The 46,883-nt window shown below is 62.9% G+C and carries 39 protein-coding genes and 1 pseudogene; 20 read left to right on the top strand and 20 right to left on the bottom strand.

The features are described from left to right. Positions 1–869: 869 nt before the first annotated feature. Entirely contained in the window at positions 870–1,205 is a 336-nt protein-coding gene (locus HGO92_RS21305) for a heavy-metal-associated domain-containing protein (protein WP_169998453.1), read from the bottom strand. A 283-nt stretch (positions 1,206–1,488) separates the two neighbouring features. On the opposite strand from HGO92_RS21305, the gene HGO92_RS21300 reads away from it, so the two are divergent. The 3 genes from HGO92_RS21300 (at position 1,489) to HGO92_RS21290 (ending at position 3,282) form a co-directional block, all read left to right on the top strand. Next, positions 1,489–1,947 (top strand): hypothetical protein, encoded by a 459-nt coding sequence (locus HGO92_RS21300; protein ID WP_169998452.1) that lies wholly within the window; start codon positions 1,489–1,491, stop codon positions 1,945–1,947. Between the two features lie 162 nt (positions 1,948–2,109). Continuing rightward, on the top strand, positions 2,110–2,517 hold the full coding sequence (locus HGO92_RS21295; protein WP_169998450.1) for a four-helix bundle copper-binding protein: 408 nt from the start codon (positions 2,110–2,112) through the stop codon (positions 2,515–2,517). A gap of 297 nt (positions 2,518–2,814) precedes the next feature. Beyond that, on the top strand, positions 2,815–3,282 hold the full coding sequence (locus HGO92_RS21290; RefSeq protein WP_169998448.1) for a DUF305 domain-containing protein: 468 nt from the start codon (positions 2,815–2,817) through the stop codon (positions 3,280–3,282). A gap of 78 nt (positions 3,283–3,360) precedes the next feature. On the opposite strand, the gene HGO92_RS21285 is transcribed toward HGO92_RS21290, so the two are convergent. The 3 genes from HGO92_RS21285 to HGO92_RS21275 all read right to left on the bottom strand — a co-directional run bounded on the left by HGO92_RS21285 (position 3,361) and on the right by HGO92_RS21275 (position 5,759). After that, positions 3,361–4,149 carry a metal ABC transporter solute-binding protein, Zn/Mn family gene (locus HGO92_RS21285; RefSeq protein ID WP_346769049.1) on the bottom strand — a complete coding sequence of 263 codons (789 nt, stop codon included), beginning with the start codon at positions 4,147–4,149 and terminating at the stop codon, positions 3,361–3,363. A gap of 876 nt (positions 4,150–5,025) precedes the next feature. Next, on the bottom strand, positions 5,026–5,547 hold the full coding sequence (locus tag HGO92_RS21280; RefSeq protein WP_169998444.1) for a hypothetical protein: 522 nt from the start codon (positions 5,545–5,547) through the stop codon (positions 5,026–5,028). Positions 5,548–5,549: 2 nt separating this feature from the next. After that, positions 5,550–5,759: a hypothetical protein gene (locus tag HGO92_RS21275; RefSeq protein ID WP_169998442.1), complete on the bottom strand. Its 210-nt coding sequence runs from the start codon at positions 5,757–5,759 to the stop codon at positions 5,550–5,552. Positions 5,760–5,871: 112 nt separating this feature from the next. Between HGO92_RS21275 and HGO92_RS21270 the strand changes: the two genes are divergently transcribed. Together HGO92_RS21270 and HGO92_RS21265 are read left to right on the top strand one after the other, a co-directional pair. Further along, positions 5,872–6,459 carry a TetR family transcriptional regulator gene (locus HGO92_RS21270; protein ID WP_169998440.1) on the top strand — a complete coding sequence of 196 codons (588 nt, stop codon included), beginning with the start codon at positions 5,872–5,874 and terminating at the stop codon, positions 6,457–6,459. A gap of 220 nt (positions 6,460–6,679) precedes the next feature. Further along, positions 6,680–7,168: a signal peptidase II gene (locus HGO92_RS21265; RefSeq protein WP_169998438.1), complete on the top strand. Its 489-nt coding sequence runs from the start codon at positions 6,680–6,682 to the stop codon at positions 7,166–7,168. Positions 7,169–7,335: 167 nt separating this feature from the next. On the opposite strand, the gene HGO92_RS21260 is transcribed toward HGO92_RS21265, so the two are convergent. Then, entirely contained in the window at positions 7,336–8,232 is an 897-nt protein-coding gene (locus HGO92_RS21260) for an aldo/keto reductase (RefSeq protein ID WP_169998436.1), read from the bottom strand. Positions 8,233–8,575: 343 nt separating this feature from the next. On the opposite strand from HGO92_RS21260, the gene HGO92_RS21255 reads away from it, so the two are divergent. Next, the gene (locus HGO92_RS21255; protein ID WP_240974848.1) at positions 8,576–9,382 is read left to right on the top strand and encodes a potassium channel family protein; all 807 of its coding nucleotides are present in this window, start codon (positions 8,576–8,578) and stop codon (positions 9,380–9,382) included. Between the two features lie 249 nt (positions 9,383–9,631). On the opposite strand, the gene HGO92_RS21250 is transcribed toward HGO92_RS21255, so the two are convergent. Then, complete coding sequence (locus HGO92_RS21250) at positions 9,632–10,873, bottom strand: heparan-alpha-glucosaminide N-acetyltransferase domain-containing protein (protein ID WP_346769048.1); 1,242 nt, start codon at positions 10,871–10,873, stop codon at positions 9,632–9,634. Positions 10,874–11,153: 280 nt separating this feature from the next. Here HGO92_RS21250 and HGO92_RS21245 point away from each other — a divergent pair, with 280 nt between their 5' ends. The 3 genes from HGO92_RS21245 (at position 11,154) to HGO92_RS21235 (ending at position 16,631) form a co-directional block, all read left to right on the top strand. Continuing rightward, complete coding sequence (locus HGO92_RS21245) at positions 11,154–15,395, top strand: Pls/PosA family non-ribosomal peptide synthetase (RefSeq protein WP_346769047.1); 4,242 nt, start codon at positions 11,154–11,156, stop codon at positions 15,393–15,395. A 736-nt stretch (positions 15,396–16,131) separates the two neighbouring features. Further along, positions 16,132–16,287, top strand: a complete 156-nt coding sequence (locus tag HGO92_RS21240) for a hypothetical protein (protein WP_169998393.1) — start codon at positions 16,132–16,134, stop codon at positions 16,285–16,287. Next, positions 16,287–16,631, top strand: a complete 345-nt coding sequence (locus HGO92_RS21235; RefSeq protein ID WP_169998430.1) for a hypothetical protein — start codon at positions 16,287–16,289, stop codon at positions 16,629–16,631. Before HGO92_RS21240 ends, HGO92_RS21235 begins: the two co-directional genes overlap by 1 nt. 518 nt (positions 16,632–17,149) lie before the next feature. Here HGO92_RS21235 and HGO92_RS21230 read toward each other — a convergent pair. Together HGO92_RS21230 and HGO92_RS21225 are read right to left on the bottom strand one after the other, a co-directional pair. After that, on the bottom strand, positions 17,150–18,286 hold the full coding sequence (locus HGO92_RS21230) for a sensor histidine kinase (RefSeq protein WP_240974846.1): 1,137 nt from the start codon (positions 18,284–18,286) through the stop codon (positions 17,150–17,152). Then, a complete protein-coding gene (locus HGO92_RS21225; protein WP_169998428.1) occupies positions 18,283–19,005 on the bottom strand; it encodes a response regulator in 723 nt (240 codons plus the stop codon). Before HGO92_RS21225 ends, HGO92_RS21230 begins: the two co-directional genes overlap by 4 nt. Positions 19,006–20,135: 1,130 nt before the next feature. Between HGO92_RS21225 and HGO92_RS23960 the strand changes: the two genes are divergently transcribed. From HGO92_RS23960 to HGO92_RS24775, 3 genes are all read left to right on the top strand, one after another. After that, positions 20,136–20,945 (top strand): heparan-alpha-glucosaminide N-acetyltransferase domain-containing protein, encoded by an 810-nt coding sequence (locus HGO92_RS23960; protein ID WP_240974844.1) that lies wholly within the window; start codon positions 20,136–20,138, stop codon positions 20,943–20,945. Continuing rightward, positions 20,926–21,456, top strand: coding sequence for a DUF418 domain-containing protein (locus HGO92_RS23955; RefSeq protein WP_240974843.1), 531 nt, complete (start codon positions 20,926–20,928; stop codon positions 21,454–21,456). The genes HGO92_RS23960 and HGO92_RS23955 overlap by 20 nt, the downstream gene beginning before the upstream one ends. Positions 21,457–21,605: 149 nt before the next feature. Continuing rightward, complete coding sequence (locus HGO92_RS24775; RefSeq protein WP_169998426.1) at positions 21,606–21,920, top strand: hypothetical protein; 315 nt, start codon at positions 21,606–21,608, stop codon at positions 21,918–21,920. 332 nt (positions 21,921–22,252) lie between these two features. Here HGO92_RS24775 and HGO92_RS24370 read toward each other — a convergent pair whose 3' ends face one another. The 4 genes from HGO92_RS24370 to lgt form a co-directional block, all read right to left on the bottom strand. Next, entirely contained in the window at positions 22,253–22,954 is a 702-nt protein-coding gene (locus HGO92_RS24370) for a matrixin family metalloprotease (RefSeq protein ID WP_277351946.1), read from the bottom strand. A 1,121-nt stretch (positions 22,955–24,075) separates the two neighbouring features. Then, positions 24,076–25,659 carry a multicopper oxidase domain-containing protein gene (locus HGO92_RS21205; protein ID WP_169998422.1) on the bottom strand — a complete coding sequence of 528 codons (1,584 nt, stop codon included), beginning with the start codon at positions 25,657–25,659 and terminating at the stop codon, positions 24,076–24,078. 581 nt (positions 25,660–26,240) lie between these two features. Then, entirely contained in the window at positions 26,241–26,483 is a 243-nt protein-coding gene (locus tag HGO92_RS21200; protein ID WP_169998420.1) for an SHOCT domain-containing protein, read from the bottom strand. Continuing rightward, positions 26,480–27,466 carry a prolipoprotein diacylglyceryl transferase gene (gene lgt, locus HGO92_RS21195; protein ID WP_169998418.1) on the bottom strand — a complete coding sequence of 329 codons (987 nt, stop codon included), beginning with the start codon at positions 27,464–27,466 and terminating at the stop codon, positions 26,480–26,482. Before lgt ends, HGO92_RS21200 begins: the two co-directional genes overlap by 4 nt. 217 nt (positions 27,467–27,683) lie before the next feature. On the opposite strand from lgt, the gene HGO92_RS21190 reads away from it, so the two are divergent. The 3 genes from HGO92_RS21190 (at position 27,684) to HGO92_RS21180 (ending at position 31,109) form a co-directional block, all read left to right on the top strand. Further along, the gene (locus HGO92_RS21190) at positions 27,684–30,461 is read left to right on the top strand and encodes a heavy metal translocating P-type ATPase (RefSeq protein WP_169998416.1); all 2,778 of its coding nucleotides are present in this window, start codon (positions 27,684–27,686) and stop codon (positions 30,459–30,461) included. A gap of 100 nt (positions 30,462–30,561) precedes the next feature. Further along, positions 30,562–30,876, top strand: a complete 315-nt coding sequence (locus tag HGO92_RS21185) for a hypothetical protein (protein ID WP_169998414.1) — start codon at positions 30,562–30,564, stop codon at positions 30,874–30,876. A 2-nt stretch (positions 30,877–30,878) separates the two neighbouring features. Next, positions 30,879–31,109, top strand: a complete 231-nt coding sequence (locus HGO92_RS21180) for a DUF2933 domain-containing protein (protein WP_169998412.1) — start codon at positions 30,879–30,881, stop codon at positions 31,107–31,109. A gap of 232 nt (positions 31,110–31,341) precedes the next feature. Here the strand turns inward: HGO92_RS21180 and HGO92_RS21175 are convergent, their stop codons facing one another. From HGO92_RS21175 to merA, 7 genes are all read right to left on the bottom strand, one after another. Further along, positions 31,342–32,373, bottom strand: coding sequence for a M56 family metallopeptidase (locus tag HGO92_RS21175; RefSeq protein WP_169998410.1), 1,032 nt, complete (start codon positions 32,371–32,373; stop codon positions 31,342–31,344). Next, a complete protein-coding gene (locus HGO92_RS21170; protein ID WP_074703359.1) occupies positions 32,370–32,744 on the bottom strand; it encodes a BlaI/MecI/CopY family transcriptional regulator in 375 nt (124 codons plus the stop codon). The genes HGO92_RS21175 and HGO92_RS21170 overlap by 4 nt, the downstream gene beginning before the upstream one ends. 315 nt (positions 32,745–33,059) lie before the next feature. Continuing rightward, positions 33,060–35,105, bottom strand: coding sequence for a copper resistance CopC/CopD family protein (locus tag HGO92_RS21165; RefSeq protein WP_169998408.1), 2,046 nt, complete (start codon positions 35,103–35,105; stop codon positions 33,060–33,062). A gap of 643 nt (positions 35,106–35,748) precedes the next feature. Then, positions 35,749–36,672, bottom strand: coding sequence for a WD40/YVTN/BNR-like repeat-containing protein (locus HGO92_RS21160; protein WP_169998406.1), 924 nt, complete (start codon positions 36,670–36,672; stop codon positions 35,749–35,751). Positions 36,673–37,746: 1,074 nt separating this feature from the next. Next, a complete protein-coding gene (locus tag HGO92_RS21155; RefSeq protein WP_169998404.1) occupies positions 37,747–39,114 on the bottom strand; it encodes an FAD-dependent oxidoreductase in 1,368 nt (455 codons plus the stop codon). Between the two features lie 90 nt (positions 39,115–39,204). Further along, positions 39,205–39,867, bottom strand: coding sequence for an organomercurial lyase MerB (gene merB / locus HGO92_RS21150; RefSeq protein WP_169998402.1), 663 nt, complete (start codon positions 39,865–39,867; stop codon positions 39,205–39,207). Between the two features lie 38 nt (positions 39,868–39,905). Then, complete coding sequence (merA, locus tag HGO92_RS21145) at positions 39,906–41,339, bottom strand: mercury(II) reductase (RefSeq protein ID WP_169998400.1); 1,434 nt, start codon at positions 41,337–41,339, stop codon at positions 39,906–39,908. Positions 41,340–41,622: 283 nt separating this feature from the next. Between merA and HGO92_RS21140 the strand changes: the two genes are divergently transcribed. The 5 genes and pseudogenes from HGO92_RS21140 to HGO92_RS21120 all read left to right on the top strand — a co-directional run bounded on the left by HGO92_RS21140 (position 41,623) and on the right by HGO92_RS21120 (position 46,406). Further along, entirely contained in the window at positions 41,623–42,012 is a 390-nt protein-coding gene (locus tag HGO92_RS21140) for a heavy metal-responsive transcriptional regulator (RefSeq protein WP_169998399.1), read from the top strand. Between the two features lie 908 nt (positions 42,013–42,920). After that, on the top strand, positions 42,921–44,195 hold the full coding sequence (locus tag HGO92_RS21135) for an APC family permease (RefSeq protein ID WP_169998397.1): 1,275 nt from the start codon (positions 42,921–42,923) through the stop codon (positions 44,193–44,195). A 287-nt stretch (positions 44,196–44,482) separates the two neighbouring features. After that, entirely contained in the window at positions 44,483–44,941 is a 459-nt protein-coding gene (locus HGO92_RS21130) for a hypothetical protein (RefSeq protein ID WP_169998395.1), read from the top strand. A gap of 249 nt (positions 44,942–45,190) precedes the next feature. After that, positions 45,191–45,597, top strand: a pseudogene (locus HGO92_RS21125) (four-helix bundle copper-binding protein). A gap of 218 nt (positions 45,598–45,815) precedes the next feature. After that, positions 45,816–46,406: a DUF305 domain-containing protein gene (locus HGO92_RS21120; RefSeq protein ID WP_205834886.1), complete on the top strand. Its 591-nt coding sequence runs from the start codon at positions 45,816–45,818 to the stop codon at positions 46,404–46,406. Between the two features lie 222 nt (positions 46,407–46,628). On the opposite strand, the gene HGO92_RS23490 is transcribed toward HGO92_RS21120, so the two are convergent. After that, positions 46,629–46,883 (bottom strand): hypothetical protein (locus HGO92_RS23490; protein ID WP_205834885.1); only part of this gene is annotated, 255 nt, incomplete at its 5' end.

Below are 46,883 nucleotides of genomic sequence, written 5' to 3'. Positions count from 1 at the left end.
AGGCCCGGTGGACACCGGATACCTCCATGACCGCGGTTTGGGTTTTTCGATTCACGGGGATTTGTTCCTCTCGGAATTGACGTTGCTCAAGCGATGCGGAAGTTCCAGCTCAGCGTGATTGCCCGCCAGGAACATGCGGTGGCGGAAAGGGCCCGATCCGCTGGTGCCCAGCACCAACAGATGAGGTCAAAGTTGTCCTAAACGCGGCTGGTGGAAAGCTGAAGGAGGGAGACGGGGTACGCGTGCGTCTTGGATGTGTCAGCCGTAGCAGCCGGCGGACCCGCCACCATGAAGGTGGGGCTGAAATCGGGTCTATCTGACAAGGACTCCGTCAACACCGCAGGGGCTATGCCAGTAGAGCACTTGGCTTCCTGGCCGTCGCCGTGTGGGCAATGGCCAGAGGGCGCCAAGTCCCCGGGCGTAACTGATGTCATGTCGTTCGCGGCGGAGCCCACGTCTTCGGAGAGGTTGTGACCACCCTCGTCAGATTCCGAATTCATCAGGGTGAACGATGCGAGGTGATCGCTCCATCCGAAGGTCTCGGACCGTTGATGCGAGTTCATCTGCAAGCCGATTATGCCTGTGGCAATAAGGGCGAGCACGGCTAGGGCCGTGAGCCATGCAGACAAAGGGGAGCGCTTGCCGCGCCGCTCTCCAGGCACAGTCCTTACCCCCTGATCATCGATCCGAAAATCACGCCGGGCTCCAGCTCTGAGCATACATGTATGCTCCCGGGTTGCCATTAGCCTTCGGCAGCAATGCGGCCAAGGCTCGCAGCGAACAGGGGAGCCTTCGTGATTCCCTTGTCGTTCCAACGCGTAGCAGATGTCCACGTAGCCGGCGAATTGCGGGCTACGTGGACGGAGCTGCTACTTGCTTTCGGCGAGTTGGTATCCTGCTTCCGCAACAGCAGCACGCAGAGCCTCCCGGTCCGGCTTTCCGCCGCCGTAGACGGTGACGGTGGAACTGCCCCCGGGTACGAGTGCTACGGCGACGTTGCTCACGCCCTCGAGTTTGCCCAGTTCTCCCGAGACGCTCGAGGCGCAGTGGCCGCACGTCATGCCGGTGACTTGGAACTGCGCCGAAATCTTATCGCTTTCGGCCTTTGCCTCGTTTTCGGTCCCGGTGTCCCGCTCCGATGAGCAGCAGGAGCAGCGAGCCGACATCCGGGCCACGGGCAACTCACGGTTGGATGTACCACACATAATAATCTCCTCAACGGGGTTCCGAGTTCAGGTCCTGCGGGCACCTCCACCGAGCGGGAGGCTCCGCTTTAGCCTTGTGTGGACCGTCAGGGCGTAGGGGAAAGGAAAGTCCGACGCTTGTTTCCGGTACATCCCACTGTATACCCCGGTGGGGTATCAGTCAAGGTGTTGCAGGCCTACGAACGGACCTCCGTTAGTGGGCGGCCGGTTCGACTTTTGGGGTAGCCGGACTTGAGATGCATGGGTAGTGTGGGCCACACATGTTCGTCCCTACGGAAGGATCATGATCCGGCTTACGAGACGTCCTGCAGCGATGCTTCACCTGGTGGAGTCCTGGCGAAACATCCTTGCCGGTTTGGCCCTCACGCTCCTCGTTGTGAGTGTGGTGTCCGTGTGCGTCACCGGGCAGCCGGAAGCAGGTGGCCGGTTTTCTGCGGAGCCAGCAGCGGCAACCGGGCATGCCGACCACGTAAAGCCTGGAACGGCTCCGGGCAACGGACCCGCGCTGGACACGGCAGGCCCGGCACCTCATGGCGAAGGCCACCGCCACAACTGCTGTGGAGAGTACGCGACGCCGGCCACCTATGCAGCCGCCCAGCGCCCGGAAGGGCAGGCCGTTTTGGCCCTGCCTGAGCCTGCGCTGACGGATCCGCCCGCAGCAGCACCGTCACCGATAGCCATGGTTCCGGGGCCGCTTCCGCCGTCCCCATCCCTTATCGAGATGTCGATCAGCCGGACATAAACCGGGCCCCGTGCCGCTGGATGCCGTCGCTGGCGACCGTTTCGGCGTTTTCAACGGGGGCAGACAGGATCCGGCAACAAAACAGGCAAAACGCACCGTACCGAAACCGGTGGAGGCACAGCCGCCACACCGGTGACACCTAGAACGAATCGGAGAAGAACAATGACACATGTACAGACAATGCTCGACACGTACCCCAAGGACCTGGGAGACATCGACAAGGCCAAACTTGCCGACTGCATCCGGGCCTGCTTCGAATGCGCACAGACCTGCACAGCCTGCGCGGATGCGTGCCTCAGCGAAGACATGGTCGCGGAGCTGACCAAGTGCATCCGCACCAACCTCGATTGCGCCGACATCTGCGTCACCACCGGCAACACGCTCTCCCGCCATACCGGGTACGACGCCAACGTCACCCGCGCCGTCCTGGAAGCCTGCCGGACCGTCTGCAAGGCCTGCGCCGACGAATGCGAACGGCACGCCTCCATGCACGACCACTGCCGCGTCTGCGCCGAGGCCTGCCGCCGCTGTGAACAGGCCTGCGCAGAGCTGCTGGGCTCACTGGGCTAACCAGCGGCCCAAGTCCCGCCAGGGTGAGGGGAGGTCCCAGGGGGACGTCCTCTTGCCCGGTGGCGGGAACCAAAACACGAACGTGAACGAAAAACGTAAGACGATGCAAAGTAATCACGCCCGCCGCGGCTGTAGTTTCCGCCGCCATGCTGGGCAGCACCCCGGTAGCAACTGCCGCAACGGAAGTGCCGGCGACAGTGCTGACACAGGCCGGACGGCTGAATCGGGGGAGCAGCCGGAGCCGAGTTCGGCGAAACCCTGGCCAATCTGGAAGGCAAAGACCTCGAAGTAACCTTCATGACGGCGATCATTCCGCATCACCGTGCCGCCATTCAAATGGCTGAGCTCGACCTTGAGCGGGGCGAGAGCCCGGACATCCGTACCCATGCCGAGAACATCATCGCCAACCAGCAGCACCAGATCGACCAGTTCACCCGGTGGCTGGATGAATGGCACGGCCTGACCCCCGAGGAGGCGAAGGAGGAAGCTCCCCGTGAAGCCCGTCGGGAAATGGCAAAGATGGACCGTGAAACAGAACAAATGATCGAAGAACTGCGCCGGGTCGAAGAAGGCGAGGGCTTTGATAAAGCCTTCGTCGTGCGTATGATCCCTCATCACCAGGGCGGGATCATCGAGTTCCTGGAGCCGCAGTCCAGGGCGCCCCATGCCGAGCTGCGGGTGGCTGCGGCTACTGGAATCCTGAATCAGGAAGCGGAAGTTGTGGACTTCCGCACCTGGCTCTCTGCACAGGAGGGGGAGGACTGAACCGCGCCTTTAAGCTTGCTGCGTCATGCCGCCGGGCTCACGGTCCGGCGGCATGACCGTCGATCATTGTCCCCGCTGCTATGACCGAAGGGCGCCAGCGATGTTGTCGGCATTCTCATTCATCCATTGAACGAATGTTGTACCTTCGGGCAGCGTCTCGCTGAACTCGACAACCGGCAGTTTGGCTACATCGGCAGCCTCCCGGACCGACTCGGTCTGTGGACCGGAAGTCTGGTTGTTGAAGGCCAGGAAACGTACGCTGTCGGATGACATGAGGTCAACGGTTTCCTTCAAGGCCCCTGCCGGTGCATCATTGCCTTCCTCGACCGCTTCCAGAAAATCTTCGGGGGTCCGGTTCACCAACCCGGCAGCTTCAAGCATGTATGCCGGCAGCGGCTCGGTGAGGGCTACGCCTTCTCCCTCATGCGTGGACTTAACGTCCGCCAGTTTGTCGGAGATCTGCCCGATGTCGGCCTTGAAGCGTTCAGCGTTCTCGGTGAAAAGTTCGGCGTTTTCGGCATCAAGGCCACCGAGCCGCGAAGCAACCAGATCGGCAACCGCCGCAACGGATGGCATGTCATACCAGACATGCTCGTTGGAGCCGCTGCTGTGTTCGCCGGAGACCTCCACCGCATCGATAATTTTGGCCGGACCAAGACCAAGACTGTCAGTAAGGGTGTCGAGGAAGGGATCGTAACCTCCTCCGTTGCTGACAACGAGGTCGGCTTCCGAGACCGCCAGCCTATCCCGCACCGTGGGCTCATAAGAATGCGGATCCTGGCTGATTTTAGTGATGATGGGCGTTACCTCGACTTGGTCCCCGCCGATCGTCCGGACGATGTCGCTATAGACGTTTGTACTCGTCACAACGCTGATCGCCGCGGAGGTATCGGATGTCTCCGGCCCGGCAGATCCACCCGTGGGTTGGCTGCAGGCAGAAAGTAGCAGGACACCGGCAGCGGCGGAGATGCGCAAAAGGGCAGGGGTACGGCGCATTGGAAAATCCTCAAAGTCAAGGGAATGGAATCATGTTCAACCTCTACATTGTAAATGAGAATCATTCCAGGAGGAGCGGCAAGCCCTCTCGCCGTTGCCGGACAAATCCGTGAACAACGAAGCGGGCGGCGGTCTCCGGCAATCTTCAACGGGGCCGGGGCGTGGGAGGGTCGATTCTTGACTGCTGTCACTCTTTCAGCTCCCGATGGCAAGCAAGGGCTGTCAGGGCAAGCTACCTGCCGGGCTTGCCGCAGCAACTCAGTCCGTCTTCACGCCTGTCAAAGCGGTGTCCTCGGAGAACGGCCTGCCGCCTGTCCTGATCGACCGCCCATCCGCGGTGTCGACCGTTGGGATCCCGGCAGCGGGGAGCCTGGCTCCCGACGTTCGAGGACCATTGAACGATAACGGACTTTCCGAATGTGGGAAGCCATGGAGCGCATCAGTAACACAACGGCGACGACCAGAAAGAACGTGGCGAAGAAACCGAGGGCACCGGGGGTCACCTGGTCCGGTTCCAGACCAGGGCGTAAATCCGTTCCTTGGTCCGGAAACGGGTTTGTGACGGCCCAAATCAGAGCGTTCATGTTTAGTGTCCTCGTTCTCTAAACCGGCCGGAACCGAATGAAATGATGGAAACGGCTGCTTCCAGCCAGACTCATTATGCCGGTGCAGGGACGAATGCGGGCGCCACGGTGGGGCAGCGGTGGAAGGCTTGAAGGTCGCGTACCCGCCTGTGCCGGCGCAGCCTTACGGCAGCAGCGCCGCGCGCTGTTCCTGCTGTTTGCGCCACCCGTACCGGGTCCTGCCCTGGGGCTTGTAAATCGAGAGCACTACGGCCACGAGCAGAACAGCCAAGGCGGCGCCGGCGTCAGCGAGCAGCTGGACCTTCAGTCCGTCCGGGTCGGCGAAGGACAAGGACGTCCCGGCAGCCCGATCGGCCATTAGGCTGACCGGCTGCATGTGTACGACCAGGAGGAAACTGGCGACGACGGTTATCAGTAGTTTCGCAAGCACCCAGTAGTGCCGGAACAGCCCCCAAACAGTGCCCAGTGCCTGGATAACTCCGGTCAGCAACGACGCAAGGCTCAGCGGGACGATGGCGAACCAGCCGATGAGTTCCATGGAAATGTAGGCAGCGCGCACGGTCTGCAGATCCCTGCTGCCCAGGCCCGCGATGGCCAGGACCAGGAAACCGGCCACGGCACCAAGCCAGCCAACGGGCGCCGTGACGTGGGCGGTGAGGGCCAGTTTCCGAAGCCGCGGAGGCATTTTCATGACTGCTGCACGCCGTACTCCCAGCCGCTGGAGGCCGGAGCATGCCTGCCGAGGCCACCGCCGGCAAGGTGGAAGATCGCAAACGCCAGGACGAGGACGGCGGCGATGATTCCGAAGACGTATACCCAGCGCGGCGTCCGCGGAGCGGAATCGCGGCCTGAACCGGTCTGCGGGTCCTGCCGGGGATTGTTGTGCGGTTCGTCCATGAGCGGGGTTCTCCTCTTAAAGGGCTGGCATCAACGGCGGTCGACAACATTATTTTACGATACAAAGTGTCTTGATCGCTGCCGGTCTTACCGCGCACCCTAAACTAAAAGCGTGCCCAAACTGTGGAACGAGACGATAGCGGCCCACCGCGATGCCGTACGGGCTGCAACACTGGAGGCGACTGCAGACCTCGTGCACAGGCACGGGCTTGCCTCGGTGACGATGACCCAGGTCGCCGAGGCGGTCGGCATCGGAAGAGCCACGCTTTACAAATATTTCCCGGATGTGGATGCGATCATGGCTGCCTGGCACGAACGCCAAGTCACCGGCCATCTTGAACAGCTGGCCGGGATCCGGCACGGGGCCGGCAACCCTGCCGAGCGGCTCAAAGCCGTCCTGGAAGCCTACGCGCGAATCTCTTATCAGCATCACGGCACCGAACTCGCTGCCTTGTTGCACCATGGCGGGCATGTTTCCCGAGCCCAACAGCATCTCCAGGATTTCATCCGGGATCTTATCGGCGAGACGGCGGCCGCCGGTGACCTGCGGAATGATGTTGCGCCGGAGGAGCTTGCGGTCTACTGCCTGCACGCCCTCGCAGCGGCAAACACCCTGTCATCCCAGGAAGCCGTCCACCGGCTCGTCGCCGTCATCATGTCCGGCCTGAAGTTCCCTGACAGCGCAACAGGAAACGCATAAGTCGGACGAAGCCCGGCACCAAGCCGGGTAGAAGAAGAAACCGGGCCTTCGCCTTCCGCCCTTGTACACTCCAACCCGTGGAAAGCGCACGGCCTCCCTGGTCCGCGGGCTGCCGGAGTGCCTGGTCGTAGACTAAGTACGCAGACAGCAAGCCGGACGGCCAGCGGCTCTCCTCGCTGAACACCGGTATCTTGTATAAGACACAAAAGGCAGGACTCCAATGACTGGGCCAGAGGCTTCGGAACGCGTTCCGGTTTTTCGCCGCCTGGTGCAGGTTTATGCCACGGCAGCTCTTCTGGCGGTCGTGGATCTGAGCCTAAAATCCTGGACAATGGCCCGCATGCCTGCTGCCCAAGTTTTCGATTTCGGAATCCTGCAGCTGCGACCGACCTACGATACGCAATCCGACTCTGACGCTGTTGAATTCCCTGACCGGATACTCCTCATAGGAATGGGTTTGGCTGTCATCATCCTGGGTGCTTTCACACTGCATGCTGCAATGGCAGGGCATACCCCGGATCTGCTAGCCAGCGCGTTGATTCTCGGCGGGGCGACGGCAGAGCTGGTGGGCCGGGTGGAGGGACGCGGTCACATCGAATACTTCTATACAGGATGGCTTCCCGACTTCAACCTCGCTGAAGTGTGGCTGATTGCCGGGGTATGCCTGCTCGGCTTGGCTGCCCTCAGCAGACGGCAGGCCCGCCGCTAGCTGGAAACCGCGCCCTTGGTCAGCACGCTGACTACGACGGAACATGTCCACGCCGATCCCCCAGACAGGCCGGCGTCATGGATTCCCGGTTAGGTTGCCGATGCGCGGGTAGGGCTCTGGGAACCCGGTCTTCGCGCTATAAGCGCCGGTTGCGCCTTCGGCCGGGCCTACCTGATCGACTCGATTCTCTTCAGCAGTGCCGGCGGCAAGCCTTTACCCGCGGCCTCGATGTTGCTGACAAGATGGTAGGGGTTGACGGTTCCAGTGATGGCGCTGGTGACATGAGGGTTGGCGAGCACAAAGTTGAGGGCCGCTTCGCTGCCGGTCATGCCGTCAATATGGTTGAGGAACCGGTAGCTACGGCCGCGCGTGAACTTGCTTCTGTGATTCTTCATTGCCCTGAGCAGATACCAGATGTCGCTTCGGCGCCTGATTTTGAAAATATCGTTCGAAAACAGGGTTTGCGCCAGCGGGGATTTCACCAGAACCCCCATACCCCGGCTGCCGGCGGTGTCGATGATTTTTGCCGGGCCGGCCCTGTTGATGACGTTATATTCGATCATCAGCGAATCGAAGACGTCCATCTCTACAGTTTTCCGGCCCCCGGAGCCGTTTGCGGAGACGCCAATATGGCCGATCAGGTCCCGGTCCTTGAGCTCCAGGAGTTTGTCGATAGCCGGTCCTGCCGGTCGGGGGAATCCGTGGAAATGAACAAGCGGTAGTTGCTCCAGCTGAAGGTTTCTCAGGCTGGAGACAATGCTTGCTTCGATGCCGTCCGGGGTGAAATCCTTGATATGCCTGCCGTTGACGAATCTGGTGCCCACCTTGGTAGCCACGAAGGGTTCTGCGGACCTTTCCTTAAGGATTCTGCCCAACCTGGTTTCGGCGTTCCCGGCGCTGTAGTTGGGGCCAGTATCGAAAAGGTTGATTCCGTGCTCCAGGGCTACGTCGATCAGCGTGGCCGCCTTCTTTTCGGAAAAGGAGTCGAAACCCCAATACCCGCCCGCACCAAACCCAAGTTCAGAAACGAACAGGCCGGTTTGTCCCAACAACTTCTTCTGCATCGTAAGTTCCTCTTGTCCTCGGTACTGCTAGATTACTGAGACTTGTGATCTTCGTCGTGGAGCTGGTGCTGTTTCTCTTAACGGAGGCCGCCGGGCGAGGGTGCAGAAGCGGCGGCAACACGAGGATCCCGTTACCAACACCTACATATGAAGGCTTCCCCTGCAGGATCGTGAATTGTTATGGGGCTGGAGTGGCAGACGGCCCGCCTCTTACAAGTCACATGACCGGATTACCGGGCGTCAGGGAAAAACAACACCAAAGACGGAGGCCGACGTGGATGTACTTCTGACAGTTGCAGGAATTTTACTCGCCGTACTGGGATTGGGCGACATGTTTCACAGCTTGTTGCACCCAAGCGGCAAAGGGTACCTGAGCCATCTGGTGCTCTCGGGTGTCTGGAAGGCGTCTAAGGCGACCGGTCACCGGTGGGGTTCTGCCGTGGGACCTGCGGCGATGGTCGCCGTGATCCTGCTGTGGGTGGCCCTGCAGGCAATCGGCTGGGCGTTGATTTACTACCCGCATGTCCCGGGCGGTTTCATGTACTCCCCGGGCGTGAATCCGGCAGACTATCCTGACATCGCGGAGGCACTCTATGTTTCCCTCGTGACCCTGGCGACATTGGGCTTTGGGGATGTTGTCGCCACCGACCCTTGGGTTCGCCTAGCCTCCCCGCTGCAGGGGCTGGCCGGTTTCGCCCTGCTGACCGCGGCACTGACCTGGTTCACCCAGGTCTATCCTCCGCTGTCCCGGCGCCGGGCACTGGCCCTGGAGCTCAAAGGCCTGGCCGACGTCAATTACGCCGAGACACTCGACGAAGTTGATCATGCTGTAGCCACCCGTATCCTGGACACCCTTACGGCCCAGCTTGAGAAGGTCCGCATCGACTTCACCCAGTACACGGAGAGCTACTACTTTCAAGAGGAGGACCCGGACCTTTCCCTGGCCCGGCAGTTGCCGTACGCATTTGCGTTGCGGGATGCGGCGGCGGCTTCCCCAAGCAAGGACCTACAGCTAAGCGGCCGGCGGATCTCCGTCGCATTGGAGCAGTTGGCGAAAAAACTCGCAGAGGATTTCGTACCCAAGGACGAGAACCCCGAAGACGTTTTCGCGGCCTACGCGAACGACCACGGCCAAGGTGCCCAAGGCTGACCCGGACCCGATACTGCACCCAGTCCGCAGAAGGTTTTTGGCCGTATCTGATACTGCAGGAGCCCCTGGAAGATCAGCCTGAAAGCTGAATCGGGACTTTCTTGCGGCTACGAAAAACGTTCTCCGTGAGCCACCGCTCGGCCAGCAACTTTCGGTGCAGCAGATTTACCAGGCGTAAGCAGTGTACGGGCGAACGATAAGTGACAACGACTGAAAATATCCCCGAAGCCTTGGCGTGTCCGGAAGTGTCTACTCCGCGGCGGCCGGATCCAGGGTTTCCCGGTGCCGATGTCTGATCCGGTTGCGGACCTTTTCGGACAACGCACTCAGCGGTCTTTCCAGTGGCCCTTTCCCCTTCGTGCTGTGCCAGACCACGGCGAAGATGACCGCTGCGCCGGCCTGGACAGCCAGCGAGACAAAGGGCCTGTCGCCGAGGAACCCGGTGGAGACGAAGAGCAGATGGGCGGAATACAGGGTCAGGGTCATGCTCCCCGCCGGGGCCAGGACGCCGATAATTGGATCGAACGCTTTGCCCAGCAGCAATACGAGCCCAAGTACTGCCGCAGACGTACCGATCGTATGCAACAATTCCAAAGGCATCGCCGAGTACGGCGCCATTACCGCCAGCCACCACCAGGACCCGCTGGGCAAGCCCGAGTCCGGGCCATAGACAAAGACTTCGCTCACGTCATTCGCAGCAAGGCCCGGCGACGAAGCAACGAGCTGGCCAAAGCCGCCGGCGGGCCCGAGCAGGAACGCCGAGACACCCCATGCCAAGAGTGCGAGCAGGACACCGCCTACCAGAAGCCGGGCCGCGGATCGGCGCGAAGAGAGATTGAGCCGCCCGATCACCATGCCGGCACAGATATAAGCCATCCACGGTACTGCCGGGTAGTAGCCTGTGAAGGTCAGGAGGCCGGCCGATCCGATCGGTTCTTCAACAACGTCAGTGAACGTGGGGTTGTCCGTTTGCACTGTAGGGAGATCCCCTTGCAGGCCCAGCAGGAGAGCGGGTGCCAGTGTGGCGGAGCCGACCGCAAGGAGGACCAATGCCCACGGTGGCAGGCCCAGCAGCGGCACCGCCAGCAGGAACATCACACCGTAATAGGCCAGAATGATTGCCGGACCCGGTTCAGCGTAACTGATCAACAGGCCAAGCCCCAGAATGAGTACGCCCCTCACCGCAAGCCCGGCCTTTGCCGCCAACAGCGGGCGGCCGAGGAACCGGCGGCGCCCGCCGGAAATGAATGCCAGTGAAACGCCGGCGAGGACCGCGAACAGAGCCGAGGCGTGCCCGGCCAATATTAGCGTCGTCGTTGTCGGCTGGTGACCGGCTGTTTCGGCTGGCAGCACGTTGACGGCGAGCATCCCCAGCAACGCGACGCCGCGGGCTGCGTCAACACCCCTCACCCGGGGCGTGCGGATTCCTGCCGCCTGCTCAGAGGAATGCGGCAGCTGGACCCCTTCATGGGTGTCATCTGCCTTGGGCACAGGCGCTCCTCAGGGACAGCAGTGCCGGAACAGAGGCATCCGGCCCGGCAATGTCGGTATCCGACCTTCCGGATCAACCTAAAGTCCAAAACTTGGAAAATCCTGAGTGCCTGCCTCTTGGCCTCGAACACAATAATGCTGGAGATGGTGCGCCTAAGGTCCTCTAACTTCACATAGTTGCATACCGGAATCTCACGTTTTTGTCCCTCAGTAACGGCACCGTGACGACCGGATAACAGGCTGTGCGCTCCACTAGGCCCTATCTGTGGGTTCTCATGCGATGGGGAGAAGCAATATGGGAAAAAAGGCGAGAACTGACGTGGTCGCAGACCGCCCGGTGGAGCTTCAGGGCCGGATCTCTGTGAGGGAGGGGGTGGGGGAGGGCGCCGTTTTGACCTCAGCTTCCCCTGACCAGTCCATCCGCTGGCGTCCAGGTGAACGGTTGGAGCGGCTTTTTGAAGACCGTTGCGACCAGTTCCTGATACATGGACAGGGCGCCCACCCGGCAGTGGACGCCGGGGATGTCCTTTTGACATACAGGCACCTGGACGGGTGCGCCAACCAGCTCGCGCGGCACTTGCTGGTGTTGGGAGCACGTCCCGGAGACCGCATCGCTCTGCTGTTCGACCAGCCGTGGCGTGCCTATGTGGCCATGCTGGCGGTACTGAAGATCGGTGCCGCGTATGTGCCGATGGATCGGGCGTTTCCCTCCGACCGGTTGAAATACATCGTTGAGGACGCGGACGCCGCGATGGTGCTCTCGCTCAGCCATTTGAAGGACCTGCTTCCTGAGGTCGCAGCTCCCGTGGTGTGCCTCGACCACGAGCATCTGCACATATCCGGGTGCGAATCCTCGCGCCTGACCGACTTGTCGGACTGGGGCACACCCACCGATCTGGCGTACATCATCTACACCTCCGGCTCGACCGGCCGGCCCAAGGGCGTGGCCGTTGACCATGCCAGCATCTGCAACTTTGTCCGTGTGGCCTCGGACGTCTACGGATACCGGCCCTCGGACCGTGTCTATCAGGGCATGACACTGGCCTTCGACTTCTCCGTGGAGGAAATCTGGGTTCCCTGGCTGGCCGGGGCAACCCTGGTGCCCAAACCCGGCGGGACGAGCCTGCTCGGGACCGAACTTTCAGCGTTCTTGACGGAGAAACAGGTCACCGCGCTGTGCTGCGTGCCGACCCTGCTCGCTACCATCGAGGAGGAGCTGCCGGATCTGCGGTTCCTGCTGGTCTCCGGGGAAGCCTGTCCCCGCGACTTGATCGTGCGCTGGCACCGGCCAGGACTGCGCTTCCTCAACGTCTACGGCCCGACCGAAGCGACCGTCACCGCGACGTGGAACGTGGTGGATCCGGATCGTCCGGTCACGCTGGGCGTGCCGCTGCCGACCTATTCGGCCGTCATCCTCGACCCGGAGGAGAACCGGGCGCTTGGCCCGGGCGAAACAGGTGAAATCGGGCTGGCAGGCGTAGGGCTGGCAAGAGGCTACGTGAACCGGGATGACCTGACCGCAAAGGCGTTCATTCCGGATTTCCTGGGGATCGGGAACAACCCGTCGGCACGTATCTACCGCACCGGCGACCTGGGCCGGATCAACGCGGAGGGCGAGATCGAGTACTTCGGCCGTATCGATACCCAGGTCAAGATCCGCGGCTACCGGATCGAGCTGACAGAGATCGAGTCCGTACTGCTGAAGGCCCCCGGCGTGGCCCAGGCGGTCGTGGGCACCTATGAGCCGGCGCCGGGATTCGTGGAGCTTGTCGCGTATTACACCGTCCGCAACGACAGGGACGCCGATGAGCAGAAGATCCACGAGATGCTGAGGAAGCTCCTGCCCGGCTACATGGTGCCGGCGTATTTCGAACGTCTCGATGCCATCCCTATGATGGCCAGTGATAAGGCGGACCGTAAGAAGCTGCCCGCCCCGACGAACAGGCGCAGCCTCACCGGTCCCGAAAGCTACACTGCCCCGGCGACCGAAACAGAGGAAGCCCTGGCAACGCAGCTCGGCGCAGTCCTGGGCCTGGAGCGGGTGTCCGCCGAGGCGAACTTCTTCGAGGACCTCGGTGCCAATTCGCTGCTGCTCGCGCATTTCAGCGCCAGGGTCAGGAAACACACCGGGCTGCCGCCGATAGCCATGCAGGACGTTTACCAGTCCCCGACGGTCCGGCAACTGGCCGTGGTCCTGGCTGCGGCACAGTCCGCAGCGGACCTTGAACCGGAATCCTCAGGACTGCCTGAAGCCGTGCCTGCCGGCCCGCTGCCCGGCACCGGCAGCTTCGTTCTGTGCGGCGCCATCCAGCTGCTGATTTTCCTTGGTTACACGACGTACGCAGCGTTCCTGCTGATCTTCGGATTCACGTGGGTTTCCGAAGGCACCAGTCTGATCGACATGTGGGTTCGTTCCGTCGGGTTCGGGGCTGTGATGTTCGTGGCGCTCTCCATCGCCCCCATCATCATGAAATGGATACTGGTCGGGCGATGGAAGCCGGCCGAGATCCCGCTCTGGAGCATGGCCTACATCCGGTTCTGGGCCGTCAAAACACTGACCCGGGCCAACCCCCTCGTGATGTTCGTCGGCTCACCCCTCTACATCCTCTACCTGCGCGCGCTGGGGGCGAAGATCGGGAAGAACGTGGTGATCTTCTCCCGCACCGTACCGGTCTGTACCGATCTGATCACCATCGGGGCAGACACCGTTATCCACAAGAACTCGTTTTTCCTCGGCTATCGGGCCCGCTCCGGCGCCATCGAGACCGGTCCGGTGACCTTGGGACGAAACGTCCTCATTTCCGAGAAGACCACTCTGGACATCGGATCCTCAATGGGCGACAACACCCAGCTCGGGCACGCGTCTTCACTGCAGAGTTCACAATCAGTGCCGGACGGACAGACCTGGCACGGATCCCCGGCCGTCCCCACGAACGCCAACTACCGAACGATCGAACCGGCGAGCTGTACCACCCGCCGGAGGGTCATCTACAGCCTGCTGCAACTGTTCAACCGCTTCGTCCTGGTCCTCCCCGTCGGCCTCATCGGCCTGGCCGCGCTGCTCCCGGACTACCTGGAGACCGAACACCTGCAGCTGAACAATCCGCGCTTCTACCTCGACGTGCTGGCCACGACCGTGGTGCTGTTCGCCACCGGCCTCGTCACGGGCCTCGTCTTCGTCCTCACCGTCCCCAGGATCCTGAACCGGGCGCTGAAACCCGACACTGTCTACCCGCTCTACGGCGTGCACTTCACTATCCAGCGGATGATCGCCCGCATGACGAACGCCAAGCTGTATAAAGACCTCTTCGGCGACAGCTCATACATCGTGTATTTCCTGCAGGCACTGGGATACGACCTGGGCAAAGTCGAGCAAACCGGGTCGAACTTCGGCCCCGAAGTCGCACATGAAACGCCCTACCTGAGCTCCGTCGGTTCCGGCACGATGGTCTCGGACGGCCTGAACATCATGAACGCCGACTTTTCCAGCTCGTCCTTCCGCGTCTCACGCGTCACCCTCGGCGAACGGAACTTTCTCGGCAACGACATCACCTTCCCACTCGCGGCGCGCACCGGAGATAACTGCCTGCTCGCGACCAAGGTCATGGTCCCGATCGACGGGCCCATCAGGGAAGGCGTGGGCCTGCTCGGATCCCCACCGTTTGAAATTCCCAGAATCGTCGACCGGGACAGACAATTCGATGAACTCAAGAACGAAGAAATCAGAAAGCCGCTCATTCAGGCCAAGAACAAGCACAACATCGTGACCATGGGGCTGTTCCTGTTCGTGCGGTGGTTCCTGTTCTTCGAGGCGACACTGCTCGCGGCCATCGCCGTAACCTTCTACGACGACTTCGGTGCGCTGGCCGTGGGACTTGCGACCATCGCGTTCCTGATCGTCGGCATCCTGATCAGCATCGTGGCCGAGCGCTCCGTGCTGGGCTTCGGCCGGCTGAAGCCGCAATACTGTTCCATCTACGACCCCTACTTCTGGCACCACGAACGCCTGTGGAAACTCCTGGCCGTGGCACCTTTCAGCGGCACGCCCTTCAAACCCATGATCTGGCGACTGCTCGGCGTGAGAGTCGGAAAGCGGCTCTACGATGCCGGCTGCGACATTCCGGAAAAGACTCTGGTCTCGATCGGCGACGACTGCGCGCTCAATGAAGGCACTGCCATCCAAAGCCACTCAATGGAAGACGGCACCTTCAAATCCGACTACATCACCCTCCGTGACCGCTGCTCACTGGGCGTCGCGTCCTTCGTCAACTACGCAGTCACCATGCGGAACGGGTCGACGTTGCTGGCCGATTCCTTCCTGATGAAGGGCGGAGAAGTCCCGGAAAACGCCGTGTACGGCGCCAATCCGGCACGCGAGATAAGGGACAGCAGCGTGTACCTGCCGTCCCAGGTCACACTTCCGCGCATCCCCCGTCACCGCGCCATCCGCCGGATGGGACTGGGGAGGCCGACGCGAGACCACAGAACAAACCCGGGCAAGCACGAGGGCATTCCCGCCTAATCGTGCAGGAGACTTCAGAAGCCCAGCCGCACGCCACCCCAGTAGGATGCCAGGTACTCCTGGAAGTACAAGACCCCTATTTGCTGTTATCGGCGTTTGCGTCACACGCAGGATGACAGTGCTTCGCGATGATCATGTCCTTCGGACCGTCCTCGCAGCGATGACTGAAGGCTGCGACGGGGCGCTATCAGCTGAGGCTCCTGAAGCCTCGACATGCGAGGCTGCTTAAACGCACCAGCACTGTGCAGCGGGGTGGTGCGACAAGAGTGACTTTAGGATTTAGCCACGTTTATTAGGATCAGATAAAGCTGCCTAAAGTGAGTAAACTGGCTTTCATTGCCGTGGTGCTTAATCACTCCGAATGCCGGAGCCACCCCTGAGCCGGTCGTCGGATGTGATGAGCTCCTCAAGGAGTTCGAGACGCCGAGATGCCGGGGCTGTTGCTAAAAATCCACCAAGGTGCCGTTCCTACGGAATTGCTACTAAAGTGAGGCACCTTGTGGTCGTCCTTCTCACTTTAGTTGGCAAAACCCGCGTCGACGTTGCCACAAGACTCCGTGGCCACCTACGGGCAGTTTTTCATGGCCGCTTAGATCCCGGTCTTCCTTGAGAGAATTGTGAGAATCACGCAACGCCAGCGCATAGGCGCTTTGCCATTCTGATGATGCGGGTCCTGTTCAGGACCTGCCGGCCTCCTCTAACGGACAGGTGGCGGTCGCACCTACAAGGAGGATGTGTGAAAGTGATCAAGGTGAACGGGAAATCCCAGCCTGGGGCGCAGGTCCAGCTCCGCAACACGTCGATCGGGGGATTCCTGCGCCGGGACATGGACGACTTCACCGCCCTGTCTGCGGCCCCGGACGCCGCCCATCGTGACGGGAGGGCCGCCTGATGGCCAAGTTCAGTATCGCCTCCCTGCTGCGGTGGCGGCGCATCCAGAAGGATCACGCCGCCGCCGATCCGGCCGGCCCGGTCGCCTACGGCACCGTCGTCTCCTCCCAGGGGCTGTACGCCACCATCGGTGGGCTCGACGTCGCCGTCGGGGACGTGGTGGCTATCTCCGGCTGGGAGGCCATCAAGGGCCCCCGACGGCCTGGCTGCTATGAAGCGGGAGTCGAGGCGGAGGTGGTGGCGGTGAACGGCGCCGAGGCCGCCGTCGTACCGCTGGTCGGGGGCTGGACCCCATTGGTCGGGACCAGAGTGGTGCTCTCGCGCCACGGTGGACTGGAACCGTAGGAGACGGGTGATTGGCCGCATGGTCCACGTCCTCGGTCATCCGATCGACGGGACGGGCCGATCACGGGCACCGATATGCGGGCCGTAGACACCTTCACCGGTTTGGGCAGGGGGCCAACAGATCGGCCTGATCGGCGGATGGGCAAGTCTTAGTTGTTGTCGATGATGGCATGCGGCACGCCGGGGTCTCGGTCATCGCCCTGGTGGGAGAGTGTGGCCGCCACGTACGCAACCTCCTGGAGAACAACCCCGGCCCAGCCGGGCTAGCCCGCTCCGGGTGGTCCGTGCCACCCGCGAAGAGCCGGCCATGATGCGCCTCCAAGCGGCGCTTACGGCCACCCGGATGGCTGAACACTTCCGGGACGAGGCCGCCACATGCTGATGATGGACTCGCTCACGCGCGTGGCGATGGCCGAGCACTACCCGTCCATCGATGTGCTGGCCGTTGTCTCCGGTCGAGGAGCCCAGTGACCTCGGCCTGGGCGGCGGCACCGGACCGTGGCGGAGCTCGCGCGGACTCAGGAACGCACGGAGCGGGGCAAGAGCAGCTCGAAGCTCGCTCCACGGTCCACACCCGCGCTGCTGGCCTGGAGTCTCCCACCATGGGCCTCGACCAGTGCCCTGCTGATCGACAATCCCAGGCCCGATCCGGGGCCGGCTTCCCTCCCGGCACGGGCACGGTAGAACCGGTCGAAGATATGGGACAGGTGCTCCGCTGCGATCCCGTCTCCGGTGTCGGTCACGGCGATCGTCACCGCGTCCGGGGCGTGGTCGGTGTGCACCGTGATACTCCCTGTGGCAGGGGTATGGCGCAGCGCATTGACCAGCAGGTTGCCCAGCACCTGGCCGATCCGTTCCCGGTCCAAAAGCACTGGCCCTGTGTCCAGTCCGGACATGGTGGTGATGAGCGTGATGTCCTTGGACGCGGCTTCCTGCTGCACCGAGGCTACCGCCTCGGCGACCACCTCCGCCGGGTACTGCGCAACCAATTGGAGATGGACGAGACCTTCTTCGGCCTGGGCCAGCAGCCGGATGTCCCCGGCCAATCGTTCGAGCCGGCCAGTTTGGGAGTACAGGATGCGGGTAATCTCCTCATCCATCTCCAGCACCCCGTCTTCGATCGCCTCCACATGGGCGTTGATACTGGCCAGCGGGGTGCGCATCTCATGAGCCAGATCGGCCAGCATCTGGCGCCGCGTGGTGTCCACCGCCGAAAGCCGGGCGGCCATGTCACTGAACGAGGACGCCAGGGTGTCGAACTCCGGACCCAACCCCGGCGACGTGAGCTGGACCTGGTAGTCGCCCGATGCCACCTGCTCGGCGGCGGAGCTGAACGCCGTCAGTGATCGGCCTATCGTCCGGTACAGGTAGAAGCTGAGCAATACAGCGATAACAAGGGCAGGTAGCCCCCCGACAATCACGGCACTGAAGCTGACCGTGCGGAAGGCACCCTGCAGGATTTCCTCACCCACATGCGCCGCCTCCTCGGCATGGCCGGACACCGCCAGCTCGTGGACGAACATCGACGGGCCGAACCACATCACCGTCACGAGCGTGAGGACCAACCCCACCAGCAGCACCAAGGCCTGCGCCAACATCAACCTCAGCGTCAACGGTTGCCAGGACGTCACAGAAGGCGTGGAGGTGCTCGTCATCGTCCATCTCCCATCCGGTATCCGACCCCGCGGGCTGTATGAATGAACCGGGGCGCGGCGGCAGGATCGCTGAGCTTTTTGCGGATCCGCCCGATGTGGACGTCCACGAGGTGCTCGTCCCCGTTCCAGTGGGCGTTCCAGATCATGTCTACCAGCTGCCGGCGGCTGAGCACCTGCAGGGGATGCTCCGCCAGGGCGGTTAGCAGGTCGAACTCGATCCGAGTGAACGGCACCGGTTCTCCGTCCACGTGGACCTGGCGTGCGGCACGGTCCACCACAAGATCCCCGATTGTCACGGTCCGATCGCCCGACGTCGGCTCAACTCGGGGTGCCGAGTCGAGTTGGTGGATCCGGCGCAACCTCGCCTGCACCCGCGCCAGCAGTTCACGTTGGCTGAACGGTTTTGTCATATAGTCATCGGCCCCCACCGACAGTCCCACGACCTTATCCACCTCATCGTCGCGGGCCGTGAGCATCAATACGTGGCAGTCCGAGAACGTGCGCACCCGCCGACAGACCTCGATACCGTCCATCCCCGGCAGGCCCAAATCCAGTACCAGCACATCCGGTGTGAAAGCCCTCACCGCCTCCACCGCGTTCGCCCCGTCGTGGCACACCGACACCTCCAGCCCGAACTTGCGCAGGTACTTTTCCACCACGCGGGCCAAAGTGACCTCATCTTCGACCACCAGCACACGGCCTGCTCGAACTACAGACATAAGAACTCCTTTACATGCAGGAGGCCCCGTAGCTGCCTCAGGCGAGAGAACGCATCGTTGCCACTCCGCGTAGACAACCATTCTGCTGGATGGCACGCTCGGTCTCTACCTCGTTCCGGACCTAACGTTCGACCGATATGGGGAATTAATGAACACCCTAGGAACGAGGCGGGCCAGCTGCAGCTGCAGCTGCAGCTGGACGCGGACACAAAGGAGCAAGATTTTCCCAAGGTGTATCCTCCAGGATGAGGTCGCCAAAGAAAATGACAGCCAGCCTAGAAGAGGACGCTGGTCCTACAGCCGATAGAAAAAGGGGGGCGGTCATGCGGGATCAGCATGTACGTCTGCTCCGCAGCGGCTGTAGTCTCTGTCGTCATCTTATCGCTCTCAGCGGCGGCACATGTCATTGGCGGCGGCACGCTGCCGCCAGCCGGGATTGTCCACGGGCTCTCAGCGATGAGCATGTCGGCTGTCACGGCCACTGCCGGCCCTGCCGTGAAGTTTCCCGTCCTGGCCGCGGTTATCGGGGGCTGCCAGCTCATGCTCCATCATGCGTTCGCACAGCTGCGCACATGGCTCACACCAACACCAGCCCCTATGCAGTTGCGATGTCCAGAGCTGACCGGCACCATCCACGACTGCCCCCTGCCAACAGGGTCAGACAAACGCCGTCCGTGGCGCCACCGCGTTGCCGTCAGCGGCAAATACTGCGCTAGTGGGTAGCCCCGCCATGGAGGAGAAGCTCATTTGGTTAATTTCACCCAGCTGCCTTGCCCGGTTCCGCATCAGACGGTTAAACACTTCGATCTGGCCGGATGCACCGGCGACTACGACCATTGAGCCAGGGACTCACTCGAGGACTGGTCGAAGGATCAGCTCCACCCTGCAAAGGGTACCGGCGTTGGATCTGTGCCGAACGATAGGGCGTGGACCTGTCGTTCGGCACGGACCTGGGGCGGCCCGGCGCTGAAGACGGCGCGGCCCGTGGCAACCCAGGCGGGCTGGTCACAGGTTCTGCACAGCAATGGCATAGGTAGGACTTAGGCAACGGTGCTCGCTGGTAATCGAACAAGCACACGACAAGCCAGACCCGAGGAGCCTCCCATGACGAACGAGGACAAGGATCCGCGATGAGTGCAGATGAGGTCTCGCAGAAGTCCACCGTGGATCCACCCGCGACACTATCGGTCCGGGCCGGTAAGCGGCTGATCGGCATCGACGCGGCCCGCGGCCTGGCGCTGATCGGGCTGATGGCCATCCACCTTTTTCCGTCCGAGGACGAGGTAACGCACGAGCCGACCCTAGCGTGGAACCTGTTCTCTGGAGACTCGGCTGCGCTGTTCGCTCTCCTGGCCGGGGTGGGGCTGGCCCTGTCATCCGGCGGCTCCGCCCCACACCGGGGCAAGCGGATGGCTGCGGACAGGATCGGCCTGGCGGCGCGGGCCGTGGTGATCGGGTCCATAGGGCTGGTAATCTCGGCGATCATGCCCGAGGACCCCGCGGCCTACGGCATCCTGCTGTACTACGCGGTGTTCTTCCTGATGGCCATTCCGTTCCTGCATTTGCGTCCTCTGATGCTCTTCCTCACTGCGGCGGCCTTCAGCATCATCGCCCCGATCTTGCGTCAACTGCTGGGTCCGGTGTTGCCGGAGTCCTCGGTCTGGAACCACACCGTGGTGAACCTGGTCACCGAGCCGCTCGGCACGGCCTCGGAACTGCTGCTCACCGGCTCCTATCCGGCCCTGGCCTATATGAGCTATCTCCTGGTCGGGCTGGGCCTGGGCCGGCTGGACTTGCGCAGTATCCGGGTCCAGGGACTCATCGCTGGGACCGGTGCGGCCTTGGCCGTCCTGGCCAACCTGGCGTCATTCCTGCTGCTCAAGGTCGCCGGCGGATACGAGGCGCTTGGCCACCCCGGGCATGACGAGCAGCGATCTTGAGTGGGCACTCATATTCGGTCCGGAAGGACACTCTGATACCTCTGCCTGGTGGCTGGCCATCGCTACCCCGCACACCAATACCCCCCTGGCTATCGCCGCCAGCTTGGGCGTGGGGCTGCTGGTGACCGGGGTCTTCCTGCTCATAGCACCCAAGGCCGGGCAGTGGCTGAAGCCCCTGGCCGTCATGGGTGCCATGACCCTCACTCTCTACTCCGCCCACCTGATCGCGCTGGCCCCGGAACTCCACTACGATGAACCCGCCCTGTGGTTCGTCTTCCAGCTGATTGCCGCCGCCGTATTCGCCTGGGTCTGGCACCGGAAGTTCGGTCAAGGGCCGTTGGAGAGAATGGTCGCCGCGGCCGCCCGGAATATCCGGCAAACCGTGCAGGGCCAAACCACCGGCACCACGCGCGGTGCATCAGCCACTGGACTTGCGGATTCGCCTAAGGTCGATCCACTCTTGGGCAGCGGCCGCGAAAAACCGGACGGATCCAACAGCGGGCGGCAGTGAGCGGTGGCCATGGAGAACCGACCGGTGATGCCCCGTTGGCGCGACGACCTGCAGGACCGCGGCAGGCGTGGCCAGCTGACAAAGTTCGTTATCCGCCGGGACCCGCGGGACATCAGCCGCATTCAGGCTGGATCCGGACGGGCGGAATTATGTCGATGGTCCTGCCGGACCTTTCCCATCCGGCCGTCAACTTGTGGGAACACCGCCAGACACTTGCGTGGCTGAGCGAGCAGGGCCGTAGGCAGGTCAACGAGCAGGCGCTGTTGGGCATGATCGACCAGATGCGAGAGATCGCCAGCATTGCGCAGCGCGATGTGCCCTACCGGGGCGCTGTTGAGATGGTCCTCAGAGTCCAACAGTCCGTCCATCGGCGCGTTCATATTTCTGCTTTCATGGCTCCACGTTTGCCACAGCCTTTGGACGCCGGGGGAGCGGACGTAGCTCGTGCGTTGAAAGTCTGGTGACCGCTCAAAAGTTTGTGGATGCTTGATGGAAATGCCAGGAGTTCAGACCCAGCTAGCTATGACTTCGGTTATCAGCTAGCCCAGGTATTCCGAGGCCAGTGGTGGGCGAGGGCGTCACCGTTGCGGAGGGAACCTTCTGTGCGGCAGGTCGCGTTGATTCCCTAGAGACTTATGTACCTGGGGAAGAACTACGGGCTATCGCTATCTGTTCGACTGTTGTTAGTAGCTCAAGGACATTATTACCCTGAATGCGGTTTTTCGTTTCATACCCTTTGTGGAATGCAGGCATCTCCGGCCCAGACATAGGGTCATCGATAGGAAGTGAGAATCTTTTACAGTTGCGGTACGCACTCCCCGGTCCCTAGTAGAGCCAGACCCGCACGGTCGCCGTCAGCGAGCTCAGTAACGCCATTTCCTTCCCCATGCATTAGCTGGCCCGGATCATCAATATGGTCCAGGCCGAGGACATGCCCGAATTCGTGCATGAGGATTGCTTTAACATGATCCGGTCCTTCCCGCTGCTCCATGAGGGGCGCCAGAGCCGGCGCATCTAGGTTTACCTGTCCCGCAACATAAACGTAAGGATGCCCCGGGGTATGGGCATAGGCACTGCTGCCCAGGCCTGCGATGTTACCGGCGAGACCGGGACTCTCCTCCGGAGTCGACCAGGCGATCAACACAGGCGCCCACCTTTTGCCGTATAGGTCAGGCTGATACTTCTCCCGCTGTTCACTGGGATCTTCCGTCGTTATTCCGTCATATATAAACTGCAGCCCGGTTGCAGCAGAAACTTCCGCTACCGCTTCCTGAACCAGCTGATCAGCACCTGCGGGCGTATTGTCTGGCCGGACGACGTAATGGACCGGGCGGCAAGGGTCGTAGGCTACGAAAGGCTGAGACGAATCCGGTGAAGGCAGCAACCGGTACTCCAGCGAAGGTGATACGGCAGGAGGTACGCCCAGCGGCGCAGCCGCAGCCTCAAACCCTCTTGGCGGGACATTGGAACCGGGCAAATAAGGCAGGACCGCTGGCATCACCCATCGCTCAAACAACGCAGGGCTGGAGTAGAGGCTTACGACCAAAGCAATGCCTAAACCAGTCCGGAGACCGCCCCGCAGATAGCGGCGAAACCTGGACGGGCTCTTTCCCGTGGTACGACGGTTTGTAGCTGCCCTGTCCCCAGTGGTAACAGGGCCATTGTTCTTCCCGGCTGATTCATAGATTGCCCACTGCGGGATACGGCCACTGGAAGACTGACGGATACGCTCTTGCTTTTCTTGCTCTGCTCCGTCCAAGCGGGCTGAGGGCCAGCCTCGCTTTCCGAAATTTAAACCAGGCATTTTTCCCACCAGCTGTTCAGCATCACCTACACCGATTAGACACCAGAATAGGGCCAGGGGAAATCTTTTCAGACTTACTCATCCTTGGAATGTACCCGTCACCCCGGGCGCTTTCTGTCCGTCACATGCGTTGAGGTGAAATTAGGCGAGCCGTCCACGCGGCTGGCGCTTCCGAGGTGAGGGTCTGGCCGGCGTCAGCTTTGTAGGCATCTGCCCGCGGCAGAGGCTCGATGACCTACGCGCGACCGGCCTTGCTTCCGTGCAGGACTAAGCTAAGGGGGACTTCGATGCGGCCAGTGGAGGCAGCATGCGCTGCCGTTGAGCCGTTGAGCGGAAGCACACACGGTGCTGATGCAATGTCAGCTGGCAGAAGGGAACAACGCGAAGGCGCCTTCCAAGGTTGCCTGTCTCTTTGCCATAGGCTCCGGCAGGTGTACGGGGTATCTCCCTCTCACATTGTTCTGGATGTTATTGGACCGCTTCTGCCGAACGGATAGGTTGCCTCCCCAGGGTTCCCGCGGCCCGCCGCCGCGACCGGATCCTGCTGGTTAGCCACTGTTCACGGACGGATGGCAAAGGGCGCTGGAGGCAGTAGACGGGCCTGCTCCCATTTCATCCAACTGACATCCACGATTGTCGAAGAGCAACCTTGCTCCCGCCAGGATCGGTTGGTGCAGCTGTTTTCCTTCTCCGGCTTCATCCGGCCGGGGATCGCCCAGCATCGGAGGCGGACCTGTCGGTCTGAACTACCCCGTGGCACGCGACTCGCTTCGGCTCCTGGAAGCACAGCCTTCGGCGCGGGAGCAGCGGTTCCATCATGATGATGCACCTTCGACGGGTGCTTTGATGATCCAGTGGGCGGTCAGGCCGCCCGGGTACATACCGCCGGCAGCGGTCTGGGAGGATTCGGAGTGGCAGTGCATGGGGTAGGCCCAGTCTTCGTTCCGGGAGAGCCAGACCTGGTCGACCGCGTCCGGCGGCCGCTTGATCGGGACGATGGAGTCTTTAGTTTCCATCCCCCTGACCTTGATGACATCTTCCCACTGCTGGATGCAGACGTAGCCGTTTTCGTCTACGAAGCCTTCGGTGCGGCCCCAGTCTTCGTTGTTGCAGCGCACGGTCCACAGGTGGTTGCCGTGGAAGTGCATCTGGTGGAACACAATTCCGCAGTTGACGATACGGACCAGCTGACCGCCGCGCAGTGAGCCGATGGCCGAGCCCTCGGCGAACTCCCGGGCGTCGAACTGCCGCGGGTACCCCGAGATGGTGGTCTCCTCATCGGAGGCACGGTTCAACGCCTCGTTGCGGGTCATGCCCATGGACTCGTAGCCGCTTCGGCCGTTGAGCGTGAAGTAGCGTGGCACGGCCTTCTGCTTGGCCGGGTCCACGGTGCCGCCCTTGGCCTCGATATTTGCCCATACCGGATCCACGGCGTGGCAGAGCCAGACCCACTGGCGTTCGAACTCGGCGCCGTCCGGTGAGATGCACCAGGCGTCCGACGGGTCCATGACCACCAGCGCACCGTACAGGCCCAGGGTGCGTTCCACCGGCTGGTTGCCCGGATCGCTGTAGATGTAGACCCCGGGTTCCGGTGCTTTCAGTTCCAGCGTGCCGACCTTGCCGGGAGCGATTTTGCCCGTGCTGACATCTGCGCCGTCGTCGCCGGCCTTGTGGATGGCCAGCTCGTGGTCCTTGGCCAGCCGGTTGTGGACCCGCAGTTTGATCTTGCTGCCGGTTTCCGCAACGATTACCCGCTCGGGCATGAAGCTGCCCCAGTGGCCCCTGCGGACGTAGTATTGGCCAGGGTTGTGGGGATCCGGCGCCAGCGGCGTCGGCGTACCGCGTGGCGGTTCCGGTGCCCCTACCGGGTAGATCCGGCTGTCCACCCAGGTGTCGTCCTTCAGGAAGACCTTGGGCTTGATGGTGAGGCTCGGATTGGCGTCGTTCTTCTCGGTGGGGCGGTCGCCGAACCCGCGGAAGTAGACCAGCGAGTCATCCACCATCTTGAGGTAGCCCTCATTGATGTAGACATCGAGCACTTCCCGGTCCGATTCCAGCAGCTCTGTGTCAGGAGCTTCCGCTTCATCGGTCGCCTCGTCAGTGGGCTCCGGGTCCTCAGCCTCATCAGTCGCCTCGTCGGTCGGCTCCAGGTCCTCAGCCTCTTCGGTCGCCACGCCGGTCGCAACACCCGTCGCTAGATCGGTGGGCTCGGGCGCCTCGGCCTCTTCGGTCGGCGTCGTGGTTCGCGCGTGGGCCGGCTGCGCACCGGCCAGCGCCAGCGCGCCGAGCCCCGCGGCCGCCCCGTATTTCACAAAGCTCCAGCGGCTCACCGGCGCGTCCTCGCCCAAGGGAGCACCGCCGTCGTCGTTTTGCTGGCCGTTGTTTTCAAGCTCATTCATGGCCGTGCTCCAACCAACCGGGCTCGCAAAGCGTTACGAGTGCTACGCCGGCCCCTACTGGTCCTCCAAATATCGTGCGCGTCAGGCCGTTTGGAACCCCGGTTCCTTCGGTCTCAGACCCGACAGTACGTTCCCCAACTACTGTCATCATTTCCGTACCCCAATTACGTATGGATGGTGATTGTGACAGCTTGCAGCGGCGACCTTGTAGAAAAGTTTGGAAGCGGAGAAAAATGAACCTGCTTTCGGGCCATTGTTGCTTGAGGCCGCTGCTCCTTCGAGCATTATCATCGCGCCGTCTCAGAGGGATGCTGTGCCAACCGAATAGGGCAGGAGAGTAGCTCCGTCGGTGTTCCTGCCGGCCGTGAGCATAGTGCGCAGGTCTGCCTGACGATGACCAGGGTTGCCCTGACTGGGGCGGCTACCCGAGAAACATGGACTCCCCGTGGATCCCGTGTACCCTTGGTTTCCCCTCAGGCGGATCAGCTGGTCAAGGTGGGGTGAGGCTCTACGGCTGGCTGTAACGGCAGGGCTCATTGCAAGGGCACGAAACTTTATCCAGCAATGCTTCGTACGCTCGGCTATGAATTCTCATTGAGGATGCGCAGGCGCTCCCGGTACTCTTCTGCGCTTAGCTCCCCTCGCGCATACCGCTCCTCCAGAATGTCCCGGGCATGTGTAGCCTCGCCGTTCCTGCGGCTGCCTCGGTTGGGGCCGCCGGACAGGGCACGTACCAGGAAAACGATGAGCAGGACCAGGCCCGCGAGCAACAGAAGGCCGAAGATCCACATCCACGCCATGCCGAATCCCATAAAGTCCATCATTCCGGGTTTCTCCTTTCAGGGTTTTGGGCCGGATCCGTCTTGTGGCGGCCGGCAGCGTCGTTTGTACTGTTTTTGTTCCGGCTTTCTTCAGGTTCCATCGCGTTCCCGTCTTCGGCGGGTTCATGGCCGGGAAGATATACGCTCCGTGGCGGCCCGGCTTTCCGCTGCTCCCGCCCGAGGGCGATAAAGACAGCGATGGAGAAGATGAAGACAAGGATGCTGGTCCATATGTTGAGGCGGAGGCCCAGCACGAGTTCGGCCTCGTCGATGCGCATTGCCTCTATCCAGACGCGTCCGAGCGTGTAGTAGGCGGCGTAAAGCCAGAAGAGACGGCCGCCGCGGAAGCCGAAACGCCGGTCCAGCAACAGGAGAATGCCGACCCCGAGCAGGTTCCACAGCGATTCATAAAGGAACGTGGGGTGGAAGAGGGTACGTGCTGGCAGGCCGGCAGGGTAGTCTGGGTTGCCGGGGTCGATCTGAAGCCCCCAGGGCAGTGTTGTCGGGCCTCCGTACAGCTCCTGGTTGAACCAGTTTCCCCAGCGGCCGATGGCCTGGGCGAGCAGGAGCCCGGGTGCGGCCGCGTCCATGAAGGCGGTGAGCCGTACTCCGGAGCGGCGGCAGCCGATCCATGCCCCGAGCAGTCCCAGAGCGACGGCGCCCCAGATTCCCAGGCCGCCGCGCCAGATCTGCGGGATCAGGGACAGGTCGCCGTTGGGGCCGAAGTAGGCGTCCGGTGATGAAACGACATGGTAGAGGCGGCCGCCGATGATGCCGAACGGGATTGCCCACACGGCGATGTCCCATACGGCGTCTTTCGGTCCTCCGCGCTGTTTCCAGCGGGCGGAGGTCAGCCATAGGCCGGCGGCAATTCCGGTCAGGATGCACAGTGCGTAGGCATGTACGGTCAAGGGGCCGATGGTGAAGCCGGTCCAGTCAGGACTCGGGATGCCTGCGGGTAAGGCAGGGCCAATGGCTGGTTTCATGGTCTAGCTTCCTCTGGTAGATACATTTTTCGCAGCCTTGCTGTTGGCGCTCGTTTCGTTCCTTCCTGTCTGTGGAAGCAGCGAATTCCTTAGCCGGAGCCAAACGTCCTGCTATATGTACTAATCTACATAGTAGCTACTTAAAGGTGTTTTCGCGGACAACAGCAGCAGCGGCAGGCCGATTCAGGGCGGGCGCACTGCGGATGGAGAAGCAGAAATGGATACGCTCGATTTAGCCGTCATTGCCGCCGGTACCGCTTTGATAGGATTCCTCGCCTGGTACTTTTTCCGGCCCCGGAAAGCGACGCGCGCCGAGGTTTCCGGCGGCGTCCAGACAGTCGACATTGCGGTGCGCGGCGGATACACACCGGATCTGGTGCATGTTACGGCAGGCACTCCCGTCAGGCTGCGGTTCAACCGGCAGGACAACAGCGACTGCACCAGCCGGGTCGTCTTTCCCGACCTGCGCAAAAGCGCATCGCTGGCGGCGTTCGGCACCACCACGGTTGATCTGGTCATTGAGGAGCCCGGAGAGTACCCATGGGCCTGCGGGATGAACATGCTGCACGGACGCCTGGTCGCCGAACCTGCCGGAAGCGCACCGGCCGATACCGGCCGGGAAGAAGAACCCGAAACCGCCCGCGCCGTCGGCGTCGGACCCCGGCTGGAGGCCAACCAGCCCCGTGAACGCGCCGAGTTCATGCTCCCCGGCGCGCTGCGCAGCATGCTGATCGACACCGTGAAAGCCGAATCCCGGCTGCAGCGTATCGACGGCGTCGAATCAGCGGAGATCAATTTCGGCGCCGAACGTGCCGTGCTGATGTACGACCCGGAGCGCTCGAGCACCGGCGAGCTCGAAAAAGCCGTCGCCGACGTTACCGGCTTCCCCGCCCGCCTGCGCCCGGATCCGGGGAGCGAACCGACCGAGGAAGCCGAAGCGGAGGCCCAGCACCAGGAGGTGCGGGACCTCAAATGGCGCGTGGCGCTCGGAACCGTGTTGACGGTCCCGGTGCTCTACGCGGCCATGGTCTCGCACTTCATCGGAAGCCGGTACGTCCCGGATTTCCTGGAAAACCCGTACACGCAGCTGGTGCTGACCCTGCCGGTGATGTTCATCGTCGGCTGGCCGATCCACCGCATCGGCTGGCGCGCCCTGGCCAACCGCTCGGCGGAAATGAACAGCCTTATCGCCCTGGGAACCGCGGCCGCGTTCGGATACAGCCTGGCAGTGACCTTCTTCCCCGGGGCTTTTCCCGAAGAGGTCCGCGAGGTCTACTACGAGGTCGTCAGCTTCATCGTGACGGTCATCCTGCTCGGCCGTCTGGTTGAAGCCCGCGCACGTTCCGGCACGGGCGAGGCCATCCGCGCGCTCCTCGCGCTGACCCCGGCCACCGCCAGGGTGCTCAGGGACGGCCAGGAAGTCGAAGTCGACGCTAATGAAGTGCAGGCCGGCGACAAAATCCGCGTACGCCCGGGGGAGAAGATTCCCGTCGACGGGGAAATCATCGAGGGACGGTCAACCATTGATGAATCAATGATCACCGGCGAAAGCGTCCCGGTCAGCAAAGGCGCCGGCGACCCGGTCACCGGGGCCACGGTGAACACGACCGGGGCATTCACCATGCGCGCTACCCGTGTCGGTGCCGAGACCGCCCTGGCGCAGATCATCAAGCTCGTCCAGGAAGCCCAGAGTTCGAAGGCACCCATCCAGCGCCTCGTCGATACCGTCGCCGGATACTTTGTGCCCGCAGTCGTCTTCATAGCCGTTATCGCCTTCGTTGTCTGGTTCGTCGTCGGTCCGGCCCTGACCCTGGCCGTGGTCGCCGCGGTGAGCGTCCTGATCATCGCCTGCCCGTGTGCGCTGGGCCTGGCCACCCCCCTGTCGATCATGGTTGCCACCGGCAAGGGCGCCTCCATGGGCGTCCTGGTCAAGAGCGCCGAAGCGCTTGAATCCGCGCACAAGGCCGACACCGTGGTGCTGGATAAGACGGGCACGATCACCAGGGGCGAGCCCTCCCTGACCGATCTGGTTCCGGCTGCGGGCCAGGACCCGGACGAACTGCTGCGTCTCGTCGCTTCGGCAGAAGCAGACAGCGAACACCCGCTGGCCGCGGCCATCGTCCGCAACGCGCAGGAAAAAGGGCTGCGGCTCTCACCCGTGAGCGCCTTCGACTCCGTCACCGGCAAGGGAGTGAGGGCCAGCGTCGACGGCCGGGAGGTGCTGATCGGAAACATCCGCCTGCTCTCCGACGCGGCCATCGAAACCGGGCAGTTCGGCGAGCAGGCCGCCCGGCTTTCGGAGGAGGGCAAAACCCCCATGTACGTTGCCGTGGACGGGCAGGCGGCCGGCCTGGTGGCGGTCGCCGATACGCTCAAACCCAGCTCCCGCGCCGCGGTGGCCGCCCTCCACCGGCTCGGCGTCGAGGTCGTCATGATCACCGGGGACAACGCCGCCACCGCCCGGGCCGTAGCCGGCCAAGTAGGCATTGACCGGGTCCTGGCCGACGTCCTGCCCGAACACAAGGCAGCGGAAATCCGCACCCTGCAGGACCAGGGCAAACTTGTGGCCATGGTCGGCGACGGCATCAACGATGCACCCGCACTGGCCCAGGCCGACGTCGGCATCGCCATCGGCACCGGCACCGACGTTGCCATCGAAGCCGCCGACATCACCCTGATGTCGGGGGACCTGCAGGCCTTGGTCACGGCGGTAGCCCTGTCCAAGGCCACCATGCGCAACATCCGGCAGAACCTCTTCCTCGCCTTCGGCTACAACACCGCCGCCATCCCGATCGCCGCGGGACTGCTCTACCCGGCCACCGGAGCCCTGCTCTCACCCATGATCGCTGCCGCCGCCATGGCCGTCTCAAGCATCAGCGTCGTGGTCAACGCCAGCCGGCTGCACCGCTTCGCCCCAGAACCGGCCGAAGAACCCGGCGACGCCGGAACGGTACCGGCACCGGCCCAGGTGAAGGCTTCCGGAGCCGGCCGCTGACCTTCCCGGGGGTGCTGCAGCAGGAGGCCCGCCGGCGGGAACCATTGCAGCCCGCCACCCGTTCAACTACTATCAAGCATAGTAGATTGGAAAGGTGATCATGATTTCTGCAACTTTCGCAGGACTTGCCGCAACAGCCGTGGCACTCGCCGCGGGAACCGCCGTCTCCGTACCGGCGGCCGATACCGCTCCGCCTCCAGCCCCGGACGTATCCGAAATGACCCCGGACGTATCCGAAATGAACGGGGCCGGCATGGCACGGATGCATGAACTGATGGTGGGGGAGAACCCCGGCATGGCGCGCATGCACGAACAGATGATGGGCGAGAATCCGGGCATGGCCCGGATGCACGAACAGATGATGGCCGAAACCGGCCAGGCCGGGACCCCTGCCGACCGTACCGAAGGGAAATGACGATGGCTGAAGCATTTTATGCCCTGGCACTGCTTGCCTGCCCCGTGGGGATGGGCCTGATGATGTGGTTCATGATGAGGGGCGCAAAGGGTGCAAAGGGTGCCGCCCCGGAGGCTTCGGCTTCCCCGGACGAGATCCGCAGGTTGCGGGCGGAAGTTGAAAGCCTTCGCGGTTCCCGGCAGTCCCGGCAGGAACCCGGCGTCACCGGTTATGATGCGGCCGAAGTTCGCTAATGGAAACGGTGTTTGCCGCCGCGCTTTTGCTGGCATCGGTGGCCGCGATGTATTTCCTGTGCCTGCGGCCCATGCGGCGGGCCGGCTGTTCACTTGCGGCCCTCTCAGGGGCGGCATCCAAACCTCAAGGGCCGGCAGACAGCCTCTCGGAGGAAGAGCTGCTTCGGATGGAAATCGCAGAGTTGCGCAGGGCTACCAACGAACGTGAGAGCGCCTGGAAGCCGTCGGGATCCTAACTGCGGCCTGCTCCCTCCGGGCATGCCTGCGCCGCCGGCAGGCAACCAAGGGCCGCCATGTCTTCATGGCTTGCAACGGCGGCGGGCGGGCATGAATAATCGTGCGCTATGCCGGCAGCGGGTACGGCAGCCAGGACGACCGGTCCGGCAAGCAGGGCGGCTGCGGCCAGCGCTATGGCCGCCCTGCGCCCGGGGCCCAGGGGATTTGACGGTGCCGCCAAACGGCGTACGCGCATGAGTGCGCTATGTCCTCCGGCCCCCAGCGCGGAGGCGGGCGCCGCGCCGCCCTCGGCCAGACGGACCAGGGCAGAAGCGACCGTAAGTCGCGGGTAGCGGCGCACAGCGGTGTCATCGGCCTGCAGCTCAATAAGCCGGGCGAGTTCAAGGCGGGCGGCACGAAACGCGGGAACGCGGGGAAATGCCTGTTCCAGGGCCTCGGCGCCGGCCATAACCAGATCGTGCCGGCCGCGCAGGTGCGCCCTCTCGTGGGCCAGTACTGCGCTGAGCTGCTCCTCGTCCAGGGCGTCCAGTACCGCCGTGGTCAGGACAATCTGCCGTCCACGGCCGGGCAGGCAGTACGCGGCTGCGACCGGGTGGTCCACAACGAGCACGCCGTACCTGTCATTCCGGCGGGCGACCAGCGCCAGCGATCGAAGCTGCTCCAGCCTGCTGCTCCTGGCCGAGACCACGCATCTGGCCAGACAGAAGCCGTAACGGGCCAGGACAGTCACGGCCAGGACCGCGCCCGTGATTCCTGCCGCGGCTCCGCCCGGAGTCGAATACTGTGCCTTCAGGAGCATCAGGCAGGACTGCAGGAACTCGGCAAGACTGGCTGTTGCAGGCAGTGCGGGCACGGCCAGCGCCGCCCCGGCCAGCAGTGCCGAGAGCAACACGGAACCGCTCAGCGCCTGCCAGGCGAAAATGCCCATCCGCGGCGACCTGGAGAGCCAGTCGCCGCGCCGAAGCAGCCGCGGCCCCAAAACTGAAGCAACTATGGCAAAAACGACCAGGACAACCGGGACAGTCATGACGTTGCGGCTTCGCCGTTCCCGGCCTGATCCAGTGCCCGCCGCAGTTCGGCAACTTCATCGGCGGGCATCTGTTCAAGGAAATGCAGGAGTGTTGCGGTGCGGTCGCTGCCAGAGGCCAGCACGTTCTGCATGTACTCGGCAGCGTGCTGCTCGCGTGTCCGGGCAGCCCGATAACGGTAAGCCCGGCCCTCTTTCTGGCGCACCAGCAGGCCTTTGGTGTGGAGGTTGTCCATCACCGTCATGACCGTTGTATACGCGATAGTGCGCTCCTGCTGCAGAGCATCGAGCACCTCGCGGACCGAGACGGCAGCATCTGCAGACCACACGCGCTCCATCACCGCAGCTTCCAGCTGTCCCAGCTGACGCACGACAACCACCTTCTACCCCCGCGCTTGGCTTTTATTCCTACCTTACATAGTAGCTGGCATGACACTCGGTCACGAAAACCCGTACGTGAATTTGTTCGCTGATCTTCAGGTTCAGCTGGCAGGGCATCTGCTCCTGCCCGCAGTAATCATTGACGCCTGCACGGCCTGCAGACCCTCCGCACGAGGGCTTCTACAGGCAGCGCACAGATACTGGTGGGATTACATCTACGAATTCACCACCTGTCACATGCTTATGGCGGTGTTCCGCGGGGGAAGGATTGCGTCAGGACGTCTACGCCCGGCGGGACGGCAACACTACTCATGTCCGGTGTAGATGTAGGTGCGGGTGACCTGGTGGTGCGGAGCGGCGAGAGTTTCGGAAAGGATCCTGCCGTCATCGGCCAGCGTCAGTTCGAAATAGGCGTTTTCGGCGGGGTAGGCCAGTGCGAGGCGCCGGTGGCCATCCTCGTCAGGCAACCGGTTGGTCCACGGTGCCGTCGCTGACCCGTAAAGAGCCCGCTCAAGGAACCCAGGGCCTTCAATTTGCAGGGATGTGGGTGTCCCCAGGCCTTGGGTGGTGTCGCTGGTCACGACTTCGTGCACCGTGAATTCCGGGATTTGAGCCATCGTTGAAACGACTTCCGTGAGAAGTTCCGGGGCAGGCGATGCGGGCCAGGCGACAGTGAGGGCTGCGCGGCCCCCGGTCCAGCCCTCGGCCGTGACGGTCAGTGTCAGCCGGCTGGACCCGTTTTCCCAGGTGGCGGCGCTGACGTAGCAGCCGGCGCCGCAGGCACGCATGTCCAGCTCCTGCGTCCTGCCGGACGGGCCCGTCAGTGCCCCGCTCAAGCTGTACTGCTGATCGCTGCCGCCGGTGCCGTCCGGGGTTTGCGGTGCTGTCAGTTGCACCACGAGCTGGCCTTCGCTGGCCGTGGCCGTGATGCCCACATTGCCCGCCAGTGCCCCCGTGATGACTGCCGGTCCCGTGGCCGGCGGCGGAAAAGCCAGCGATGCATCCTTGGTCCCCGGCATCGGCAGCACCGTCAGCAGCGCCGATACGCCCAGGAGCACCAGCAGGGACACCGCTTCCGCCCGGGCCGGGCGGATGATCTTTACAGACGCTGCCCGGCGGCGAAGCCGCCGCCGGGCCAGGAAGGCCAGTGCGGCGACGGCGGCGACAAGGAGAAGTTTGATGGCCAGAGCGCGCCCGTAATCCGTGGTGACGATTTCATCCGGCGGCACCAGGAGCAACGCGGAACCGGTTCCGGTCACGGCGACGGCGGCAAAGAGCCACACTGCCAAGCCCGCATAGGCGGCAAAGACTGTACGGACACCCTGCGGCGCGTGCCGCCGCGCTGCTGCGGTACGCAGGGCGTAAACCAGCGTTCCCGCCCATGCCGCCGCGGCGGCCAGATGAACCAGGGACAGCGGAATGCCGAGAACAGGATTCACCAGCTGCGGATGCGCCCGCAGGGCCTCGCCCGCGACCACCATGAACAGGGCAGGCCACAGCCAGCAGCGGCGCGACACGAGTTCGGCTGCCGCGGCCAAGGCGAATCCGCCGGCGGTGACCAACGCCAGAATCCCGGGACGTGAAGAAAACAAAGCTTCCGGATCCGGGCTGAGGACACCTTGGGCAAGGGAGCCGTTGCCTGCCAGCACCAGAGTCAGGCCTGCCGACGCGGCAAGACCCGACAGCAGCACCGGCAGCATCCAGGTGCGCGGTCTGGCGCCCGGTTCGCGCCGCAACATGCGGGCCTGAACCAGCTCGCCGAGACTCAGAGCCAGGCCGGCAAAAACGATCCATCGCAAACCAGCCGTGATCCAGAATCCCCGCGTCTGCGTTGACTGCCTGGGATCTAGGGAAGCTGCGGCCGGACCCACAGCGAAACGGTAGCTGCCGCCCATCACGTCCCCGTCACGGGCTGTGATCTGCCATTCCACCACATAAACACCGGGTGCCATTGCACCGTCGATCGGCATTTCCACGGCCCGGCCTTCATGGCTAAGTGTTGCCGGGCCCGTGGCGATACCTGCATCGCCGCCCGACACCTCAACCACCGTGCCGCCGGCAGATACCGGCTCATCGAACAGAAGGGTCAGGGCCTGCGGGGCGTCGGCAACGGCAGCACCGGCTGCCGGAGCGGTAAAAAGAAGATTGGCATGGGCAGAAGCCGGACCGGCCCCGCCCAGTAACGCAATACCAGCCAGCGCTGCAATGACCAACAGCCGCCAGCCGCTGCGGGCCGAGGAGCCCAGGGGCGAACGCCAAGAGGAATCTCCGGGAATACTGCCTCCCCTGCCGGCGTCTAATACGGTGCCGGCTGGTTGCGGCAGGAGCCCCACCTGCTGGTGATCCGTCAAAAGTTCTCTCCATAGTCGTCGGCGCAGGCATCTGGAGGCCAGCTTCAGCTCCAGGCACTCCAAGCTCGGCTCCAGTACTTACGGCGCTAAGAGTCTGGCGTAGCCGGGGTCGGAGATGCCAACTCGAACCGAGTATCAATACTAACAAACATAGTAGTTCCTTGGACTTGGCGGGACCTTAGAGCGGACCCGTCATATTGGTCGGCATCGGCATGGAGATAAGTGTTGCTGGTCATTTGGTGTGGTGCGCTGTTGCCTGCCGGTAACAGTTGCACGGTAAGCACATGGAGCTCAACAGGGATAAGGTCTCTGGGCCGACGGAACATAGCGTGACGCTCCATCCCGCAAACAGCTGGGCTCCCGCGAATTGACCGCCATGCGGTAACAAGCGCGGAATTTTTTTGAGTCTGCCGTTGCCGTTCGAGATAAGGCCCGCGCCGCCGCCAATCACCTCCGGTGGCACACCAGCAGCGGCTTGCGGAGCAGAAGAGCCCGGGAGCGCTAACCAACGGGGCTGCATCTCCGAACTGACTCATCAAGGCTTACGGCAGTGGGGGCGAGGGCACCGGCCGCGCGCCAGGGATGGCAGGGGGAACTGGCGCGAGTTTGCGGCAGTGCCCTGCCCGGGTGAAACTTCGCCGCCCTAAACCAGACTCGTCCAAGACCGGCCCTCGTCGGTGCTGGCGTAAACACTGGCGTTAGTGCCGTTGCGGACGGCGGCGAAGAGCGTCTTCCCGTCGGGGGAGAAGGTGGTGGCGGTAGTGCCCTCAGGTGCCGCCAAAGGGGCCCAGGTCTCGCCGCCATCACTACTGATGGCGCTTTCGGCCATCCCTGAAACCACCAACCGCGCGGTGTTGGTAGGGTCCCACGTGACGGCCATCGGCCCACCGGGTCCGCCCAGGCCTTCCCACGTGCGGCCACCATCGTTACTGATAACCAGGCCGTTGGCCATATCCGTCGCGATCAGTCGCTCGGGGTCGGCTGGGTCCACCAAAATGACTCCCATAAAAGACTGACCGATCTCAGTGTTACGGGTTGTCCAGTTCTTCCCGCCGTCGTCGCTGACCTGTAGCCCACCCTCTGTCGTGCTGGCGTAGAAGATTTCACCCGCGCCGCCAAGGGCATGCACATCATTGAGTGCCCCTTCACCTGTGACCTTCGTAAAGGACGTACCGTCGGTGGACCGGTAAAGGCCAGGGTGGCCACCGATGAGTGTTAGTTCCTCTGTTGCTGCCGCCCCCATCGGATCGGTCCCTTTAAGTGATGGCAGTTGTGTCCAGGTGACACCGCCATCGGTGGAAACACCCCCGCCGTCGTGGCCGCCCACGTAAAGCCGCCCCCCGAGCGAGGTCAGTATGTGCAGATCTCCGCCAACGTAGGGACTGGTTGCAGCCCTTGATGCTTCTGTGGCAGCATCTTTCCCGCCGGTGGCCGCAAAGACACCAATCCCACCGCCGACGGCGATAACAGCAGCGGCTACTGCTGCCGCTACCCACTGGCGCCGGCCAGCACTGGCTTTCTTTTGCTTCTCGGCTGGTGCTGCGGGCGTACGGGACGTGTCTTTCACGATGTGATCCTTAGTCGTTGATACGGCGGTGGGTGGAAGCTGCACGCGCTGCTGTGAAGTCAGCCGGGCGGGGTTCGGTGATGTGGTTACAACCAGTAGCCCGCTTGTGCGTAGGAGGCGGCCGGTCGGCGCGGCCAAGAGTGCGACGCCCTTCTACTATGTCTCATAGTAATTCAGGAGCTGTGCATCTGCAACGGCGGGTGGCTTGAGCGGGAGTTCGCAAAGAGCCCGGAAGCAGAAAAGGCTGGCGACCGTTTTTGTCGCCGCCATGACCACCAGCCGTGCCAGTACCGGAGACGTGGGTGCCGGGTCAGATTCGCATTCGGCGACGGTGTGACCTCTGTCCGATCTTCGTGGTCCTCCGACCGTTTCGCCAGGGTCCCTTCGCCTTACGTGTGAGCCATCCGGCGCATCGAGACCGGCTGGGCGGCCAGTGAAAGGCTTGAGCCTGTCGGCGATCTCGCAGAGGTCAGTAGAACCGGGTCGTTCTCAGGGCCGCCCAATGCCGCTTGCAAAGCATCTCGTGGTCCCGGGTCCTCGAACAGCGGGTTATCAAGTTCGCCCCACCCGTCCGGCCGGCATGACGACGTCGACTGGATCGGCGTTCATCGCTGCCCGGTTGAATGTCGGTCAGCTTTGACGAGCCCCACTGTGAGGGGGAGATAACCGACGGGCGATTCCTTAGCCGTGGAACAGCGGAGCTGAAATTCGTTAAAGCATTCCCCTGCCTGCTCAGCTTGGTTTTGGAATAGTCTTCGCTGCAACTTCGGAGGCAATTGCGGCAGTGCGCGATCAGTTCATGGAGCGTCCCTGGTTCGACGACTCGTTGGCGCGGACTGGAGTTGCATCAAAAGAAATTTCCACCGTACCCTCGTGAGGCCGGTTACTGCGCGTTTCACCCCGACAGTTTTCCTCGTACCGCCGCCCTGCTGGGACGGCTGCTGGGTAGTTGGGCCTTCACCGATGAGCCAGACGTCCGCCGTGCCGTCTTCGCCGGCATTGGGGTAAAAGCAACCGATGCGGGACATCCGCCGTTTTGACCTCGCTGAGGTCGAACTGCATGTGCGAACACGCCTAGCCGAGGTCCAGTTTTTCCAGTGCCGCGTGGTAGGCCTCGTGGTAGGTGGGGAATTGTGCGACCTGGTCCAGGAGGGTGTCGACGGGTATTTGGGTCCGGATGGCCAGGGAGGCGTGGTGGATCCATTCACCGGCCATGGGCCCGACTGCCCAGGCGCCGATGAGGATTTTCCGGTCGGCGTCGGCCAGCAGGCCCAGGTGTCCGCGCGGATCTTTCTCGTAGGTCCAGGGCCGGGCGATGGCGTGGGCAAGATCGACTTCGGCCGCGGCAACCCGGAGTCCGCGTTCTTGTGCCTGGCGGGCGGTCAGCCCGGCGGCGGCGATTTCGGGGTCGGCGAACACCACTCGCGGTATGCCGTCATAGGTGGCGGCGCGGGGCTGGCCGAGAATGGCGTCGGCGGCGATCCTGCCCTGGTATTTGGCCACGTGGGTGAACGGCATGATGCCTGTGACGTCCCCGATGGCCCAGGTGTTCTCCGCGGCGCGGCAGTGCTCATCGACCAGCACTTCGCCGCGGTCCCCCAAGCCGATCCCGGAATGTTCAAAGCCCAGGCCTTTGGTGCGTGGCTTTCGGCCGGTGCCGAAGATTACGACGTCGGCTGCGACTTCTCCGCCGTCTTCGGCGTCTGCTTTGTGAAGTTCAATGATGCTGTCGGCGCCCTCGCGCCTGGCGCGGGCAGCGGAGGCTCCGAGGTGGACGTCGACGCCGGTTTCCGTAAGGTATGTGTGGGCCAGTTCCCCGACGCGGGGATCTTCCCGGTTTATCAGCCGCTGTCCGCGGTGGACCAGGGTGACTTTGACGCCGAAGCGTGCCAGGAACGTGGCTGTTTCAACCCCGACCGCGCTGCCGCCGATGATCACTGCCCGTTTGGGGAGGGTTGAGGCGGTGTAGGTCTCCCGGTTGGTCCATGTTGTGATCTCTTCGATGCCTTCCAGGGGCGGTATTACCGCCTCGGACCCGGTGGCGATGATGAGGCGTTCGGCGGTGATGTCGCGGTCTCCGGCGCGTATCCGGCCCGGCCCGGTGAGCCGTGCCTCTTCCTTGACCACCTCGGCGCCCTGCTTCGCGTAACCGTCCACCTGGGCTTTGTCGTCCAGGTTCCGGATCATGTAGTCCCGGTATTTGGCTGTTTCGTCCCAGTCCAGTTCGGCGGCGCTGACGCCGGCGGCTTTTTGTACCTCCATGCGTGCTTCCGGCGGGCGCAGGACTGTTTTGGACGGGATGCAGGCCCAGTAGGCGCATTCCCCGCCGATCAGTTCCCGTTCGAAGATGACTACTTTTTCCCCTACTTTCAGGAGGCGGTCCGCGGCGACCTCCCCGCCGGGCCCCATGCCAAGTACGGCTACATCGAAATGTTCGTTCACGCTGATCTCCTTCAGATTGGCTTGATCTTTCGGGTTCTTCTCGTCAAACGTCTTTCGGCGCGCACGGTGGTGCCCGGGGCCCGCGCCTGGTCAGCTGCTGCAGCTGGGCGCCGTATCCTCCGGTCCGGTGATCTGCGCTTCGCCCCGGGCGAGCATTTTTCCGGCCATGTCCGAAGCGATCCGGTACGCCTCCTCCACGGGGATCACGGTGCCCTCCGGGTGGTCCTTGAGCCAGGGTCCGGCTTCTTCGGGTGAGGCGAAGAAGTGGACCTGGTTGCAGAAGGAGGAGCGGACAGAACTGATGTCTTCCGGATTGATCAGGGAGACCACCGCTGTGGCCGGCTCGATATTGGTGACGCCGGAGCTGCCGGCATGAATGCGCACGGGGGTGCTGGCGGAGTCATAGGCGGATTCGATCCGTGCGGAGGTGCCCAGAAGGGCGGGGAAGATCAGGGTGTCCAGCGCGCACCAGGTGTACAGCTGTTCACCGTCCACTTCAAAGCGGTGCCGGGTGGGGCGCTGGGTCAGTCCCAGGCCGACGATCCGGCCTGATCCGTCGTACTCGGCGTCGGTCATGGCCTCAAAGGCGGCCCGGACTTCCTCGGCGGGACGGCCCGTGGCGGCTGCAAGGTCCGCTGGGCCCACGGGGTCGCCCAGTGCGAGCAGTTTCAGCAGCGGCAGCCACAGCCAGGGCTGGATGCCGGTTTCGGAGGAGGCGAGGCGGTCGGTGACCTGGCTGACGTTGTTCGTCATTGTTATTCCCTCCAGTTGGGGGTTGGGGCCTGGCGCGGTCAGGAGGCGCAGCAGGAGAGTTTGGAAACGTCAGTGGTGAAGGACTGCGCGGCGATTTTGATGCCTTCGGCCATGGTCAGGTACGGGGACCAGAGGTTGGCGACCTGGTCAACGGTCATGCCTGCCTCGAGGATGTACACCCCGGCCGCGGCCAGGTCGCCGGCTTCCTTTCCGACTGCGGTGATCCCGACGATGCGGCCGGTGCTGTTGTCGGCGACGATTTTGATGAAACCGCGGGTGTCCCGGTTCACCAGCGCCCGCGGAACATGCTCCAGGGGCAGGACCCGGCATTCACACCGGATGCCCGCTTCATTCGCTTCCTTATCGGTCATGCCGACCGCGGCCAGGGCCGGGCTGGTGAACGTCACCCGGGGCAGGTGCCGGTAATCGACCTGGCGCCTGGCATTGTTGAACGCGTTCTCCACCATCAGGGTCCCGTGGGCGGACGCGACGTAAACGAATTCCCGGTGCCCGGTCACATCACCCGCTGCCCAGATCCTAGGGTTGGAGCTGGCCAGGGTGTTCTCGACCAGGATCTGGCCGGTGTCGCCGATCTTAACGCCGACAGCGTCCAGGTTCAACCCGTCAGTGACGGCGCGGCGTCCGGTGGCCACCAGCAGCTTCGCGGCGCGGAATTCCTCCTGGCCCCCGGCCACGGTGGCGGTCACAGCGATTTCTGCCCCGGCGGGATCCGCGCGCACCGAGGTCACGGCTGCGCGGCGGACCACGCGGATGCCCTCGTCGGCGAAGACGCCCATCAGGGCACGGGATGCTTCCGGTTCCTCCTGCGACGCCAGCCGGGAGCGGGCCAGCAGGGTCACTTTCGATCCGAGGCGGGCAAAAAGCTGCGCCTGTTCCAGGGCCACGTACCCGCCGCCGAACACGATCAGGGACTCCGGAACTTCGTCCAGTTCCATGGCGGTGGTCGAGGTCAGGTAGTCAACCTCATCCAGTCCCGGCACAGGGGGTGCCCACGGGGCCGAACCGGTCGCGACCAGATAATGTGCGGCGGTCAGGGAATCGCGGGCACCGTCAGGCCCGGTGATCTCCAGGAGCGGTTCCCCCCGGGTGCCTGCGAATGCCGCGATACCGTGACGCAGGTCCCACCCGTACTCGGCGGCCAGATCCACGTATTTATCCGAGCGCATGCCCTCGACCAGGGAGCGTTTCCCGTCAACGAGTGCACCCATGTCCACCGGTGCGGCCGAAGTGCTGATTCCGGGGAACCTTCCGGCGCCGTCCAAAGCGACATGCCTGGCTTCGGCGGCGGCCAGCAGGGCTTTGGAGGGAACACACCCGGTGTTCACACAGGTCCCGCCCACCGTGGAGCGTTCGATCATCACGACCCGCTTGCCCAGATTGGTGGCACGGATGGCGGCGGCGAAGGCACCGCCTCCGGAACCGATCACGGCCAAATCAAGTGTCTCAGGCATTGGTCCTCCATGGAGAAATAAACACCCCCGGGGCGTTCTCTTGCGCGTGCTGCCCTCAGTCTGCACCTTCCTCCGCACTGGAAGGTCAAGGGCGAGGGCCACTATTTGTTGTTTTTCGCTGCAACCGAAATCCGGACCGGACAATCCGCCACAGGCAATGACTTGCCGACGAAGGGGAAGGTCAAGCAGATCAACGGAGCAGGCGGGGCGCGGCCCGACGCGGGAACCTTCCAGTAGGGTGGAAGAGTCATATGCGATTTCGGAGGGAAAAAAAGGATCCGATATGCGAATCGGCGAAGCTGCTGCCGCTGCAGGCATGACAACCAAGACGATCAGGTTCTATGAAGACCGGGGCCTGCTCCCGCGGCCTCAACGCTGCGCCAACGGCTATCGTGACTACGGCCACGACACCCTCAGTCGCCTTGAATTCATCCGCCGCAGCCAGATTGCCGGACTGACACTGGCACAGATCCAGGGCATTCTGCAGATCCGCGATAACGGTCTGACGCCGTGCACCCATGTGCGGGACGTTTTGGGGAAACAACTTATAGACCTGGACCGGCAAATCGCCGAACTGAGAGCGCTACGGGCAACCGTGGCCGAACAATATGCAACCGCCGAGGCAGCTGATCCGGAGCGCTGTGATGCGGAACAGATCTGCAGCTACATCTGATCCAACAAGGACCGGGCCCCAATTTGCCAACCAGGATGGCCCCTCCATCGGCCGCCGTCATGCCGGGGTTGGTGGTACAGACGGCTTCAGAAAACGACATCACGAGTGAGATTTTTCCCGGATCTGCCGCACCGTAGCGACCAAGGGCACGGGCGGCAATTCTCAATTGAAGACGTCCTTGGAATCATTCGTTGTCAAGAACGGCCGTCGCAGCCCATGGATCGGCACTCTCTCTGTAGCCGCGGACAGTGCGCGACGTGAGGCCACAGGAGCTGTAACAGCCTTAGCGCAGCTTCCGATTAGCCGCCAAAACTCTGTTGCTCTCTCATTAGGTACACTGGATCGCCTTTTTGACTGGCCCTCCCATACGTTCTCCCGCTCTCGGACACTAAACCGGGGACGATATGGTGCGCACCTATGGGACTCAGGGTTTTTGGAAGGGCGGCGTGGGAAGCTGGTTCCGGTCTTGGTGCGGGAAGCCGATGCTCGGTCAGGAGCGTTCAAGACTTCGGGGCCCGGCGAATAGAGCCCTCTTCGCCGGACCCTGACCGGCCCGCTATCTGCCGGGGTGGAACTTCCCAGACAACAGTGCTTTCATTGCTTTCGTTGAAAACAAGTCTGGCGCGGCACCGGGCCCTCGTCCGTTGATGTTGTCGACGGTCCTGCACCTGCGGGTCTCACCGGTCCGGGTTCTTGGTAAAAACGTGGCCATGGGCGGCCATTCAGAACGGTCTATGGAGGAGGGGTTGGGGTCTCCGTTCACGGGCAGATGCCTTCCTCCTGGGTCTCCTTTCCAAGTGTTGCTTGTGGTAGCTTCCTGCACCCGCCGCTGGCTTGCTTCTTCATGTGGCGGATCTGCTTCCCGCTAAGGTCGGAGTGTCCCCGTTACTGCGAAAGGCAGATCATTGATGAATAAGACTCCTGCTCTCGCCCGCCGGTTGGGAACCTTCGACGCGGTGGTGATCGGCCTCGGTTCCATGATCGGTGCCGGCATCTTTGCCGCTTTCACTCCTGCGGCGCAGGTGGCAGGAGCCGGGTTGCTGATCGGGTTGGTCCTCGCGGCCATCGTCGCGTACTGCAACGCGACGGCTTCGGCCCAGCTTGCCGCAGCCTATCCGACTTCGGGCGGGACCTATGTTTACGGGAGGGAACGCCTGGGGCCGTGGCCGGGTTTTCTGGCGGGCTGGGGGTTCATTGTGGGCAAGGCCGCCAGCAGCGCGGCCATGGCCATGACGTTTGCCGCCTATGCTGCGCCCCCTGGCTGGGAGCGGCCCGTGGCGGTTGCCGCTGTGCTTTTGCTCGTGGCCGTGAACTACCGTGGCGTGACCCGCACAGCGGCATTGACCAAGCTCATCGTTACTGCCGTGCTCATCGCGCTTGCGATCGTCGTGGCCGCAGTGTGGGGTTCGGGGTCTGCTGACCCGTCCAGGCTCTGGAACGGGGGCCTGCTGGGACATGGCTGGTACGGAATCCTGCAGTCCGCTGGCCTGTTGTTCTTCGCCTTCGCCGGCTACGCCCGGATCGCCACGATGGGTGAGGAAGTCACCGCGCCGCGCAGGACCATTCCCCGGGCTATTCTGATCGCTTTGGGTATGGTTGTCGTCATCTACGCGGTCATCGCGCTCAGTGTTCTGTCCGCCCTAGGACCGGCCGGGGTGGCGGGCACTCCTGTTCCGCTGGCTGAAGCCGTGGCCGCCGGCTCATGGGGGTGGGCCGGCCCGGTCGTGAGGATCGGGGCGGCGCTGGCCGCATTGGGTGCCTTGCTGGCGCTGGTGGCGGGTCTGGGCAGGACATCGCTGGCCATGGCCCGGGAGGCGGATCTGCCGACCTGGTTCGCGGCTGTCCATCCGCGCTTCCAGGTTCCTCACCGTGCGGAACTGGCCCTCGGTGCCGCTGTTTGCGTCATTATTCTCATCGCTGATCTGCGCGGGGCCATTGGATTCTCCTCATTCGGGGTCCTGGTCTATTACCTGATCGCCAATCTTTCGGCATTCACGCAAACCGGCTCTGATCGCCTCTATCCGAAGTTCCTTCAGGTCCTGGGTTCCCTCGCGTGTGTCATTCTGGTGGTCACCCTGCCCTGGGAATCCGTGCTCGCGGGACTGGCGATGTTTGCCGCCGGGCTTCTTTACAGGGCGCTGCGCTTGCGTTACAGCAAGCCCGATACACATAAATCTGCCTGACCTTACCGCGGGCTGTGACGCTTCGCATTCATAACGGTACGTTCTGCAGTTGGTCCGGGAACGTAACAGAAAATGCATTCAGACAATAACGAGACTGAAGTAAATCAGGTAACGGGATGCGCCGTTATCTGTTCGGGGGTGCCTATCTCAAGGAACTCGGCATAAGTCAAGAATGCTGCTACCGTTCTGGCCTCACGTCTTTACGGGCGCATTCGGCTTTTGGGCTGGCAGGACCTCCGGTGCGTGGGTAGTGTGGGCCGCACATGCTCGTCCACTACGGAAGGATCATGATCCGGCTTACGAGACGTCCAGCAGCGATGCTTCAGCGGGTGGGCTCCTGGCGAAGCATCCTTGCCGGTTTCGCCCTCATGCTCCTCGTCGCGGGCGTGGTGTCTGTGTGCTTCAGCGGGCACTTGAATGCCGGTGAGCGGGTTTCTGTGGACCAAGCTCCATCGGCCGGGCATGACCATCTTGAAAAGCGTGAAGCCGGCCAGGGGATCGAGCCATCGGTGGACGCGGTGGACTCAGAGCCTCATGGCCGAGACCGCCGCCACAACTGCTGTTCACACCAGGTTCCGCCGACCATCGAGGCAGTAGTCCAGCGATCCGAAGAGCACCCGCCTCCGGCCGTGCCCGCACCTGTGCTGACCGATCCGCCCCTGCCCAGTCATACGCAGTCGCCGGGAATCGCCGGCCCGGCTCCGCGGGCCCCATCCCTCATCCAACTGTCGATCAGCCGCACCTAAAACCGCTCCGCGGCTGCCAAGAGGACTCGACCGACCGAGTGACTCAACCAAACAGGGACGTCAGTGCTTGATAACGTCCACGTGGCCTGACGAGGCTTTCGGTGCACGGAACATGGGCGGCGGCAGCAAAGGCTGTCTCTGCAAGGATCCGAAACACGACGATGGATCGGATCAGCGACAGTAGTACGCCCCTCACAGGAACAGCGGAGAACGGACCCCTCCGCTGGCAGCAACTAATGGAGAAGAACAATGACGCATGTACAGACAATGCTCGATAGCTATCCCAAGGACCTGGGAGACATCGATAAGGCAATACTCGTCGAGTGTATCCAGGCCTGCTTCGAATGCGCACAGACCTGCACGGCTTGCGCGGATGCCTGCCTCAGCGAAGACATGGTCGCGGAATTGACCAAGTGCATCGCAGCAACCTCGACTGCTCCGACATCTGCACCACGGCAGGAAACACGCTTTCGCGCCACCCCGGGTACGACGCAAATATCACCCGCGCCGTCCTCGAAGCGTGCCGGACCGCCTGCAAGGCCTGCGCCGATGAATGCGAACGGCACGCGTCAATGCACGAGCACTGCCGCGTTTGTGCCGAGGCCTGCCGGCGCTGCGAAAAGGCCTGCGCCGACCTGCTGGACTCATTAGGCTAACCCGCGCCCAGGCCGGCCGGGTACCGGAACCCCCGTACAGGGGAATGTCCAGGTATCGGACGGAAGCAAAAACGAGCGTGAACGAGACATAAGAAGAAGCAGAATAACCACGCCGGGCGCGGATGCGCTGCTGCTGCTGTGGTCTCCGCCGCAGCTCCGGCAACCATGCTGGCAGGAACCGCCAGACGGTAGGCGAAGCCATGAAAAGGAGAAGAAGCATGGGAAACGACAAGGTTAACGAGCAACGTCATAGTGGACACCAGCCCCACGACGCCAGGAAGATGTACCTGCGCTTCGGGGCGATGATTCTGACGGCGATGGTGGTGATGTACGCGGCCATGTTCGTCGGCTCCTATGAGTGGGGTCATGTGCGTTGGAGCGAGAGCCGCATGTTCATGGCGCTCACGATGGGCGGGACCATGGGCCTGATCATGCTCGCCTGGATGCTGAAGATGTACCGGAACACGAAAGCGAACGTGGCCGTGGTGGTGGTCAGTCTCCTGCTCCTCGGCGGCGGAGCGTTCCTCGACCGCAGCCAGACCACCGTGCAGGACACGGGGTTCATGAGCTCGATGATCCCGCACCACTCGTTGGCCATCACCCGGTCCGAGCGCGCCGAACTCGCAGACGCGCGGGTGTGTGAACTGGCAGTCGAGATCAGCGAAGCGCAGCGGCGGGAGATCTTTGAGATGGACTGGCTGATCGAAGACATCCAACGCAATGGAGTGGCCTCAACAGCCCAAGAGGCAGAAGCCCGACCGGTCCCCGACTACCAGGAGCCCGCAGAACGCCAGTGCCCCACGGACTGAGCAGGACCGCCCTGAGCGGTCGTACGCTTTTAGCTAACCGACTTGAATGTTCCGCTCGTACCGCCCGATATAAAGCCCGCTCAGCGATGAGAACCGCCAATCCAAATGCGGTTAACCGCCAACGAAGCAAACATCAGTCCTCTTCCCAAGCCCATTCGATGTCTTGAAAAACAATAGTTTCTTGCGACACGCAGATCACCACGTGAGAAACGGCCAAAGCGCCTACACAATGCGCGTGTTTCCACGGCCAATCAGGATCCAGACCGCCCGATGGATGCGCTCCAGACCGGAGGCATCCCGACAAAAGGCATCTATGTGGACAACAAATCCGTTCCACCACCAACCAGGCATGTAAGCGGCCATGAAAAACTGCCCATAGGTGGCCACGGAATTACCCGCTGACGGCCACTGGGACTGCCCGCGTATGGCCACGAAAACTGCCCGGTAGTGGCCGCTGGTTTGCCCGCATTGTTCACT

It is taken from the genome of Crystallibacter degradans, assembly GCF_012952295.1.
Taxonomy (GTDB): Bacteria; Actinomycetota; Actinomycetes; order Actinomycetales; family Micrococcaceae; genus Crystallibacter; species Crystallibacter degradans.
This window is presented reverse-complemented; position numbering and strand designations above follow the sequence as displayed.

Coding starts and splice junctions, on each gene's coding strand:
- HGO92_RS21230 (WP_240974846.1), bottom strand. CDS start 18,286: ATGACGAGCACCTCCACGCCTTCTGTGACGTCCTGGCAACCGTTGACG.
- HGO92_RS21300 (WP_169998452.1), top strand. CDS start 1,489: ATGATCCGGCTTACGAGACGTCCTGCAGCGATGCTTCACCTGGTGGAG.
- HGO92_RS21135 (WP_169998397.1), top strand. CDS start 42,921: ATGAATAAGACTCCTGCTCTCGCCCGCCGGTTGGGAACCTTCGACGCG.
- HGO92_RS21120 (WP_205834886.1), top strand. CDS start 45,816: ATGGGAAACGACAAGGTTAACGAGCAACGTCATAGTGGACACCAGCCC.
- HGO92_RS21130 (WP_169998395.1), top strand. CDS start 44,483: ATGATCCGGCTTACGAGACGTCCAGCAGCGATGCTTCAGCGGGTGGGC.
- HGO92_RS21275 (WP_169998442.1), bottom strand. CDS start 5,759: ATGGACGAACCGCACAACAATCCCCGGCAGGACCCGCAGACCGGTTCA.
- HGO92_RS21200 (WP_169998420.1), bottom strand. CDS start 26,483: ATGATGGACTTTATGGGATTCGGCATGGCGTGGATGTGGATCTTCGGC.
- HGO92_RS21205 (WP_169998422.1), bottom strand. CDS start 25,659: ATGAATGAGCTTGAAAACAACGGCCAGCAAAACGACGACGGCGGTGCT.
- HGO92_RS23960 (WP_240974844.1), top strand. CDS start 20,136: ATGAGTGCAGATGAGGTCTCGCAGAAGTCCACCGTGGATCCACCCGCG.
- HGO92_RS21295 (WP_169998450.1), top strand. CDS start 2,110: ATGACACATGTACAGACAATGCTCGACACGTACCCCAAGGACCTGGGA.
- HGO92_RS21190 (WP_169998416.1), top strand. CDS start 27,684: ATGGATACGCTCGATTTAGCCGTCATTGCCGCCGGTACCGCTTTGATA.
- HGO92_RS21140 (WP_169998399.1), top strand. CDS start 41,623: ATGCGAATCGGCGAAGCTGCTGCCGCTGCAGGCATGACAACCAAGACG.
- HGO92_RS21180 (WP_169998412.1), top strand. CDS start 30,879: ATGGCTGAAGCATTTTATGCCCTGGCACTGCTTGCCTGCCCCGTGGGG.
- merA (WP_169998400.1), bottom strand. CDS start 41,339: ATGCCTGAGACACTTGATTTGGCCGTGATCGGTTCCGGAGGCGGTGCC.
- HGO92_RS21305 (WP_169998453.1), bottom strand. CDS start 1,205: ATGTGTGGTACATCCAACCGTGAGTTGCCCGTGGCCCGGATGTCGGCT.
- HGO92_RS21260 (WP_169998436.1), bottom strand. CDS start 8,232: ATGCAGAAGAAGTTGTTGGGACAAACCGGCCTGTTCGTTTCTGAACTT.
- HGO92_RS21290 (WP_169998448.1), top strand. CDS start 2,815: ATGACGGCGATCATTCCGCATCACCGTGCCGCCATTCAAATGGCTGAG.
- HGO92_RS21280 (WP_169998444.1), bottom strand. CDS start 5,547: ATGCCTCCGCGGCTTCGGAAACTGGCCCTCACCGCCCACGTCACGGCG.
- HGO92_RS21185 (WP_169998414.1), top strand. CDS start 30,562: ATGATTTCTGCAACTTTCGCAGGACTTGCCGCAACAGCCGTGGCACTC.
- HGO92_RS24370 (WP_277351946.1), bottom strand. CDS start 22,954: ATGCCAGCGGTCCTGCCTTATTTGCCCGGTTCCAATGTCCCGCCAAGA.
- HGO92_RS21225 (WP_169998428.1), bottom strand. CDS start 19,005: ATGTCTGTAGTTCGAGCAGGCCGTGTGCTGGTGGTCGAAGATGAGGTC.
- HGO92_RS21245 (WP_346769047.1), top strand. CDS start 11,154: ATGGGGAGAAGCAATATGGGAAAAAAGGCGAGAACTGACGTGGTCGCA.
- lgt (WP_169998418.1), bottom strand. CDS start 27,466: ATGAAACCAGCCATTGGCCCTGCCTTACCCGCAGGCATCCCGAGTCCT.
- HGO92_RS21265 (WP_169998438.1), top strand. CDS start 6,680: ATGACTGGGCCAGAGGCTTCGGAACGCGTTCCGGTTTTTCGCCGCCTG.
- merB (WP_169998402.1), bottom strand. CDS start 39,867: ATGACGAACAACGTCAGCCAGGTCACCGACCGCCTCGCCTCCTCCGAA.
- HGO92_RS21175 (WP_169998410.1), bottom strand. CDS start 32,373: ATGACTGTCCCGGTTGTCCTGGTCGTTTTTGCCATAGTTGCTTCAGTT.
- HGO92_RS24775 (WP_169998426.1), top strand. CDS start 21,606: ATGTCGATGGTCCTGCCGGACCTTTCCCATCCGGCCGTCAACTTGTGG.
- HGO92_RS21235 (WP_169998430.1), top strand. CDS start 16,287: ATGGCCAAGTTCAGTATCGCCTCCCTGCTGCGGTGGCGGCGCATCCAG.
- HGO92_RS23955 (WP_240974843.1), top strand. CDS start 20,926: ATGACGAGCAGCGATCTTGAGTGGGCACTCATATTCGGTCCGGAAGGA.